35 protein-coding genes and 1 riboswitch (1 of these 36 running past the window's edge) are annotated in these 57,671 nt (G+C 45.9%); of the genes, 8 read left to right on the top strand and 27 right to left on the bottom strand.

Annotated elements, in window-relative coordinates:
- From G588_RS22695 to G588_RS0105490, 6 genes are all read right to left on the bottom strand, one after another.
- Positions 1-104, bottom strand: partial view of a hypothetical protein gene (locus G588_RS22695; protein WP_022777761.1) — the 5' portion only. Its footprint begins 61 nt before the window's first position; only the first 104 of its 165 coding nucleotides appear in the window; the start codon lies at positions 102-104; its stop codon lies off the left edge, out of view.
- A 9-nt stretch (positions 105-113) separates the two neighbouring features.
- Complete coding sequence (locus G588_RS0105510) at positions 114-1,493, bottom strand: bifunctional folylpolyglutamate synthase/dihydrofolate synthase (RefSeq protein WP_022777760.1); 1,380 nt, start codon at positions 1,491-1,493, stop codon at positions 114-116.
- A gap of 23 nt (positions 1,494-1,516) precedes the next feature.
- The gene (locus G588_RS0105505) at positions 1,517-4,189 is read right to left on the bottom strand and encodes a valine--tRNA ligase (protein ID WP_022777759.1); all 2,673 of its coding nucleotides are present in this window, start codon (positions 4,187-4,189) and stop codon (positions 1,517-1,519) included.
- 394 nt (positions 4,190-4,583) lie between these two features.
- On the bottom strand, positions 4,584-6,224 hold the full coding sequence (locus G588_RS0105500) for a tetratricopeptide repeat-containing diguanylate cyclase (protein WP_022777758.1): 1,641 nt from the start codon (positions 6,222-6,224) through the stop codon (positions 4,584-4,586).
- Between the two features lie 518 nt (positions 6,225-6,742).
- Positions 6,743-9,202: an ATP-dependent DNA helicase gene (locus G588_RS0105495; protein ID WP_022777757.1), complete on the bottom strand. Its 2,460-nt coding sequence runs from the start codon at positions 9,200-9,202 to the stop codon at positions 6,743-6,745.
- A gap of 115 nt (positions 9,203-9,317) precedes the next feature.
- Positions 9,318-9,554 (bottom strand): HPr family phosphocarrier protein, encoded by a 237-nt coding sequence (locus tag G588_RS0105490; RefSeq protein WP_022777756.1) that lies wholly within the window; start codon positions 9,552-9,554, stop codon positions 9,318-9,320.
- A gap of 305 nt (positions 9,555-9,859) precedes the next feature.
- Between G588_RS0105490 and asnA the strand changes: the two genes are divergently transcribed.
- Both asnA and hflX read left to right on the top strand, forming a co-directional pair.
- Entirely contained in the window at positions 9,860-10,870 is a 1,011-nt protein-coding gene (gene asnA, locus G588_RS0105485; RefSeq protein ID WP_022777755.1) for an aspartate--ammonia ligase, read from the top strand.
- 97 nt (positions 10,871-10,967) lie between these two features.
- A complete protein-coding gene (gene hflX / locus G588_RS0105480; protein WP_026668600.1) occupies positions 10,968-12,305 on the top strand; it encodes a GTPase HflX in 1,338 nt (445 codons plus the stop codon).
- Positions 12,306-12,321: 16 nt separating this feature from the next.
- Here the strand turns inward: hflX and thiT are convergent, their stop codons facing one another.
- Positions 12,322-13,023: an energy-coupled thiamine transporter ThiT gene (gene thiT / locus G588_RS0105475; protein WP_022777753.1), complete on the bottom strand. Its 702-nt coding sequence runs from the start codon at positions 13,021-13,023 to the stop codon at positions 12,322-12,324.
- A 90-nt stretch (positions 13,024-13,113) separates the two neighbouring features.
- Positions 13,114-13,218, bottom strand: a riboswitch (TPP riboswitch).
- Between the two features lie 740 nt (positions 13,219-13,958).
- Between thiT and G588_RS0105465 the strand changes: the two genes are divergently transcribed.
- Positions 13,959-14,435 (top strand): CPBP family intramembrane glutamic endopeptidase, encoded by a 477-nt coding sequence (locus G588_RS0105465; protein ID WP_196804946.1) that lies wholly within the window; start codon positions 13,959-13,961, stop codon positions 14,433-14,435.
- A gap of 293 nt (positions 14,436-14,728) precedes the next feature.
- Here G588_RS0105465 and addA read toward each other — a convergent pair whose 3' ends face one another.
- The 4 genes from addA to pdxR form a co-directional block, all read right to left on the bottom strand.
- Positions 14,729-18,703 (bottom strand): helicase-exonuclease AddAB subunit AddA, encoded by a 3,975-nt coding sequence (addA, locus tag G588_RS21305; RefSeq protein WP_022777750.1) that lies wholly within the window; start codon positions 18,701-18,703, stop codon positions 14,729-14,731.
- Positions 18,704-18,719: 16 nt separating this feature from the next.
- Positions 18,720-22,256 carry a PD-(D/E)XK nuclease family protein gene (locus G588_RS0105455; RefSeq protein ID WP_022777749.1) on the bottom strand — a complete coding sequence of 1,179 codons (3,537 nt, stop codon included), beginning with the start codon at positions 22,254-22,256 and terminating at the stop codon, positions 18,720-18,722.
- Positions 22,257-22,286: 30 nt separating this feature from the next.
- Positions 22,287-24,425 carry an EAL domain-containing protein gene (locus G588_RS0105450; RefSeq protein WP_022777748.1) on the bottom strand — a complete coding sequence of 713 codons (2,139 nt, stop codon included), beginning with the start codon at positions 24,423-24,425 and terminating at the stop codon, positions 22,287-22,289.
- A gap of 116 nt (positions 24,426-24,541) precedes the next feature.
- Positions 24,542-25,987 carry a MocR-like pyridoxine biosynthesis transcription factor PdxR gene (gene pdxR / locus G588_RS0105445; protein WP_022777747.1) on the bottom strand — a complete coding sequence of 482 codons (1,446 nt, stop codon included), beginning with the start codon at positions 25,985-25,987 and terminating at the stop codon, positions 24,542-24,544.
- Positions 25,988-26,119: 132 nt separating this feature from the next.
- Between pdxR and G588_RS0105440 the strand changes: the two genes are divergently transcribed.
- Positions 26,120-26,725: an ECF transporter S component gene (locus tag G588_RS0105440; protein ID WP_022777746.1), complete on the top strand. Its 606-nt coding sequence runs from the start codon at positions 26,120-26,122 to the stop codon at positions 26,723-26,725.
- Between the two features lie 15 nt (positions 26,726-26,740).
- On the top strand, positions 26,741-27,304 hold the full coding sequence (locus tag G588_RS0105435) for a TIGR01440 family protein (protein WP_022777745.1): 564 nt from the start codon (positions 26,741-26,743) through the stop codon (positions 27,302-27,304).
- 135 nt (positions 27,305-27,439) lie between these two features.
- Here the strand turns inward: G588_RS0105435 and G588_RS0105430 are convergent, their stop codons facing one another.
- From G588_RS0105430 to G588_RS0105370, 13 genes are all read right to left on the bottom strand, one after another.
- The gene (locus tag G588_RS0105430; protein WP_022777744.1) at positions 27,440-28,948 is read right to left on the bottom strand and encodes a family 43 glycosylhydrolase; all 1,509 of its coding nucleotides are present in this window, start codon (positions 28,946-28,948) and stop codon (positions 27,440-27,442) included.
- Between the two features lie 98 nt (positions 28,949-29,046).
- Positions 29,047-31,962 (bottom strand): glycosyl hydrolase 115 family protein, encoded by a 2,916-nt coding sequence (locus G588_RS19305; RefSeq protein ID WP_022777743.1) that lies wholly within the window; start codon positions 31,960-31,962, stop codon positions 29,047-29,049.
- Positions 31,963-31,992: 30 nt separating this feature from the next.
- Entirely contained in the window at positions 31,993-33,738 is a 1,746-nt protein-coding gene (locus G588_RS0105420) for an SGNH/GDSL hydrolase family protein (RefSeq protein WP_022777742.1), read from the bottom strand.
- Positions 33,739-33,792: 54 nt separating this feature from the next.
- Positions 33,793-34,746, bottom strand: a complete 954-nt coding sequence (locus G588_RS0105415) for a hypothetical protein (protein WP_022777741.1) — start codon at positions 34,744-34,746, stop codon at positions 33,793-33,795.
- A gap of 148 nt (positions 34,747-34,894) precedes the next feature.
- Positions 34,895-36,394 (bottom strand): ABC transporter substrate-binding protein, encoded by a 1,500-nt coding sequence (locus tag G588_RS0105410; RefSeq protein ID WP_022777740.1) that lies wholly within the window; start codon positions 36,392-36,394, stop codon positions 34,895-34,897.
- Between the two features lie 431 nt (positions 36,395-36,825).
- Positions 36,826-37,836, bottom strand: coding sequence for a carbohydrate ABC transporter permease (locus G588_RS0105405; RefSeq protein ID WP_022777739.1), 1,011 nt, complete (start codon positions 37,834-37,836; stop codon positions 36,826-36,828).
- Positions 37,829-38,737 (bottom strand): carbohydrate ABC transporter permease, encoded by a 909-nt coding sequence (locus G588_RS0105400; protein ID WP_022777738.1) that lies wholly within the window; start codon positions 38,735-38,737, stop codon positions 37,829-37,831. Before G588_RS0105400 ends, G588_RS0105405 begins: the two co-directional genes overlap by 8 nt.
- A gap of 14 nt (positions 38,738-38,751) precedes the next feature.
- Positions 38,752-41,349, bottom strand: coding sequence for a DUF5696 domain-containing protein (locus G588_RS0105395; RefSeq protein WP_022777737.1), 2,598 nt, complete (start codon positions 41,347-41,349; stop codon positions 38,752-38,754).
- A 17-nt stretch (positions 41,350-41,366) separates the two neighbouring features.
- Positions 41,367-42,026 carry a Yip1 family protein gene (locus G588_RS0105390; RefSeq protein WP_026668597.1) on the bottom strand — a complete coding sequence of 220 codons (660 nt, stop codon included), beginning with the start codon at positions 42,024-42,026 and terminating at the stop codon, positions 41,367-41,369.
- A 5-nt stretch (positions 42,027-42,031) separates the two neighbouring features.
- Positions 42,032-43,549, bottom strand: a complete 1,518-nt coding sequence (locus G588_RS0105385) for an NHL repeat-containing protein (RefSeq protein ID WP_022777735.1) — start codon at positions 43,547-43,549, stop codon at positions 42,032-42,034.
- Between the two features lie 21 nt (positions 43,550-43,570).
- Entirely contained in the window at positions 43,571-44,431 is an 861-nt protein-coding gene (locus tag G588_RS0105380; RefSeq protein ID WP_022777734.1) for a carbohydrate ABC transporter permease, read from the bottom strand.
- A gap of 1 nt (position 44,432) precedes the next feature.
- The gene (locus G588_RS0105375; protein WP_022777733.1) at positions 44,433-45,371 is read right to left on the bottom strand and encodes a carbohydrate ABC transporter permease; all 939 of its coding nucleotides are present in this window, start codon (positions 45,369-45,371) and stop codon (positions 44,433-44,435) included.
- Positions 45,372-45,392: 21 nt separating this feature from the next.
- Positions 45,393-48,326 carry an extracellular solute-binding protein gene (locus tag G588_RS0105370; protein ID WP_022777732.1) on the bottom strand — a complete coding sequence of 978 codons (2,934 nt, stop codon included), beginning with the start codon at positions 48,324-48,326 and terminating at the stop codon, positions 45,393-45,395.
- Between the two features lie 431 nt (positions 48,327-48,757).
- On the opposite strand from G588_RS0105370, the gene G588_RS19300 reads away from it, so the two are divergent.
- Positions 48,758-49,714 (top strand): helix-turn-helix transcriptional regulator, encoded by a 957-nt coding sequence (locus G588_RS19300; protein ID WP_022777731.1) that lies wholly within the window; start codon positions 48,758-48,760, stop codon positions 49,712-49,714.
- A 7-nt stretch (positions 49,715-49,721) separates the two neighbouring features.
- On the opposite strand, the gene G588_RS19295 is transcribed toward G588_RS19300, so the two are convergent.
- Entirely contained in the window at positions 49,722-51,197 is a 1,476-nt protein-coding gene (locus G588_RS19295) for a glycoside hydrolase family 43 protein (protein WP_155830747.1), read from the bottom strand.
- A 412-nt stretch (positions 51,198-51,609) separates the two neighbouring features.
- Here G588_RS19295 and G588_RS23340 point away from each other — a divergent pair, with 412 nt between their 5' ends.
- Positions 51,610-54,420: a carboxylesterase family protein gene (locus G588_RS23340; RefSeq protein WP_022777729.1), complete on the top strand. Its 2,811-nt coding sequence runs from the start codon at positions 51,610-51,612 to the stop codon at positions 54,418-54,420.
- Positions 54,421-54,426: 6 nt separating this feature from the next.
- Entirely contained in the window at positions 54,427-55,734 is a 1,308-nt protein-coding gene (locus G588_RS19290; protein WP_022777728.1) for a glycoside hydrolase family 5 protein, read from the top strand.
- 165 nt (positions 55,735-55,899) lie between these two features.
- Here G588_RS19290 and G588_RS19285 read toward each other — a convergent pair whose 3' ends face one another.
- The gene (locus G588_RS19285; protein ID WP_022777727.1) at positions 55,900-56,811 is read right to left on the bottom strand and encodes a hypothetical protein; all 912 of its coding nucleotides are present in this window, start codon (positions 56,809-56,811) and stop codon (positions 55,900-55,902) included.
- Positions 56,808-57,332 (bottom strand): Cys-tRNA(Pro) deacylase, encoded by a 525-nt coding sequence (gene ybaK / locus G588_RS0105340; protein ID WP_330361405.1) that lies wholly within the window; start codon positions 57,330-57,332, stop codon positions 56,808-56,810. Before ybaK ends, G588_RS19285 begins: the two co-directional genes overlap by 4 nt.
- Positions 57,333-57,671: the final 339 nt, after the last annotated feature.

Below are 57,671 nucleotides of genomic sequence, written 5' to 3'. Positions count from 1 at the left end.
ACATCGGACATATCGTCAAGATCCTGCTTGTAGATAATGTCCTCTGCATCCTCTATTTCAAGACTTGGTTTGAATTTCTTAAGTTCTTCTTCAAAATTGATCATAATAGCCTCTTAAATTATTTCCTTGATCTGTCCGGCGAGATAAAGTGATCCTGCCGCAAATACCATATCCCCGGATTTCCTGATGGTTATAATATCGGTAACGGCATCCCGGACATTGCTGTAATATTTAATGGGAAGTCCTATGATTCCCAGTCTGTCCTTGCTGTCCTCGAAGGCCGCCTTGAGATCTCCCATGGATACGGTCCTCTCGGTATTAAGTACTGCTACAAATACGGAATCAAATATTCCGCTGGAAAGAAGCCTGTCGATGATATCTCCGTACTGCTTGTCTCCTACGATTCCGAACAAAAGGAGCCTTCGTCCTTCACACTCTATTCCGGAAACGCTGTCAATAAAAGCCTCTATTCCGTCAATGTTGTGGGCTCCATCCACAAAAATACCCGGCCGGATCTCTTCCATCCTGCCGTCCCACTTGGCACTGATAAGTCCATCATTAATGTCCAACTCAGTGATATTGGCGCCCTGATCCCTTAGGATCTCACAGACAGTTACCGCCAAAGCGGCATTTTCTGTCTGATATTTGGCCAAGGTTGATAGCTTTAGGCCACAATATTTATCATAAAGGGAATTATACGAAAAAGCAATGTATTTATTCCCCTGTTCGTCCTTATTAATATGTACATCGGTGATATTTCTGCTCTCCACCGCAATCGCCCTTGTATCAAGGCTTAGCGCTGTCTGCTTGATAACATTCGAGGTCTCTTTGGTCTTGTCAAAAAATACGACGGGAACGCCCTTTTTGATGATACCGGCCTTCTCGCCGGCTATTGCCTCAAGGGTGTTGCCCAGGTACTGCATATGGTCGTAGCCGATCTCCGTAATAACGCATACTTCCGGCTTCCTGATACTGTTGGTGGCATCGAGCCTTCCCCCAAGTCCGGTCTCCATCACAAGATAATCCACCGGATATACATCGTAGAGAAGTACTGCCATAAAAAAGAGAAATTCGAAATAAGTCGGGAAAAATTCCCCGTCTTTGTATTCAAATATTCGGCGCAGCGTCTCCATAAATACAACCAGGAATACACCGTCCGATATAGGTTTGGTATCTATGCAGAATCTCTCGTTGATCTTAACGAGATGCGGCGAAGTAAAGGTACCCACGGTGTAGCCCGCCCGCATCAATATCCAGGAGATATAGCTGCAGACAGAGCCCTTGCCGTTGGTCCCCGCCACATGGATTATCTTCATGTTTTCCTCGGGATTACCCAGGTACGCAAGAAAAGCCTCCGTCTCTTCGGCGGAGTGCTTTTCTGCGAATCTGGGAATCGTGTTAAGGAAATCCTCAAGTTCTGCAATTGTTATCTTTTCTGCATTATCGGAGCGCTCAATAAGCTTCCGTGCCTTGCCTAATAACTCGTTATCCATAACTCTCAGCTTAGTGGCAGCGATTATTTTTTCAGCTGCGCAAGTCTTTCTGTAATCTGATCATAGGTCTGCTGATACTTTAGCTGCTTGTCCTTCTCCTCTGCGATCTTCTCTGCGGGAGCCTTGGAAAGGAACTTCTCATTGCTGAGCATGCTCTGGGATCTCTTAAGCTCACCCTCAAGCTTCTTCTGTTCCTTGGTAAGTCTCTCGATCTCTGCTGCAAGATCAACAAGATCTGAGAAAGGAATATAGCAGGTTGCATCTGCAAGAACTACTGAAACAGCGTCCTCAGCAATTCCTGACTTATCCTTCTGGCAAACAGACTCTGATGCGTAAGCAAGGGACTCGAAGAAGAGCTTACCCTTTGTGAAGATATCAAGAACCTCGTCCTTGTCACTTACTACGTATACTGCTGCCTTTCTGGAAGGAGCAACGTTCATCTGTGTACGAACGTTTCTGATGCCTCTTACGGCCTCTTTGATGGTCTCGATTGACTTCTCGTCTGCCTCGAAGTTCCACTCATCCTTGTAAACAGGCCACTCAGAGATCATGATGGACTCTTCCTCATCCTGCATTGTGCAGAAGATCTCCTCTGTGATGAAAGGCATATAAGGATGAAGGAGCTTCAGTGCGTTAAGAAGCACGGTCTGCAGGGTCCAAAGAGCTGCCTCGTGGGAAGTCTTGTCATCTGAGTTGTAGAGACGAGGCTTAACCATCTCGATGTACCAGTCACAGAACTCATCCCAGATAAAGTCATATACCTTCTGAACGGCGATGCCAAGCTCATACTTGTCCATGTTCTCGGTAACTTCCTTGATGGTATTGTTGAGCTTACTGATGATCCAGTGATCAACGGGCTCAAGACCGGAGGGCATATCCTGATGGATAGCACTCTTGGCGTCATCAGCCATGTTCATCATGATAAATCTTGATGCATTCCATACCTTGTTTGCAAAGTTACGGCTGTTCTCAACTCTTTCATTATAGAAGCGCATGTCGTTTCCGGGAGCGTTACCTGTAATAAGTGTAAGTCTGAGAGCATCAGCACCGTAGTTCTCGATGATATCAAGAGGATCGATACCGTTTCCGAGGGACTTACTCATCTTTCTTCCCTGAGAATCTCTTACCAGACCATGGAACAGAACAGTGTGGAAAGGATAAGTTCCCATGTTCTCATAGCTTGAGAAAATCATTCTGATTACCCAGAAGAAAATGATGTCATAACCGGTTACAAGTACGTCTGTAGGGAAGAAGTACTTAAGCTCCTTGGTGTCATGAGGCCATCCAAGGGTCTCAAAAGGCCAAAGGGCTGATGAGAACCAGGTATCAAGAGTATCAGGATCCTGTGTAAAGTGGGTCTGTCCGCACTTAGGACAAACTGTAGGAGCTTCCTTGGCTACAACTACCTCTCCGCACTTGTCGCAGTAGTAAGCAGGGATTCTGTGGCCCCACCAGAGCTGTCTGGAAATACACCAGTCACGAATATTGTCTGTCCAGTTGAAATATGTCTTCTCCATTCTCGGAGGAATAAGCTTGATCTCGCCTTCCTTAACTGCCTTGACAGCGGGCTTGATGAGCTCGTCCATCTTAACGAACCACTGTGCCTTGATCATAGGCTCAACGGTTGTGTGGCAACGGTCATGGGTTCCTACATTGTGAGAATAATCCTCGATCTCAACAAGAAGTCCCATCTCATCCAGCTCTTTTACGATGGCATCTCTTGCAGCATATCTGTCCATGCCCTCGAACTTGCCGCCGTTTGCGTTGATTGTGGCATCGTCGTTGAGGATATTGATCTCCTCAAGGTTATGACGCTTACCAACCTCGAAGTCGTTAGGGTCGTGACCGGGAGTGATCTTAACTACGCCGGTACCAAACTCCATATCTACATAAGAGTCCTCAACAATAGGAAGCTCTCTGTTAACGATAGGAAGAAGAACCTTTTTGCCCTTGAAGCTCTTGTATCTGTCATCATCGGGGTTAACCGCAACTGCAGTATCGCCCAGCATTGTCTCGGGACGTGTGGTTGCGAACTCGATGAACTCAGTCTTTGAAACTGTGCCATCCTCATCGATCACAGGGTATTTAATGTGCCATAAGTGGCCTGCCTGCTCCTCGTACTCAACCTCAGCATCTGAAATAGAGGTCTTACATACAGGACACCAGTTAACGATACGGCTTCCCTTATAGATGTAGCCTTTTTCATGCATCTTGCAGAAAACCTCGGTAACAGCCTCATTACAGCCGTCATCCATGGTGAAACGCTCTCTGTCCCAGTCGCAGGAAGAACCCATCTTCTTGAGCTGAGAAATGATGGTTCCGCCGTACTCTTTTTTCCACTCCCAGGCTCTCTCAAGGAACTTCTCACGGCCAAGGTCTCTCTTGTCGATGCCCTCTGCCTTAAGAGTGTCAATGATCTTAACCTCTGTGGCGATGGAAGCATGGTCTGTTCCGGGCTGCCAAAGAGCATTGTAGCCCTGCATTCTCTTGTATCTGATGAGAATGTCCTGCATGGTGTTATCAAGGGCGTGGCCCATGTGAAGCTTACCGGTGATGTTCGGGGGTGGAATCACAATGGTAAAGGGTTTCTTGGTCTCATCAACTTCGGCATGGAAGTACTTCTTCTCCTCCCATTTGGAGTAAAGACGTCCCTCGATACCTTTTGGATCATAGGTTTTTGCAAGTTCTTTCTTCATAATCTTCTCCTATCTCTGATCTAAACTGCTCGGCAAGGGATAATCGTTTTTTTGGTAAAAAACGCCCTTAGCCGAATGAACAACTCAGCTAAGGGCGTAGTTAACGCGGTACCACCTTAATTCACAGAAAGCATCACTGCCTCCTGCCTCTGCAGCATCATAAAATGCTCTATCCTCTAACGCTGATAATGCGGGAACGTTTGTTGAGGAAAAACCCTCATTTCTGGACGTCCGGTTCAAAAGCTACCTTCCATATCGCAAACGATTGTATCCTCTCAGCGACAGCACTGCTGCCGGACACATTCTCTTTAGTCGCCTGACTGATATGTACTCCTCTTTCTCAAAACCTTTGATATATAATTAGTAAATATCATAAGTTACATGTTCTTCATTGTCAAGTTTGGCTGTCAGTGCCATCCTTCCGGGGCATATCGGCCACTTGCGTCTTGTGGAGCAGGACGATCTCGCCTTTTTTGCCACCTTTGACCTCATAGAGGGCATTGTCTGCGGCGTACATGTAGTCCCAGAGCTTGTTGGTCTCAAGGGGAACGGAGTTCCTGATACCCTGGGATATTGACAGATACTCCTCAGAGCCTGCAAGACCGCTCTCTATCTGCATGGAAGCCACTGCCGAGCGAAGATTGTCTGCATAGTTCATAACCTGATCGTCTCTTAGACTCTCATAGATAATGACGAATTCATCTCCACCGTAGCGAAAGCCGTGAATCCTGGGATTGTCCCTGGATATCCTGGCAATCTGAGAGGCGATCTTCTTAAGGCACTCGTCACCGGCGGGATGCCCGTAGGTATCGTTGTAGTGCTTGAAATTGTCCACATCCAGGATCTCCACCGCAAGAAGGGTCCTGCGATTATAGGCATTGTCGAAGGCCACGTCAGCGAATTTGTTAAGCGCCAGTCTGTTGCCAAGACCCGTCAGCGGATCGGTCTCCGCCTGCTTCTGTAAAAGAGTGTTCTCCTTCTCTATCTCCGAGAGCTTCTTGCGGATACCGGAGAAGAACTTGTAGTTACTTATGATCTCCTTGTTCTGGAGCATGCTGTATTTGTAGAAATCCTCGAGGGCCTTGCCCTTCTCCCTGCTGTCGTCCACTCTTTCATAGAGCTGCACGCGAAGGGATGCCGCCTGGAGCTTGAGATTGGTTATGTTAAGGTCGTCCAGGGATCTCTCGATATTCTTGATTGTGCCAATGGCCTCATTAAGTCTTCCCGTCTCCATAAAGAAGCGGCATATTCTGAAGATATCCTCCATATTGTCCAGCGGATATTTGTTCTTCTGTATCAGATAGGAGAGCTTGTCGGAATAAGCCTGATATTCTTCCATCCTGCCAAGATAGTGGTTGGCCCTCATTCTGATGTCAAGAATCGGCACATCCAAAAAGTAATCCCTGCTGCACCTTAGGTCCGCCTCGATCTTGGCTATACCCTCAAGGCACTTTGCCACAGACTCACGCTTATCCAGCTGCATATAGCAATCCGCTTCGAAACAGTAGCAAAAAAGAACATTCCTGTAATACAGGCTTTCTTTCTTGTTCTTCCTGATATCCCTGTAGGCTGCCCGGATATGGGACAGTGCCTCCTTCACATCACCGTTGTCGTAGTAGATCTGACCGATGTTGTATCTGATAATGCCCGGCACAACGCTCTCATGCATGTTCTCACAGTATTTGAGTCCTGCGTAGAAAAAGTCCAGGGCAGGCTCCTTGGTGCCGTGGTTCATGGCGTCAATACCAAGGAGATTGTAGCACCTTGCCAGATGCTCGTAATCCCCGCACTGCTGAAGATATTCTATTGCCTTGAGAAGATTGGTGTTGAATCTGCGATAATTGGTGCTTATCTGGTAATAAGCATCTGCCAGATAGTAGTAAGCGTAGCCCAGTAGATTAATATCATCTACGGCCTTGGCCTTTCTCAATAGACGATTGCATATGTTGATAAAACTGCCCGACATGGAAGACCTGGCAGTCATTAGTTCCCTGTTAAGTCTCTGAACATCTAAATCATAATCCTCTATTCTCATACCCGCCCCTCGCTAAATCCGAATTATGACCAAAAGAAATATAAATAATTCTACAATACCAAGGTGCCTATCGCAAGAAAATAAGGGAATAAAAAAGGACCGATTTTTCGCCCTAATATTTTCGGATTCCGCATGGATAGGGTATTACAAGAATTTAAACGACACATCTGTCATATTCAAATATGGTTTACATAATGTATTTGACCGAATCGGTCAGATAACAATTTTTTAACGGTTCTTGGTTCTATTTCACAACAACTTGTAAACCCACTGTTTTAGCGGTCTTTGATTTTTACCCTTTCAGGTAATCCCCAATTTCCACAGAGTTATCCACATGACACACATGTCGTAAACATCTAACAATTTTGTGATTTTTCTGCTTTTTTCATAAATTGTATCTATTTTAGCATCAATTAAGTACAAATAGCGGTTTACATAAATTAGTAATTTAATTTTATATGTAAACCATTTTGCCTCATTTTTATGATAAATCGTATATATTACCCTTGTTTTAGTGGTTAGAACCCGCTCCAGAACTGCCCTGCGGCTGTTTTGACCGTTTCGGTTAATACCCGCTTACACCCCTTCCATTCCCTCGGAAACAGACTTCTGTATCCGGTCTGCATAAAGCGGTCATCAAGAAGGGCCACAACGCCTCTGTCCTCTTCTGTTCTGATAACTCTTCCCGCTGCCTGAAGGACCTTGTTCATCCCCGGGAACTTATAGGCATAGTCGTAGCCGTCCTCTCCCTGTTCATCGAAATAGCTCCTTATGATCTCTCTTTCGTTGCCCACCATGGGAATGCCGCAGCCCACTATGATAACTCCTATAAGACTGTCGTACTTAAGGTCTATTCCCTCACTGAAGATTCCGCCCATGACGCAGAAGCCCAGGACGTTTTTGTCCTCCACGATCTCAAGATCCATGTTGATGATCTTGGACAGGTCAAGGTTATTTCCTGTGGAAAAGCGCTCCAAAAAGGCCTCCCTGGAGGTCTCACTCATATAGTCCTGTTGAACTAAAAGCTCTGTGGTCTCCTCGTCGAAGAACTCATTCTCATAGATCTCGCCCACTTCCTCCATGAACTGATGGGAAGGGAAAAAGATGAGGTAATTGCCGCTTCTGGCCTTAACAATGCTGTCTATATAAGAGGCGATCCTGTGGTACTGCTCCGGGCCTCTTTTGGAATATTTGCTGGTGACATCCGCTCCGATGAAAAGCCCAAGCTTGGACGGGTCAAAGATGGATCTGGCATAGATTTCAAAGTCCTCAGCCGTGCCTCCAAGCAGCTTTTTGTAATACTGAATGGGCAAAAGTGTGGCGGAAAAGAGTATGGTGCTGCGCCCTCTTCCCATGCACTCCGCAAGGTTCCCGGAAGGATCCACGCAGCGAAGCCTTAGAAGGAAGCTCCCATCCTCAGCAAATTCGCTGTAGATCACATATTTGTCATCAAGCTTGTCATAGATAACAAGGAATCTGTGGAGGTCAAAGTAAAACAGAAGAAGTTCCTCTCTGCAGGGGCCCTCTGAATGATCCTCCAGATACTCGGAAATAATGGTAGAGAGCCTGTTAAGGGCATTTGCCAGCTTCTCGATTGAAGTTATGACCTTGCAGCCGTCACAATCTCTTTTGAGTTCCAAAAGAAGCTTGTTGCACTTATCAAGGTGTCCGGCGATGCTGGGATGATATTCCTTGATGGTATTCTTAAGCTCAAGAAAGCTCTCCTTGCGAAGAACGGCGCTGTACATCTCCCTGCCTCTTTCAAGGAGGTTATGGGCCTCATCCACAAGGAATACGTAATCCGTTTTGAGGGCATCGGAAAAGAACCTTCTAAGATATACGAAGGGGTCAAAAACGTAGTTATAGTCGCAGATCACGGCATCAGCCCAAAGGCTCATGTCAAGGGACATCTCGAAGGGGCAAACCTGGTATTTTGTGGCATACTCCACTATTTTTTCCCTGTCGAAGCTGTCCTCATGGGTCAGCAGGTCAAAAATGCAATCGTTGATCCTGTCATAGTGACCCTTTGCATAGGGACATGCCTCGGGATTGCAGTTCCTCTCCTCTTCTCCGAGGAAACAGATCTTGTCCTTGGCTGTAATGGTAACGCTCTTAAGACGAAGCTTCTGATCGTTCCTCAGGATATCAAAGGCTTCCTCGGCAACGGTCCTTGCTATGGTCTTGGCTGTCAGGTAGAAGATCTTGCTGGTTTTGCCCTCACCCATAGCCTTAACGGAGGGGAAGACGGTGGAAATGGTCTTGCCGGTACCTGTGGGGGCTTCGAGAAAGAGTTTTTTGCCATGGACGATAGTTCTGTAGACACCGGCGGCGAGATCCTTCTGGCCCTCTCTGTAGGGGAAAGGGAACTGAACAGCCTTGATTGATGAAGTCCGGAGGGTCTCCCACTCGCACTCGAAATCAGCCCATTTCCTGTACTTGGAGATGAGGTCAAGGAACCAGGTCATGATCTCGTCGTAGGAAAAGGACTTGTCGAAATACCTTTTTTCCTCAGTATCGATATTGCAATAAGTTATTCTGATGTTGATCTCCGGATAGTGTCTGCCCGCAAGGTACATGGCGCCGTAGCACATGGCCTGGGCAAGATGAAGGTCATCCGCCTCTCTCATTCTGGAGAGGTCTCTGTAGGTTCCCTTGATCTCATCGATCATGGGTACGTACCTGCTGCCTGGAATGAAGGACTCCTGAGATGCCTCCAGCTCAGATATTGGTTTGTCGAAATTCTTGTCGAGAATGCCGTCGGTTCTTCCCTCCACCACCAGCGCATATTTTTCCGCATCATAGCTGTAGCTTAGGGGCACCTCGGCGTGGTAGTCCGGTCCCATACTCTTTTGAATCATGCGATGGATCCTACTGCCCTCAAGCATGGCGTCGGGTGACGTCTGATGTATACGATTGTCTATGTTTCCGCTTCTTAGGATGAACTCCACAAGACCGCGGACCGATATTTTTATCTCCATTAAGTGAATGATCTCCGATGAAATGTAATAGGAGCACAACAGAAAACTCCCTATGGCACATTTTATACCATAGGGAGTCTTACTACCACTTTAAATATGAAATTGTATCTACCGATTATGCTACGGTAAGTGAATTGAGCACCTGCTCAAAGCTCTGGTCGTAACCGCTGTACTCAACTGTGAGCTTCTGTGTAAGATCAAGACCGAAAACTCCCAGGATTGACTTAGCGTCTACTACGTACCTGTTATAGTATATATCTACATCGAAATTACATTTAGTCGCAGCATTGACAAAGTCCTTAACCTGTGCGGGTTTCAGCATAATATTTTTCTTAATTACGTGTCTAAACATATCTCCTACTTCCTTTCCACAAATGACCAAACGTCAACTAAATCGTATAAGTAAACGTTTAAGTGAATGCTTAGTAGAATATACCCTCTTGGCATCGATTTGTAAATAGGATTTTGTGAACAAACGGTGAAAGATTTTCGAATTTTTTTATAGATTTTTTATACTTTATTTCGCTAATGTAATAAAAAAAAATGTATATATATTGTAGAAAAATATTCAATGTTTTGAGATAAACTATTGCAATAAGAAGCGTTCCGCTTTAAGATGTTAAATAGTAAAAATTTAGGTAAATTGGAGTTTATCAGATGGAAAACCTTAAGATTCCCAAGAAATACGAATGCGCCCTGGATCTTCACGATACCCAGGTCGGCATCAAAACAGTAAAAGACTTCTTTCAGGGCATGCTCGCCACAAGACTTAACCTTCAGAGAGTAACCGCTCCTTTGTTTGTTACTCCCGAGTCAGGTCTTAACGACAACTTAAACGGTGTTGAGCGCCCGGTTTCTTTCGATATCCTGAACGAGAATCAGCGTCCCGCCGAGATCGTTCACTCTCTCGCCAAGTGGAAGAGATACGCACTCAAGAAGTACGGCTTCAATGTTGGCGAAGGCCTCTATACGGATATGAATGCCGTTCGCAGAGATGAGATTCCCGACAACATCCACTCCATCTTCGTTGATCAGTGGGATTGGGAGAAGGTCATCAGCAAAGAGGACAGAAACCTTGATTTCCTCAAGGAAACAGTAAGAAACGTATACAAGGTTCTCAGAAAGACAGAGAAATTCATGTCAATTCAGTATGATTATATTGAAGAGATCCTTCCCGACGATATTTTCTTTATCACAACCCAGGAACTGGAGGATATGTTCCCGGCCAACACTCCCAAGGAGCGTGAGTACTACATCTCCAAGGCTAAGGGCGCTGTCTGCATCATGCAGATCGGCGACGAACTTGCTTCCGGAGACAAGCACGACGGCAGAGCACCTGACTACGATGACTGGCAGCTCAACGCCGATATCATTGTTTACTATCCTGTTCTGGATATTGCTCTTGAGCTGTCCAGCATGGGTATCCGTGTAGATGAGAAGTCCCTTATGAGCCAGCTTGAGAAGGCAGGTTGCACAGAGCGTGCTAATCTTCCTTTCCAGAAGGCAATTCTCGACAAGGAGCTTCCATACACCATCGGAGGCGGTATCGGACAGTCAAGAATCTGCATGTTCTTCCTTAGAAAGGCTCACATCGGAGAGGTTCAGTGCTCTATCTGGCCCGAGGAGATGGTTGCCGAGTGCGAGAAGAACGGAATTAACCTTCTTTGATCCTGCCATATTGATAATGATCTGTTTGGGAAGCCCGTTTAATATGGCTTCCCATTTTTTTGCCGGTTGTTCCGGCTATTGCAGAAACGGAGATTTAATGAAAAACACAATACACCAGATAATTCAGGAAACAATTAAGCCAAGGGCAATCCTCGTTGGACTTAACGTAAACAGAAGCGATCTCGAATTCGAGAGATCCATGAATGAATTAAAAGAGCTGACCAAGGCCCTTGACCTGGAGGTGGCAGCAGTGGTGACCCAGTCCCTGTCCTCTCCCGACAACAGCACCTATATAGGAAGCGGCAAGGTGGAGGAAATCAAGGATTCCCTCGATGTCTTCGATGCGGATATCATCATCTTCAATGACTCCCTCTCTCCCATGCAGCTTCGTAACCTTGAGAAAGCTCTGGACACTGAGGTCATGGACAGAACAGGCCTTATCCTACAGATTTTTGCCTCAAGAGCCAAAACAAGAGAAGCAAGACTCCAGGTTGAATATGCACAACTTCAGTACATGCTTCCAAGACTGGCCCATATGCGCACCTCCCTCTCAAGACAGGGCGGCGGCAGCGGAAGACTCTCCAACAAGGGTTCCGGAGAGAAGCAGCTTGAGCTTGACAGAAGACGCATCGAACACCGCATGGCCGAGCTAAGAAGAGAACTGGAAAACGTGGAAAAAGAGCGTGATACCCAGAGAAGCAGAAGGCTTAACTCAGGAGTTCCCAGAGTCTCTCTTGTGGGCTACACCAACGCCGGCAAGTCCACAATCCTCAACAACATGATCAGAAATTACGGAAGCGACGGTCAGGATGCGGATGAGAAGCTGGTTCTTGAAAAGGACATGCTCTTTGCTACCCTTGATACTTCCGTAAGAAGAATAAATGCCCCGGGTCACAGACCCTTTTTGCTGGCGGACACGGTAGGTTTTATCAGTGAACTGCCCCACTCCCTTGTTAAGGCCTTCAGGTCCACTCTGGAGGAGGCTAAATATGCTGATATTCTGCTGCAGGTCATCGATTTCTCAGACCCGGAGTACAGATATCATATGGATGTCACCAGGGATACTCTCACTGAGATAGGAGCAGGTGATATTCCGGTCATATATGTTTTTAACAAGTCAGACCTTGTGCAGAAGGAGCAGGAGGAGAATTCCCAACTGGTGATGGATGTCCCAAGGTCCATGGATGACAGGGTATATATCTGTGCCAAGGCTGAGGACAGTCTCGAGGAGCTGATCTCGGTGATCGAAAGAAAGCTCTCGGAGGGCGCGTCGGAGTGTGAACTGCTGCTCCCCTATTCTGAAGGCGGTATCTTAAATGCCCTGACTCAGGGCGGAAATGTACTGTCCAGTGAGTATCTTCCCGAGGGAATAAAAACGGTCGCCAGACTTACGCCTGCCGACCGAATGAAATACGCTAAATATATATCGGATTGATTGCTGTTAAAGGGCATCAGCCAAGCTGAACCTGCTTGCGGATGCTCTTTTCGTTTACCTCTGCCTTGACGCGGTTAAGTGCCTTGTGTACGGCGGGAATCAGCAGAACGATGATCGTAAGTACTGCCTCTGCTCCGATGTAGGAACCGTTGTAAAGGGATGAATAAACAACGGGATGCATTCCCTCGGGAGCATAAGCTGCGAAGAATATCACGCCGGAGAGAACGGAGAATATGAAACGACCGAATATTCCAACAAGATATCCGATGATCATTCCGTTCTTTTTCTCATAAAAGAAACCTGCAAGGCCAAGGGCTGTGAAGGCCAGCACGTAGTCGCAGACAAGCTGAGGAACGCTGATGATATAGGGATCAACGATCATCTGGAGAAGTCCGTAGGCAAAGGCAGCTGAGATGCTGACTCTGGGTCCGTAGAGGTATCCGATGAAGGTTATGAAGAACATACTGAAAAGTGTTACGCTGCCGCCCATAGGAAGCTTGAAGAGCTTGATATTGGACATTACAAAGGCGAGTGCGATGCAAAGAGCTGAAACAGAAATCTGCTTGATGCTCATTTTGCCCTTGCCGTCCTTGTTGGTAAAATAGCTGATGGCCATGGCCGCTACCACAAAGAGAACAAACATTAAGGCATAGCCGCCCTTGGTGAGACTGTAGGTTACGTCTCCGTCTTCAATTACTTTTTCCAGAAATAAATACATATAAAAATCCTCCCCTGATGGATATCCGCTTCAGAGGAGGTTATTATTTCTTGATTGTGGTGTATCAGTCAGACTGTGTAGATGTGGTCTGTGATGTAACCGTTGCTTCCCTACGCCGGCACTATCCGGATCAGGTAATAAGGGTTAGACGCGCATAACGCATACACTCTCAGCATAGCTCCCCTAGCGGTTTATTTAGTTCATATCCATTAAACACTTGACGGGGGCTGTTGTCAAGAGGGGATATTGGTTTCCCGGAAGGGGGATCAGGGAGGGGGAGTTGTATGGGCGTGGGAGGGGGGAGGGGCGCTGAAGAATGGCAGAAATGCTCGCCGCTCTTTCGCTTGGATTTATGGCTTTGTCAAAATACCGCAGCGTATCTACGGCTCTAAACTCCGCCCGGGATGGGTTAATATGGTTACCCGGAGGTGCTGTGGCCGGGCGTCAGACAACGAGCCGTGGGCAGATACGTTGCGGTATTTTGACAAAGCTCATAAATCCTGGCGCTCTCTCACAGGCGAGCATTTCTGTCATTCTTCAGCGCCCAGCTAATGCCCCTCCCACGCCCATACTACTCCCGACTCCTCCCTGAGATCTCCTGCCACCACGGATAAAGTCAGATATATTACTGTATGTGAATTCTGATACACAATGTTCGTAAAAATCAGGTACACATTAGCTAAGAAAATTAGATACACATTAATAGAGATAATCAGATAGAATAAACGTAGATACAATAATGCAATCTGGTTGCATTAGTTAAGTGTAAACATGGCAAAAAGATCAGATGAAATGTAATATGAAACCCTATGACAAAATAGTGAACATGAGTGTTAAATATTAGCATTAAAAAACAGATGCACAGAAGCTAAAATACTAGCAATTAAAAAACATCATAATCAAGAGGAGAAATATTGGATAAGTATTTGATATATATGAGAAGTAAGCTGAATAGAGATACTTCAAAGAGTGTAACGCCGGGCACTTACATGGTTTATGGGGTGGTGGGGGCACTTTTTGCGTTGGCGCTGACAGTGCTGTTTAATGCGCTTGGGCTGGTTGAGGCTGAATCATATCAGAAGGTGGCTAAGTCGCAGTTTGGTGTTTTTGAGTCGCCGGTTATGATGATGCTGTTGTACTGCGTATTTACTCCGATTGTGGAGGAAGTAGTGTTCAGGTTCGTTATTTATAACAGTCTTAATTATGCAATAAAAAAGGACCTGTGGGCCCTGATGTTGTCGTCTTCGCTGTTTGGGATCTATCATATGAATCCGGTGCAGGGGGTGTATGCATTCCTGATGGGAGTGGTGATCTGTTATTGCTATCGCAGGTCGGAAAGTATTTTTGTCCCAATAATAGTACATGCCAGCGCTAATCTGATAGCACTGGCATACACCATTTTTTTCTTATGAGGGGTTTACAACTATTTGTGCATTAGTCCACCGGAATTGTAGAACTGTATTCAGTTTAACAGCAGATTTGTCAGATAACTTATCAGATATTGCGGGCGATATGCGTAAATTGCTCAAAAAAACCGTCTTTTGGGGTGACCAAAAACCGGTTTCCAATAAGCTAAGTAACCATGCATTCCGCAACCGTTTCCACGTTATCAGTTTCCAAATATAACAAAAATGTTCACAAAAAAATCACATATTTCCTTGGTTTATTATGCTATTTTCACATCAAAATCCCATTTTGTTACATTTTACGCAATATTCAGAGGAATCACAGTTCCGAATCTGAAGGAATAAATATATATCTCCTTTACTTTCTTGCCTGTGGCTGCTTCCAGCGCTCTCTTGTAGTATTGGAGCTGTATGCTGTAGCGCTGTACCAGTTCCTCTTCGGTATCCACTCTGTCGGTCTTGTAATCCATGAGAACGATGTCGTCGCCCTCAAAGAACCAGGCGTCAACGATTCCCTGTATAAGAACTGTCTCCTCAGGCGGGAACTTGGAGTCCAGGTCAGCTGCGGAGATTCCCATCATGAAGGGCTTCTCTCTCATGAGATTACCGGTTCTGTAGGCCGTGGCCATACGCTGTCCCAGGGATGAACCCAGGAATCTGGTGACATCTGCAGACCAGACAGACTGCGGGTATTCCGGCGGGATCACTTTTTTGTCCGCCAGATCCTTCATCCATACATAGATTCTCTTGGATATGTTGTCCAGATCTGTTCCCTTCATCTTCCTTGTCTTGGAAGGTTCAACGTCATCGAAGATCTCTGCCGCATTATCAGTAAGCTTCTTATCTCCGAAGATATTCTCGTCCAGAAGCTCCATGATCCTGTGATAGGCGGTACCTCTGTCAGCTCCGGACAGGCGCTGTATCACCGCGGTCTTAACGTCAGCCGCGCCTTCTGTAGGAGCCTTTGCTACATCTTCCATATCGAAGGGCACCTCAATGGCATCCTCATCTATGAACTCAGCTTCTGTACCAAAGACCTCTCCCATTTCCTCGAGAAGGTGCTTTTTGAGCTCTGTAACGGTGGTCTTGGTGTATAGTCCCTTAAGATTCTCAAAGGCATATCTGCTCTCAAACTTATCCTTAAGCCTCTGGGCCAGCTCCTGATCAAAGCCCTCAAGGACGCCTCTTTTCAGCTCTTCCTTACGTAGATTACCCATCACATCGGCGATTATCATATCACGGCGAAGGTCTTCATCCTGAAGAGCAGTAACGCAGAAGGCAGGAAGGTCGCCTTTTTTATCAATGAATTTGACGTAGGTTTCCTTGTCTACTCCAAGCTTGTCCAGTGCTGCCTCGAAGCTCGGATGGGCAAGTACGGCGGGAAGTGTCCAGTCATAATAGCTCATGGCACCAAACCTTGCGGAAAACGGAAGGCGCACAGCTGCCTGATTCAGAGGCATCTTGTTAAGAGCCTTGGCAAGCTTATCTCCAAGTCCCTTGACGGAAGCTGTCATAATGAGCTTCTCTTTGGCTCTGGTAAGGGCTACGTAGAATATTCTAAGCTCCTCTCCAAGGCTGTCTTTGGTCATCTTGTCGGCGATAACAAGGCGCTTCAAGGTATCGTATTTGAGCCTGTGCTCCAAATCGATGCACTTTACTCCAACACCAAGATCCATGTCTGAGATAAGATCTCCCTTGGTGTCCCGCATGTTAAAGCGCTTACTCATCCCCGCTACAAATACAACGGGAAACTCCAGACCTTTACTCTTATGAATACTCATGATGCGGACAACATCGGCGTTCTCATCGATGATTCCCGCTTCGCCGTAGTCCACCTGAATGAGCTTAATGTGTTCAATATATCTGACAAAATGGAATAGTCCCTTGAAACTACTCTTTTCAAAGGTCACGGCCTTGTTAAGAAGGAGCTCAAGGTTGGCCTTTCTCTGATTTCCGCCGGGAAGAGCTGAAATATAGCAGTCAAAGCCTGTCCTGTCGATGATGTACTCCAGAAGCTCATGAACGGGAGTGTACACCGACATCTCCCTTAGCTCCTCGATGAACGTGATGAAGCTTCGGAGCTTGGCTGTGAGAGCATCCTCATCAGAGCTGCCTGCAAGAAGCGCCTTGATGGCTCCATGCATGGAATCCTGCTCTCTGGCCTTATCGTTTCCATTTATCATAACCCTTACCCGGGCCAGTTCCTCGTCGGAGAAACCTCCGATCACGGAGTGCATGACGCTGACAAGGGGTATATCCTTGGTGGGATTATTAAGAAGTGACAGGAGATTTAGCATCACCGCCACTTCGTAGGCTTCGAAGTATCCGCTCTTTGACTCCACGTAGGCAGGGATCTGCTGGCTCTCAAGTATTCTCTTAAAGCAGGTATCCCAGCCGCTGGGTGACCTTAACAATATGACGATATCCTTGAACTGCAGGGCCGGATTCTCCTGTCTTAAGGCATGGATCTTCTCGGCTATAGCAAGAGCCTCTTTTTCCCTTGCGCTGTAACCCTCAAAATCTGACAGATCGTGGAACGCTTCCGGTTCTTCCTGCGCTGCGGATACTACGCCTTCCATAGCTCCATCCTCGGGATCGTATCCGCCTTCCTCGTAGTCCTGCCCGCTGCCCTCCTCGGCTGCGGAAGCAGATGGAATATCCACCAGAAGTAGCTCCGGGGTAATGTCGTAGTCCGGCTCTCCATAGGCATCCTTTGCACCGAAAACAAGCCTGGCATCCGCGTCGTACTCAACGCCTCCAAGGTCTTTTCCCATTATTCTGTCAAAAATGTAATTGGTGATATCAAGAACCTCTTTGCGGCTACGGAAGTTCATGTGAAGGTCTATTCTTCTGTTTTCCGAAGCCCCATCCTTTACAAAGGTGCCAAGCTTATCCATGAAGATCTCAGGCCTTGCCAGTCTGAATTTATAGATACTCTGCTTGACATCGCCAACCATGAAGCGCTCTGAGATATCCGGCTTTTCCCCGGAGATGGACTTAAGGATCAGCTCCTGAACGTTGTTACTGTCCTGATACTCATCGATAAGTACTTCTCTGAAGAAGTTCCTGTATTCAAGGGCTACAGCCGTCGGAGTGCACATCTCTATTATTTCTTCGCAGGTCTTTCCGCGAGAACTCTCCTCATCAGGGTGATCTACGAGGATCCTGAGGGCAAAATGCTCCATGTCTGAGAAATCTATAAGGCCCTTCTCACGCTTTTTTTCATCAAAAAGAGCCTTGAACTTCAGCGCCAGTCTGCAAAGCTCATGTACAGCAGTGCTGCAGAGTTTCATCTGATCAAGAACGGTGCCGGCGGGCAGTGCCAGATACTTCTCTATAATTGTGTTTTTCAGCTTTTTCTTTACGCTGTCCCTGATGTCCTTGACGTTTTTCTTCTTGGACTCGGAGACGGTGTCATCCTTTTTCCTGGATAGGGTCTGGAACTGAATGACTCTTACTGCGTCAAAGAGTTCGTCGTAGGTCTTTTTCCCAAGGACAGCTTCAAATTGCTCAAGATCGTTCTGAATATTGTCACCGTACTGATGAGGGCCGTCGGGATCACAGCAGATCTTCTCAGCCGCCACCAGGTCATCTCTGCACTCGGCGAGCATCCTTAAGATGGTGTCCACGCAGTCCTGCACCCAGGGAAGACTGTCGAACTCGCCTTCACAGTCGTAGTCCTTCATTCTGTCGTTGATGTAGTCCTCGGGCCAGGGCATACTCATGGCGAAGTCGTAGAGCTGCATAATATAGCTGATTGCGGCCTCATCACTGCTGCCAACGCCAAAATAGTTCATGACGTAGAGGAAATCCGGATTCTGCCCCTCAAGGGCCAGTGCATATTCTTCCTCCAGCATGTCCTTCATGACTTCTTCCTGAACAAGCTTGAGCTCACCCTCGTCGCCTACACGAAATGAAGGGTCCAGGCCGATGTTGTTGAAGTTGTTCTTGACTACGTACTGGCAAAAAGAGTCTATTGTGGTGATCTTTGCGTTGTGGATAAGGGTCTCCTGCTTCTGAAGGTGCTTGTTGTCAGGTTCTTCCTGAAGCCTCTTCTGAATAGCCAGAGTGATCTTCTCCTTCATCTGGGATGCTGCGGCCTTGGTGAAGGTCACCACCAGCAGATGGTCGATATCAAGGCCTGCCAGCACCATCTGAATGATACGTTCGACAAGCACCGCTGTTTTGCCGGAGCCGGCAGCTGCGGATACCAGTATATTGGCGTTTCTTTGGTCTATTACCGCCTGTTGTTCCGTTGTAAATTTAATTGCCATATTGTTTCACCTGTTATCAGTTGTTATTATCCGTAAATTCGCTGCGAATGGCTTCAAGCGCATCCTCGTCCTTCATGGCCAGCTTCCTCTTGGAATAGCCGGGGATCCTCTCGTCGTAGCCGCAGACGGACTTGTAATCGCAATAGGTACAGGAGCTCCTCTGCCCTGCCTCGTAAGGGTTAACGGTTATATCTCCGTCCAGTATTCTCCTGCCAAATTCCCTTATCTTCTTGTTCACATATTTGGAAATGCAGGCGTAATCCTCATTGGAGACTACTGAAGACTCCTTGGCGTAGTCACCGTTTTGCTTGAGCCTTACGGGGATGACGTCAGATTTGGCTTCAAGTCCCTCGTGAAGCATCTGAACCACGTCCGGATCTGCATTTACAAGGCCTGTGGTGCGAAGTTTGGCCCTTATAAGTTCATTGATATCATCCGGTTGCAAGTCTTCCTGCCCCGGGACGATGGGATCGTCTACATGGTAGTACAGGAGCGCCGCCGGGACGATTTCCTTATTTGGATTTTTATTTTTTTCTGCCGCCAGGGCAACATTCATATACATTACTAACTGAAGCGAAAGCCCGTGGTAGAGCGATGCGATGCTAAGTTTCTTTCCTCCGGACTTAAAATCGATGACCTTGACATATACGTGCTCAGGATCTTCGTACAGATCAATCCGGTCAATCCTTCCCCTGAGGTGCATTTTTTCAATAATTTCAGTCTTTTCTTTCTCAGAAAGGGTTACGTTGATCTCCTCTATATCTCCGGCTTCCCGGAAGTTCATCTCCACGAAGGCAGGCTCAAAGCGACCCTTGGAGATCTGATATTTTAAGGTATCAACCGTTCTTGAAAGAATGCGATGGATACGCTCTATCAGGTACTGATTTCTGGAATTGCTGTAAAGAATTGTATTTCCGTATTTGTCAGCACATGTTATTAAAGCTTGTTTTAATATCGTATCCGATTCCTCTTTGGATATATTTCTGAAATCGATCTTCCTGGTGATAATCTCCCCTGTGTACTGCTCCAGCACTTCATGATAGATATTTCCGAGGTCGGAAGGATCGATGACATACTCTTTTCTGTCCTGAAGATGCATTCCGTAGCTGAGGAAATGAGCGTAGCAACAGGACGCAAACTTCTCCAGGCGGCTTACGCTGTTCTCAAGGGTTGCACCGTACAGGGCTCTTGCCAGTTCCTTGGCAAGGGGCTTGTTGTCATAATGGGAAAAAGCAGCCTCTGTCAGCTTATTAATGAGGTTATCCTGCTCTGAATAGTCCCTTAGCACCTTGTAGAGGGTATAAAACTCCCCTGTCTTTTCCTTGAAAAGAGTGCCCTCCGCATAGCTTCTTAGCATCTCCGACATGGTGTCATAGCTGTCTCTCACCGATACATTCTGGGATTCAAAGGAGCCCTCCTGGGGTCTTTGCACCGTAAGTCCCTCAAACATGGACTGGAGCTTGGGTATCAGATAGGCAGGTCTTAGCGACTTGCCCTCCTTATCAATCTCTGCATAGGACAGGAATAGCTTATCTGTGGGCTTGGTGAGGTTCATATACAGATAGAGCCTCTGAATATACATCTGCTGCCTGGGTGTTGGCGCCAGCTCAATTCCGGTATCAAGCTCCGAGAGGAACTGCCTGTCTATATCGGATAGAATGCCGCCACCTCCCTGGTTCGACGGAATGGCGCCGTCATTTACGCCCATGAAGAACAAGGCTCTGATCTCCTTGAGCCTGCTTCGCTCAATATCTCCCACGATTATTCTGTCCACATCCTGAGGAATGGTACCAACCTCGATGTTTCCAAAGCCAACGCTGAGGATATCCCTGTATTCCTCAAGGGACAGGCTCTCGCTCCCTATAAGGCTGTTCATCTGAAGGAGCAGATTCATGATCTTGTCGTAGATCTGGTCGTACTCCCTTGCTTTACGGATATTTCCTGCCTGTCTGAAACGGTCTGCGTAGGCAAGGAGCTTTTCCTTGGAATTATTAGCTTCAATCACAGATATCAGAGCCTTCGTTATCTCGGATACTGTGCCTGTTTTTTGTTCAAAAAGAGGTTTCAGCTGCTGCGTTATCGCCTCTCTCATGGCTTCAAGTTTCGCAAGAAGCTCAACTTCCTTGAGGTCCTCTGCATTATTCCTTGGCTTGAAGCGCCTTGGCATTCTTCTGAGGAACTTGTCCTCCCACTGCTTCCTTCCGTTTATTCCAAGGGCTCTGACATAGTTCTCGAGAATATCTGTGTCATCTTCGGAAAAATCTGTCATTCCGCTTCTCATGTAATGGAAGAGGTCCTCATATTTGTAACCGGAAATTACCGTGTTAATGGCGCTGGTCACATATTCCACAAAGGGGTTCAGCATAAGAGCCACATTCTTGTCGATGTAGACGGGAATCCCGAATTTGTCCGCTTCCCTGCTGATGATATCCCCGTAGTCCTCAAGGGATCCGCAGACAATAGCAATATCCCTGTAGGCGAGTTCTCCCTGCCTTATAAGGTCGGAGATCTTGATCATGGTCTGCCTTATCTCCTCTGCGGGACTTGCGGCGCTGTATATCTCAACTGAACTATTTTCTCCCGAATATTTACCGGTGTTATATCTGAACAGGTTCTCTTCAAGAAATGCCAGAGGCGGGTTATCCTTAAGGCGGAACACGGGACTGTCTGTAAGTCTGATATCCCTGTTTTTCTCATGAAGAAGTGCCCTGTAGGAATTAAAGTCAGGCAGGCTCCCCACTGAGCCCAGGTTCTCCTTCTCCACCTCGTACATGAGCTTTTCAAGGTCTCTTACGGTCTTTTTGCCCAGCATAAAAAGTTCCTGCTCTTCGAAGGAATCCGCGTAGGGATCCTCATTAGGGCTGATGGTCACTGATACCACCACCTCATCGGCTATGGCAAGGAGCTTTTTGATAACCCTGTACTGAATGGGGGTAAAACCGGTAAATCCGTCAAAAATCACAATGGAATCTTTAAGAATCCTGGAACAATCAATAGCTCTGCACAGAACGTCCAGAGTCTCTTCGGTGGTTATGTAATTGCCTTCGATATATTTGAGAAATTCGCTGTAGAGAAGGCGAAGGTCCCGGAGCTTGGAATTAAGTGCCCGCTTCTCGGTGCTTTTTTCCATAAGAGTGCCCAGCATGGCATCGTCGATCCCGTACTGCATGAACTCAGAGATTGTAGACTTAACCTCATCTATATAGCCGGGCTTATGCATGTTCTTGCCAATCACAGGGAGTTTGTCCCCAAGAAGGTCTGAAACATGGCGCAGCACCAGGCTCTTGCCCAGATCATCGAGCACAGAAAAAGAGCCAAGGCCGGTCTCCTCAAATATTCGATAGGAGAGCCTTCCAAAGCTCAGTACATCGATGTTCATTATTGCCCCCTTGGGATGCATTCTGACAACATCCTTCTGGGTCTGCATGGTAAACTGATCCGGAACTATAATAAAAATCTGCTTAGTGTTATCCTCAAGGCTTCTGCCTATGGCCTCGCTAAATAGTGTGGTGCTCTTTCCGGCGCCACTTGCCCCAAAACAAAATCTTAGCATACCTTCTCCCAATACTTTTAATCATATCCCCTAATTGCCGTATATCAGCTCGTCGCTGATCTCATCCGCATATCTGCAGCAGGATATGTACTTCCATCTGTTATTATAATAAAAAGGAAGTATCATGTACATCTGCATTCTTCCGCCGTCGCCGGGCATGGCTGAATGGTAATAGTCAACTATATACTGGGAGCCGGCCTCCTTAATCCTGTCATTTACGGTGGTTATGTCATAGAATTTCCTGAATCTCTCCCTGTCATCCGGGTATATGTACATATTTGAGTACATCTGGACCGCCTTGACGGCATTCTTTTCAACATCCGCAACAGGGAATTGGCGGGTGTTCAGGAAGATATTCTCAACTGTTCCGTCCTCATCATAGAGGTCAACTCTGAAGTACTGGTTAAAAACGTGAGCCATGGCCACATGGATATTGTCGGCCAGCTTGCTGTCACCGTATATGGTAAGATTTCTTGTCACGGTGGCATAGGCCGCCCTGGAGCCGTGTCTTGACAGGAACCTTATCTTGGTGTTCAAAAGGCTTCCGTTTACAATGCGGTCGCCTTCAGCCCTGTGATCATAGGAGTTCTCTGCGCTGGCAGCCATTTCCATAAGACTTCGTACATCGTCGGAGCCAATCTCGGAATATATTTCATTTGCCTGCTGAACACTTGAAATGCCAATAGTACTTAGCATCTGAACAAAAGCATTGTTTGCATACAGTATCTGTATTGTTTTATCATCTACCTCAATGATAGCGATGGGCAGGTTATTGACAACCTCCATACTCTTGTCCCTAAGGGGCGTTGTTCCCAGGAAGTTTATCTCACCGATATCGTCATAATACCGGCAATAATCATTGTCCTCACATACCTCAGGACTATAGTCTGTTTCTGTCTCGAATTCCTCCATGGGCTTGGGCTTGCCGAAAAGATAGCCCTGAAGTCTCTCACAGCCTATCCTTCTTAGGAATTCGTATTGTTCCTGAGTCTCCACGCCTTCAGCGAGGGTGTGTATTCCCAGCTCCTTGGCCATGTTCACGATGGAGGATAAGATTACCTTGGTTCTTTTGTTGGTCTCAAAGTCCCTAAGGAAATTCATATCGATCTTGAGCATGTCAAAATCATAGATCTTAAGGTTGTTAAAGGAGCTGTAGCCGGCGCCGAAGTCGTCCATCCATACCTGATAACCGGCTTCTCTGAACCTTTTTATCTGGTCGTTTAAGAAATTCTCTCCGAAAGCTACCGCGCTCTCTGTGATCTCAATGTTAAGAAGGCTAACCGGAATGTCATAGTTTTGCCTGCACTTTTCCACCTCGTTGAGAATATCACAGAGCTCAAAATCAAGTCTTGAAAGATTCACGGAAACAGGTTCTACTCCATAGCCTCTGTCAAGATCAATCCTGAGTTCACGGCACACCTGATCAATGATGCAAATATCCAGCTTGTGTACCAGGTGAACGTTTTCAAGTACCTCCACGAATATTACGGGTGAAATAACGCCCATCTCAGGGTCAATCCATCTGGCGAGGGCCTCATAGCCGCAGATTTTCCCCGTAAGAGCCCTGACTTCCCTCTGATAATATACCTTGAAGTACTTCTTCTTGAAGGCGCTCTCGAAGTTATCTATAACATACTGCCTAAGTTCGTTCTTCTTTTTGAGTTCTTCGGAATAAAAATTGTAGTCCTTGTCATAGACTCTGATGATATCATCGCAGGCACTCTTGGCGCGATCCACCATGATAACGCTGTCGCTCTCATCTCCCTGTGCCTGATAAATGCCGGCCTTAATACGAAGGCGAAGCCCCTTCTCATGCTTAAGGGCAGCCTCGTCCAGAGTCAATAATCTGTCAACGATATCCTGATGTGATACGGATTTGGTAAGAATGATAAACTGATCGCCGCCGGTTCTTGCAACTACGTCTCCGGCAAAAATATCCCGGATCTCCGTAGCCATACCGCGAAGGAACTCATTTCCTCCCGCAAAACCATAGCGCTGATTGAAGGCCTTGAAATTCATGACATTCAAATAAATGATGACAGCACTTTCTGATGCCAGGTCCTGTCCTCTTTCCTGAATGATCTCCAAAATACCGGTCAAATTAAGCAAACCTGTAAGCTCGTCAATGGACGCAGGCTTACCGGATGCATTTTGATCAAGCTGTAACATAGGCCCCCTCATGTCGTTTCATGGGTGATGTTCATACGAATCCACGATATCATTTTATCATAATATCATTACACTAATTGTTAAATTTCTCTTATATCCGCAGCCGATAAAACTTCTCATATGGATGCGGCTTTTTTGAGAATCCTCAGAGCTTCCGGGAGTTTGTCCAGATTGATGTTGGAATAGTCGAATATGAATTTGCCTATATTCTCGAGCTTGGTTCCATGATAAAAGTCCGAAACTGCCGATATTTTGATGTTTTTCTTAAGGAGTCTTTGCTCCAGCTCACTGTCGGAATATTTCGTATTCAGCTTAAGGATAAAGTGAAGGCCGGAATCGTTTTCTTCGATCTCATAGCCGCCTTCCCCCGGCTCCCCCAGGATAGCTTCTATGATTTCAAGGACTTTGTCTCTTTTTTTGCTGTATTTGATCCTCATACGGTTGATGTGCTTCTCAAAATGGCCGCCTGCAATGAACTGCGCCAAGGTGTACTGGTCAAAGGTGGATACGGTGCAGGACAAAAAGGAAAACTCCTCATAAAACTTCGCAGCCAGGTGGGGCGGAAGCACCATATAGCTGATTCTGATGGTGGAGGTCAGGGATTTGGAAAAGGTATTCATATAAATCACCTTCTCCGCATTGTCTATGCTCTGGAGCGTTGGGATCGGCGTCCCCCTCAGGCGAAATTCGCTGTCATAGTCGTCCTCGATGATATAGCGGCCATCCTCTGCCCCTGCCCAGTGCAGTAGCTCGTAGCGCCTTGTGATAGGTGTGGTGACTCCCGTCGGGAAATGGTGGGTGGGACTGATATGGGCCACATCTGCTTTGTTTCTGACCAAATCCCTGATGCTAAGCCCCTCGTCGTCCAGGTCGGCAAAGCCGTAGTCAATGCCCTCCATGTCGTATACCTGTCTGATCTTCTTATAACCGGGGTTCTCCAGACAATACTTCTTATCCTTGCCAAGGAGCTTGATAATAAGGCCGTAGAGATACTCTGTTCCTGCCCCCACCACGATCTGCTCCGGAGATACGTCCATTCCTCGAAAAGAGGACAGATGTCTTGCTATAGCCATCCTGAGGTCCGATATACCGGTGGAATAGGATACCTTAAGGAGTTCTTCGCTCTTATCTGCGATCACACTCCTGTTAATCCTGGCCCACACAGAAAACGGGAAATTGGACAGCTCAGGCCTGTTGGAGGAGAAGTCAAAGTAGACTACCGGAGGATTAGGATCAAACATACTGTTTCCTTGTATGTTGAGCTTTTCTTTTTTATCCCCACCGGCCTTACCGGTAAGCTTACTGCTTGGCGCAGTGATGCGATTTATTTTCTCAACAAAATAGCCCCTCTTGGGAAGAGAATAGATATATCCCTCCTGAAGAAGCTGATCATAGGCATTATCCACGGTAACGGTGCTGACTCCCAGATTGTTGGCAAAGCTTCTTCTTGAAGGGAGCTTTTCTCCTGCAGCAATCACGCCTCCTGTGATATCCTTTTTGATCAGTTCGTATAGCTTTAAATATTTGGCCCCATCGGTCTTACTAAGGTCATAAGTAAGCATGTTTTCCGTCTCCTCTGAATTGCTTTTTATAACTGGTATTTAAATAAATACTAGGATTGTATATTTTTATAATACCAACATTGTAGTATATTCTTAGGAAAATGAAAATAATGAATCAAAGGAGACAGAACAATGAGCACAAGTACTTCAGTCAGCACCGACAAGAAAAGCTCCCTGAGGAGCACCAACCCTGTGAGATGGCTTACCATCACCGCCATTTTCATGGGACTTAACATAATCGTATCAAGCTTCGGTATTCCCGTTCCCGGCGGACACCTGTACCTGTGTGACACCATCATCTGCACCGCTGCACTTCTGCTTGATCCTGTGGCAGCATTTATTGTGGGCGGAATCGGTTCCTTCCTGGGAGACCTGCTCTTTTATCCTGCTCCGATGTTCGTTTCTCTCGTCACCCACGGACTTCAGGCTGCGGTGGTATCCATCATCGCCCACAGGGCTGTCAGGAACAGATCCGCCAGAGCGCATTTTTCACTTAGTCTTATTGCAACACTTATAGGCGGCGTTATTATGGTTGTTGGCTATACTCTTGGCAAGATCTACATATACAGCACCTATGTGGATGCTGTTTTAAAGCTTCCCTATGAGATCGCCCAGGCGCTGCTTGGGGTTATCGGCTCACTTCTTCTGTGTTTCAAAGGCGGCCTTAATAGAATTTTTGCCAGGATGGAGTATAATGAAGTGGGTGTCAAAAATACTTTAAGCCCACATCAAAAATAAAGAAGGTAAAAAATCATGGATTTTAAGGAAATAACAGCTCAGAGCAGACAGGCTGTGCAGGAGATCCTTGCAGCAGCGAAGCTCAAAAAGGGCTCAATATTCGTAATCGGCTGCTCCTCCAGCGAGATTCTCGGAGATCAGATAGGAACCGCCACCAATCTGGATTCAGCCAATGCTGTATTTGACGGCATCATTCCCGTACTTGAGGAAAACGGTATCTTTGCAGCAGCCCAGTGCTGCGAGCATTTAAACAGAGCGCTGGTAGTTGAAAGGAAGACCATGGAGCGCTACGGCTTTGAACAGGTCAATGCAATCCCTCAGCCCAATCATGCGGGAGGCGCATTCGCCACCGTATGCTATCAGAGATTCAAGGATCCTGTACTGGTGGAGACGATCAATGGCAAAGCCGATGCCGGCATCGATATCGGCGGAACCATGATAGGAATGCACATGCACAGCGTAGTGGTACCTCTTCGTATCTCCCTCAGGAAGATCGGAGCAGCTCCCATCATCTGCGCAAGACATCGCCCCAAATATGTGGGCGGACAGCGTGCCATCTACGATGAAGCACTGATGTGATATGTAATTGAGCCTGCGAACCACTGACATATTTCACTTAAACAGCTCTGCAATAATAAAGTGAAGGGCCTCGGCTAAATGCCGGGGCCCTTCTTGTCAGTCAAATTATGCAGGTCATAAATTACGTTGTTATTATCAGAAAATAAGTTCCTTGATCTGGATTCTGCACTTGCCGTGGTATACGAAGAATAAAGGATGTACACCGTTAACGGCATCAAATTCTACTGAGAAATCCTTCCAGGTCTTGTCAACTCCGCCAACAGGAAGCTCTGCGATAGCAGGTCCCTTCTCCTCAAGTCTTACCTCGAGCTTAGCATCTGCGTCAACAGGATCGTTGTTGTTAACGTCAAGTCTTGCTCTTACTGTAACCTTGGTTACGTCCTTGAAATCAAAGTACTTGTATCCGATAAGTGTTCCCTCACAGATCTCATCGATATACTTCTCGTCGCCGTCGTTGTTAACGTTAGGGAAGGAATCTGTGAATATTCTGTTGCAGCCGTGAGGCATCTTGCCGTTGGTGATGTTGCAGGCGATAGGTGCGGGATACTCACCCTCAGCTACAAGAGGACCGCCGTTAAGACCGCAGCTGGTGATCTCAACCTGATTGATGGAACCATCGGGATTGATTGTGATCTTCTCTGCGCAGGCCTGTCTGCTGTAATCGGACTTGTGTGTAAGTCTGTGGTAGAATACATACCACTCACCGTTGATGTTCTCAATGCTTCCGTGAGTAGTACCTGTCATATTCATCTTGTCATCAAGTGTTCTGCCGTTAAAGCCTACATCTCCGTTGGAAACAAGAGTTCCGCCAAAGGTGAAGTCTCTGTCAGGATAATCACTGGTTGCGTAGCACAGCTCGTGGTTCTGCTGTGAAGAATAGATGTAGTAGTATTTATCTCCTACCTTACGCATTGAGCTGGCCTCGAAGAAAGGATGCTCCTCAAAGCTTGTGCCCTTGATGTTGTAAGGGATAAGATGCTTGGCAGGTCCCTTAAGGGTCATCATGTCATCCTCAAGCTCCATAACGATAGGGCCCATGACACTGCCCTTCTTAGCCTTCTCAAGGATCTCTTCTCTTGAGCGGTTGAACATTGTCATCTCTGATTTGATTGATTCCTCATTCTCAAAGAAATCTTCTTCCTCTTCAAACTGATACTGTGTACCGGAATAAAGGAAGATTCTGCCGTTGTCGTTAAGAAGACCGGGATCGAAGCATACGAAATCCTGTGCAGGAGTTCCGTCGGGGTTCTTAACAAAACCAAGATATTTGAACTCTCCGGCAGGTGTATCGCATACAGCTACCTGGATAGGTCCGAAATAGCCACCCTGTCCGAAGGGGCCTGACATAGCATAGTAGAGATAGTACTTGCCGTCATTACCTCTTACGCAGTCAGGTGCATACATATAAGGTCTCTCATTGTAATCGGGATCCTGTGTTGCCTTGTAGATAACGCCCTCTTTTCTCCATGACTTAAGGTCATCAACAGGTGCGGAATATACGGTATAATCCAGCATACAGAAAGTCTCTCCGCCTTCCTTGTCATGTGAACCATAAATATATACTCTGTCACCAAATACGTGGGGCTCGCCGTCGGGAATGCATACATCCAGAGGCAAAATCGGGTTAAAAATCTGTTTCTTCATTTTTCCTATACCTTTCTGTTGCTTATCATTGTTTTATGATACCCATAAAACGCCGCAATGTCTTGTTATATCTTGCCATTTCATGTCTTAATATTGCGTTAAAAACCTCTTACGGGGCAGTTGTGCAAATAACCATCTTTTCTTGCAAAGGCTGCCTCTCTGATCACAAGTCTCTCTATAACAACGCCGGGATCCTGAGGAAGGATCGTAAGGTCGTGCCATCCCTTGGAAAGGTTCCTTGTAAGCACGGTTTCATGCTGATTATCAAGTACACCCTTAGTCCACTCAGGACAGGTTCTCTCTCCGCCCTGGTAGCCAGCTCCAACGGTGGTAACGCTCTCAAAGGCTGCATCTGTCGTACTCTCGGGATCAATAGCCATTTTTACCCTAAGAAGGCTCTCGGTGCTGAGAGGATTGCAAGGTGCAGTGATAAGTCTGATCTCGTACTTGCCGTCCTTAGGCACATAGAAGCTTCCTGTAAGTGAAGGAAGATCCTCGGCTGCTACCTTGCCGAAATCGCAGTTCACAGGGAAGGCCTTGGCTGCGCTTCCGTATTTGCCGTAATTATCTATTATTCTGTAGGAAGGAGCCTGTGCATCCTCATCCTCGGACAGCTCCAGCTCTCCTGCCTCGATAGACAGTTCCAGATCACTCTCTTTGACAAATGCTGCCACTTCATCCGGAAGAACAGGTACAAAGTGATCTATAGCCGCTTCCTCCTCGGTGAAGTTCCTTGCGCATACATATACTTCAACCTTGTACATTGCTGCCTTGATCACGAATTTGCCAACAAATGTGCCCTCGGGAAGATTGTCACCTGTTGTAACCACAAGGATGTCCGTATCGCCCTCCTTGAGAACACCCTCAGAGGCTGAAAGGCTGATCCATTCATCGCACTCGGTAACCTTCCACTCTATATCGCCTGTTCCCGCATTCTCCAGCTCAAGCTTCTCGAAGAAGCAGGTAGGGCTGCACAGACCAGTAAGCACGATCGGGTGTCTGGTCCAATCACCGCCCATGGTGTAAGAATCGCTGTAGGAACCTGCAACAACCACTCTGGGTCTTCTGGAAGGGATAACGGTATGAACTACCGGGTATCTTGCCTCCTCATCATTCCAGTGAACAAAGCCCATGTGCTCTGAGCCCATGATGCCGTCCCACTTACCATCAGCGCATTCGTAGTAGCCCTTCTGGAGCTCTAAATCTCTGTCCATACACTCATTGATGAGGCCTCCGTAGATATTTGCAGATGGTCTGCCCTGGCCTGCAAGATGATGGTTGATTCCTGCAAATAGCTGCATCTCAAGAAGATTCATGGATGCACATACAGGGAAGTACACCAGCTGGTAAAAAGCATCCTTTAACGGAGTCTCTTTGAACTTATCCCAGAGATCTTCTGCCTTAGATACGGAGATATCTGCAAGCTGAAGCATATATTCAGCCTCGCCGTAGTTAACGGGGTGATATATCCTTTCATTCAATGCTTCAGGACGTCTGATGGAATTGACATAAGTATAAGTATCAAGGAGTGCATAAATATCCTCATATGCATCCTCGCATCCTGCAAACTGACGCTCAACCCAGTTCCTTAAATACTCTGTAGCAGAATCTGTATTAGAGGTTCCCCACTTGTCAAAGTCATAGGCAAGGTCCATAAAGAAGGACAGTGGAAGCTCCTGGGGCTTAAGGTCACCTACATTGACGATCCAGATGTCTCTTACTCCGGATTCATAGGCCTGTCCCATCTGCTCCCATACCTTGCTAAGATGAGTTGAGTTAACCCATTCATAGGAAATGGGATCTCCGTGATAATCGAAGTGATAATACATTCCCCAGCCGCCTCTGCGGTCTTTTTCAAATTCCTCGGGTAGTTTTCTCATATTGGCGAAATTGTCATCGCAGAGCATGCAGGTGATTCCGTCAAGCTCAGGCCAGTAACGAAGGCCCTCTGCGGTTTCATCGCCGTAGAAGTATTTCTCAACTTCCTTGTATATTGCCAGCATTCTGGGAACGCTGTCTAAATCTTCACTGATAGTCTCTTTTATCAGATTGTTCTGAACAGTAATAACATCCTTGAGATAATCGATGTTGTCCTGAAGTGTAGCTTCTCTTCCGAGAACCTCGCTGTCACGCTCGCCTCGCATGCCCATGGTGACAACGTTTTCAAACTTGCCGTTTCTTGACAGGCCGTCTCTCCAGTAATTAATAAGACCCTCTCTGTTCTTGGAGAAGTTCCAGGCAGAGCCGTACTTGGTATCATCGCCCTTAACCAGATCCCACTCCTCGCTGTGACGAAGGCAGGGTTCATGATGGGAATTACTCATAACGATTCCCAGCTCATCAGCAAGCTCCGCATTGGCAAGCCCGGGGCCGTCCAGTGAGAAATTGGAGGTCCACATTGCAGGCCAGAGGTAATTACCCTTCATTCTAAGGATCAGTTCAAAAACATGCTCGTACATCTGGGCAGTAAAGCCGCCAAAATGCTTGAAGGTCCAGGTTCCGAAGGAAGGCCACTCATCGTTGATAAAGAAACCTCTGTATTTAACCGAAGGCTCTTTGGATACAAAATTGTCTGCATCTGTAAGTGCTACGCTGTCACGTTTCTTAGGGCTAACGTCTGCAAAATACACCCAGGGGCTGACTCCCAGAAGATCTGAGATATGGAACAGACCATAGATTGTTCCTCTCTTGTCACTTCCAACGATAACAAGGGCAGAGCCTCCGTTCACTGTTTCCACTACCTGAAATGCGTAGCACTCACGCTTACCTGCGAGTGTGTCCTCGGAAATTCCGCACTTATCGAGAAGCTCTTTTGCAAGGCTGCTCTTACCGAGAGTTGCAGCATAAACACCTCCGGAGAAATCACCAGCGGATGTAGATTCTGTAATCTTATACTCTGCGTCCGTAACAAGCTTAATGTCACCTGCTACCTTGGCTGCAATCTTCTTAACTCCGCTCCACTCGTCTTCTCCAAGTACTATCTGTCTGTTATCGCTTCCAATTATGTATTCCATATTTACGCCCTCATTGTTTTATAAATAACATCACTCCACTACACCAAAACCAAGTATTGTGAATTTCTTTTTCTCCATACCGGGAGCAAGCTCTATTCTGATCTCGTGCTCCTTGGTACGTTTGCCGTTATGTATGATCACTGCGTTGCAATGTGTCCATCCGTTCTTGAGAGGATCTGCCTCCAGAACCTTCTTGCCGTCAACATAGACAACACCGACTCCTGCATTGGGAAGACCTGAATCCTTGTGTACCAGAAGAAGCTTGGAGCAGGTAATCTTCATTACGAAGGGATCATTGTTTGCTGAGTTTTCTTCATGGCACCAGTTGTAAGGAAATTCGGGAACAGGCTTGATCTCGGAGTCCATCTCAACGTGCTGAAGATCCTTATCAATATCAGCAAATGAACCCTCGCTCACAAGCTCGATTCCAAACCTGCTCTTAAGTCTTGGCATTTCTTTTCTGTCGAGGAGTACCACCTTCTCAAAATCAGCTCCGATGGCGGGCTCTGTCTTATCTAGCTCAACCTCTTCCTCATACTGTGAAGGCTCAGCATTAACCACATCAAGAAGATTGATGATGCAGTCGCTCATGATCTGATGTCCAAGGTTACTTGGATGATACTGATCATAGAAGTACTGGTTCTTGGAAATGACTCTGCCGTCCTCGGGAAGGAGCATAAACTGTGGTGATACAGCATCAAGAACACTGACCATTGGAATCTGGTAACGTACACCTACAGGTCCGAGTCTATCCTGAAGATTCCAGTCATTGGAGAATACTGCAAACAGTATTACAACCGCAGGCTTCCAGGGAAGCCTGTAGGCCTTACGGATAAGACTCTCGAAGCATATGCCCTTGGTCTCATCACCTTCATCGTTAACTGCAAATTCTATTACAATAAGATCCGGCTTCTTAACGCCGTCTCTGAGTACGTCTCTCTCAAATCTGATCATTCCTAGCTCGGAGGGTGTTCCGCCCACACCGGCCTTTACCAGGTCAACCTTACCGCCCTTGGCATACTTTTTCTCAAATTCGTCTGCAAATACCCTTGCGTAGCATTTCTCGTGAATAGGAATCGCTCCGGCGCCCTGTGTGATAGAACCGCCGATAAAGCCAAGAGTGATATCCTCTCCAGCTCCTGCCTTGGCAAGAAGCGCCTCGATCCTGCCGGTGTTACCCTTAAGTCTAAGGCTCCTTGCGATCATCTTTTTATAATTGTCTGATTCAAAGTTAACAAGAGTCTCTTCTCTCTGAATAGGAGCAACAAAGCCCTCATTCAGGTAAAATCTGACGTCTACGCTGGCCTGAATTCCGGGTCTTGCAAATTCAAATCTTGTCTGACCTATCTCATGGTCGCTGGCAAGCCAGTTTACATCTGAAAGCTCTATGATGTTCTCCATGCCGTCCATATCCAGTTCCTTCTCAATACTGGTGGCGGGCTCGCCGGGAGCCTTAGGATACATCTGCATTACAAAATTCACCTTCTCATCCGGCACTCTTCCTGTAACGCTGACTCCGATGGAATGAACCATCTTCCTGAAACCTGCTGTGCTTCTTAAAAGCTCCAGCATATAATCATCTGAGATATTGCCTGCAAGTCTTGCGGCATCTATGAGTCTTCCGTCGTTCTCATAGATGAACTGGATACCTCTTCCATCTGGCTGAGGTGAACCATATACCTGCTTGCCCTGCATAATAAAGAAAAATGGACGTTTCTTTACCGGATCCTTAGGAGCAACCGGCCCTCCATTATTCACGCTTTTTGCTGCTTCCATTTGTATCTCCTCCACACTGCATTTTTTGCTATACAATACTTTTTTCACCGCCAATTAAGGCCATACACCGGGTCTTGGCTTGTTAACCTGAATCACCTTGGCTGCCTCAAGATTTCTGAGAAGAAGAAGTCTTGCTTCACCGACCTTCTCGGGCTTAATCATGAAAAAGCAATAGGTTTCTATAAGTGAGAACAGATTGGCTGTTCTTCCTTCGATCTTGAAGTTATTGATTCCCATGGGAACATATTTCTCCCAGATAAGCTCCGGTGAAACGAAGGTCGGATAATCCTGAATCGTGTAAAGACAATTCATATCACCGTATTTGCAGGTCCAGGGAATAATGTGCTTTCTCTTTTCCGGAGGAAGATTCCTGTTCTCCTGAACAATCTTCTGATTAAGAGCGATATTTTTGTAATGATCGCCGCGTCTCTCACAATTTGGTACACAGAGAGCATTGATAAGGACCTCCAGCTTGTCTTTATGATTCAGCTGCTCTATCAGATCCCACTGATTGTTCATGTTATAGTCAAGAACCACGTACTTGTAATCCTTCTCAAGTTCGGCATTAAGAGTTTCTACGCTCTTGATCTCCTTGCAGGTTGTGGAGTCAATCTTGTAGGAGGGATAATTCTCCCTGATGTACTCCTCAAGTATAGGTGAAAAAACAAGCACCTCGTTCATGCCGTTGTCGCCTTCCTTCAAACAGAAATTACAGAAGGGATCAGCAAGGTCTTCCTCTTTAATTAGTGGATTGGTAAAGGTGAATCTGACAGGAATATTCTTTTTGTTAATAGATGCGATAACATGCTTAACAAAGCCTGCATCACACTGATCATTTCCCAGAAGTCTTCCGCCATTCCATAGAGAGAATGGGAAAGCACCGAAGAATGAGGCGATCTCTACGCCTTCTCTGAAGTATTCCGGATGCTGCTCAAGCAAACTGATCCAAAACATGTTGAGCGGGAAATTGTACCTAAGCCCCGGAAGATGAAATCTGACTTTATTCATTTTTAACACCTCTGTCTTTATAAACTGACCGTTTTATTAAATGAAAAAGGGTTCCTACAACCTTTTTCCCTTAATAAAACGGTCAAGGCAAAAGTAACTTTTGCCTTGACCGGCATTAAGCTAAATGCTTATCTGTAGTCTGTGCTAATTATTTGTTAGCCTCATCTACATAAGACTTCCATGTATCACGGATAGCTTCAACCTGCTCTGATACAACAGCGCCGGGTCCAATGTTCCATACGAAGTCTGAACCAAGGTTGAGGTTAGGAACCATTCCATGGTAAGCAACAGTACCCTTCTCTGTCATCATTGTGATAGTCTCATCAACAGCTCTCTCATCGAACTTACCGTTACGTGCTGTTGAAAGGTATCCGTTGTAGTCAAGGTACTCAGCTGAAGGAGCCTGTGTCCAGAGATTCCAAGCAAATGCGATCTTCCAAGCCTTGTCTGCATCATAGCATCCAGGGATAGCAGCAGGGTTGTTTGACCAAACGTTGATGTAATCGTTCATCTTAGGTCCCTTAGGGAACATTACGAATCCGATCTCATCCTGCATATCCTCAAGGAAGTTACCAGGGCAACCTGCATACTCATCTTCTACCATGAATGCTGCCTGACCGTTGATGAACTGCTCTTTGTAGTAATCCCACTCAGCACCCTCAGGGTTAGCTACTTCTGCATCATATGTATCAAAGATCTTAACTGTCCACTCAAGAGCCTCAAGAGTCTCAGGTGACTCAAGGTTGTATACGAAGTTACCGTTTGCATCCTTGTCGATGTAAGAACCGCCGTTTGAGAATACAGCAGCTGTTGTCATGTTACCTTCGTTAAGTGTAAGACCGTAAACATCGATTGTACCATCGTTGTCCTTATCCTGCTGAACCTTGCTCATAAGCTCTTCGAACTTATCCCATGTCCATGTTCCGTCAGCCTGCATATCGTAAACTGACTCAGGATCGATTCCTGCTTCTGTAAGAAGTCTCTTGTTGAAGTATACACCTGTACGTGCCTCTGAATAGCCGGCGAACATAGCGTAGATGCTGTCTCCCTTAGAATACTGCTTGTGAAGAAGGTTTCTCTGGAACTTAACATCGTTGAAGTCAAGGCAATCCAGAGTTGAAAGGTCATACATAAGGCCGTTAGCCATAGCGGATGTGATAGCCGGATCATCACGAAGGATGAATATATAGTTCTCGTCGCCGCCTGTTGTAGCGTAATCTACGAAATCTGTAGGTGTTGAACCCCAGTCAGACATAGCTGTCTGCTTAAGAGTGAAGTTGTAGGTCTCCTGGATCCAATCTCTGTAATCCTTAAGAGCTTCCTCATACTCGTTCTGAGGCTCTGCCTCATCGCCTGACCACCAGTCACGGATAACGATTTCCATTCCGCCAAGGTCTACAGGGTTGCCTGAATCATCAGTGATGATCTGATAAGGATCATACTCGTCAGATGGAGCTTCCTCAGCAGCTGCCTCTGTTGTAGCCTCTGCTGCAGGTGTCTCTGCTGCAGGTGCCTCAGTTGCAGTTGTGTCTGCAGGTGTCTCTGTTGTAGCACCGCCGTTTGTGTTGTCACCGCAGGCTGTCATGCTAACAAGTGTAGCTGCCGCCATAATAGCGGCTGTTGTCTTTGTTGTTAAAGACTTTCTCATACTTAAATCCTCCTTTTAAGTTGTACCCCCACATGGGATATATAAAAACATATATTTTTATTATATGTTTTTTTACATTATCTTGATAATCATTTTTTGCTATGTGCCACCAAATGTTGCTATTATCGGTAGGTTTTTGTGATGAAAATTTGGTGGTTTTGTACAATAATGCGAATTGGCTACCCGAAAAGTTATCGATAAAATAAAGGAAATCAGGTGAGCTTCCCCGGTTGGATGTTGATAAATCAAGGGATCAGGTGATGCCCTCTACTATGTTCGCGATATCCGCGCTTCTCCGCTTACGCTGTCGAACCGCTACGTCCATTCGGAATCCGCACTACCGCGCTACTTCCTCATGTCCGTACGGTCTCCGAGGTTTCAAGTATTAGCATGCGAGCATGCATACTTGAAACTTCGTATCCCTATATCGCTCACATCTTGATACCTGTCGCACTGATACTCTCTACGAAGGAACGCTGTGCGAAGAGGTAGAGAACGATCAGGGGAACGATGATCATAAGTGTTCCGGTTGCAAGAATACAGTTGGAATAAGCAACTGAAATTGTTGTCTTAACTCCGTTGATTCTCTGGATGTATGCACCGAGACTGTCTACGATTCTGGAAAGTCCGGTACTTACAAGCTTGGTGTTTCCAAGGAACATTCTGGAATAGAATCCGTCTGTCCACTGCCATACAAAGGCAAACAGGAAACAGGAAGTGATGATGGGCTTAGCCTGAGGAAGCATGATCCTTATGAAAGTCTTAAGGGTTCCGCATCCGTCAACGTAAGCTGCTTCTTCAAGGTCACCGGGGATGTTTCTGAAGTACTGACGGATCATGTAAATGTACAATCCGTTCTTAAGTCCCATACATCCTGCACTCATAAGGTAATAAGGAAGCTTGGAGCCTCGAAGGTTAATCGAGTCACCTGTTAACAGCTTGAAGATTCCCAAAATATCAAAGAATCTGAAGTGAAGGTGCAGTGAGCTGGCGATTGTCTGCGGAGGAATCAGGATTACAAGGATGACCATTGCAAACCAGAATTTCTTGAGCGGAAATTCAAATCTTGCGAATCCGTATCCAACCAGTGTACATACCGCAATCTGAAGTGCAGCAACGGTAAGTGCAATAAGAAGTGAATTAAGCACAGCTGTTTTGTAGTTCATAAGCTCAGCTGCAAGTCTGTAGTTACCTGTCGTGAAATGCTCCGGGATGGAGATAACAATAGGATTGTACAGGTCCTTCTCAGTCATGAAGCTGACTGAAATCTTGTTGAAAATAGGCTTAAGGATCAGGAAGCACATTCCGAATAAAAGAATGAATCTTATAATGCTGACCGCTCTTTCTGTTATTACTTTCTGCAGGAGATAACCGCCGGAGAGTTTGTTTCTTTCCCAAAAACTCTGTTTTGCATATCCTGCTTTATTCTCCGTCTTAGTCATAGTAATAAACCCTCTTTGAAATGAAAAATGATGTAACACCTACAAAAGCAAGTACTAACAGGAAGTAAACCCATGACATTGCAGATGCATTACCGTACTGCTGCTGATCGATCATAACTGTCTGAATCTTCTCAATTACCGCGTTATCGGATCTCATACAGAAATCAACTACTGTATAAACCCAGTTAACAAGGAAAAGTGAGCTGATCATAGGGAAGGTGATCTTCCACAGGCTCTCCCACTTGGTACATCCCTCAATATCCGCAGCTTCGTACATGCTGGAGGAAATTGTCTGGAGACCTGAGAGGAAGATGATGATCTGAATACCTGAAGCAAGTGCAACATCGTAGATGTTATCAATTACTTCGAAGACCTTCTCATAGGCTCTTACACCTACACCGGCAGTTCTGAGAATACTCTCAAGGGCACCTGTAATACTTACATTTCCCGTTGACTGCTCGATTGTCTGTGCCAGCTGAGCCATAAGCTGGTTATTTGACTCAAGTCCTACGATTACGCCTGATGAAAGGATAACCGGCAGGAAGAAAATCGCTCTTACGAGTGCTCTTCCGTGGAACTTCTGATTAAGTATCAGAGCCACAAAGAAACTAAATACGATAATAGCCAGTGAATAAACGATCATTCTGGAAACTTCCTCCCAGAGTAGCCTGTTAAACTCAGGATCTACTCTGAAAGCGAAGATGTAATTGGTTATTCCGTTGAGAGTCTTGGTAACTTTTCCTGCTGCAAGGTTAACCTCACAAAAGCTCATGTAGCAAGACTCAAAAAGTGGTTTGATCATGAAGACCAAAAATCCGATTATGAAGGGGGATATGAATAAATATCCCGATATAGCCTTACGCTTCTGAAGCCCGGCTAATTTGTTTTTCTGTTTACTCATAACTTTGCCTTTCCTTATCTTGTTACTACATAATCTCTTGCAGGAACATCTACGCCGTTTACTGTGTAATCTGCGTATCCATAGTTGACGTAAACCTTGGTTCCATCAGCATATTCGGTGCAGGAAACATCACCCGTAAGGTTATCATGTCCTGTCATTTCCTGGTTGAAGGTGTGACCCAGTTCAGAATTGTATCTGTTGTAGATCTCCAGCATCTTTTCCTTCCAGGAATCGAAATGTGATCCGTAATAATCTGTGTAAAGAGTCTTCTGTGTTGCGAAGGAAGATTCTTCCATGAATGTGAACTGAAGACCTGCGCCGTATTCAGCTGCATAGAGTACTTCGTTCTCAGGATTACCGTTGATGTTGATGGGCTCTCCTGTGTAATCTACTCTTCCGTGAACTGCCAGCTGGAAGAAAGGAACACATTCATCAAGTATTGTGTATTCGGAACCTCTGAGGTCCATGTTGGTAACCATCTTTGCAAAAGGAATTGCATAATCGTTACCCATGTTGATCATAAGAGGAGTTCCGTTGTCGTTGTAGCCCTTAAGGAGCTCAACCTGTTTGTTCAGAACTGCTTCTCTGCTGTTAGGATTCTTTCTGTAGAAATCTGATGAGAGGTCCTCACCAAGATCCTGGAAAGAAGCACCTGCGCCATACTTATTTGCTGCTTTTACAAGATTGTTCGCATACTTGTTAGCCAGATCTGTATGAAGAAGATAATAGCTAAGGTCTGCATTTTCTCTCTGAGCATAGGTTACATGGCTGTATTCAAAGAGCTCTGCTCTCTGCTTACTGATAAGCTTGGCTGCATCTCTGTATGAGAAGAATCCATCCAGAAGATCGCTGTCATATGCATACTGCGTTATACCGTTGAGATAAACTGTATTGCCGTTTGCCTGAACCTCAGAAACCATATTGCTGAGATCTTTGCTGCTTCCGAGAGCTCCGACTGTCTTGGTCTTTGAAAGAACCTTCTGCTCTACACCGCCGTTGCACCAACCGGTCATCTTGACGTTCATGTTGCTTACTCCGGATGCGGTGAGCTCATCTAGAATGCCCTGAGCCTCCTTGTAGCTTGTAAGCTTGAGAGGTCTCTTTACAGGGATTCCAACTATCTGTTTAACCTTATCGATGGCTCCAACCAGTTCGATGGCTACAGGAGTGCTTGTATCATTTACAAGATCAAGGTATCCTGCATATTCCTTCTGAAGATATGTGCTGTAGGTCTTGGCCATGTCTACATAGCTTCCGGAATTAACGAAGGTATATCTCTGTGAAAGAACTTCATCCTCAGGGAGGTTAAGATCATATTCGTAAATATCACTGTTGGCGATATCACCTACGTCATATTTTTCTCTCTGACAGATGCTGTACTTGGCATTTACAAAGTTGTAAGAGTGGTTCTTGCCGGCAATGTCGGCCTGAATAGCTGCATAGGCTCTGCCGTTCTCAAGAGTACAGATGAAGGAATCATTTCCTTCAGATACACCGTATACTCCGTAATAAGCTCTTGTGTTGTGTACCACTGCATCTCTTGTTACACACATATCCCAGCCATAAACGTTGGTGTAATAACTGGACTGTGAGGTCTTGCCGTTGTTAAAGTTGATAAGTGCTCCGCCTCCCTCGGGAACCAGCATAAAGCCTTCATCCTCGGGACCACCAGCTCCGAAATAAGGAAGAGGTGTGATTGTATAAATAGGTGTTTCCTTATCAAACTCAAGATCCTTGAAAGGAACCTCAACCACCAGGTCCTTGCCCTCAAGCTTGTAAATAACGCTTACATTGAAGACGGGCGTCTCTGATGCGTTTGTTGAAAGATCAAGTTCCTTATCTGCAAGATAATCATCATAGGTATATCCTGCTGCTTCAAACTTGTCCTGGATTGTCTTTCTAACGTTATCCTTGGTCGCTGTTCTGAGAACGTAGATAACATTGGTCTCGATAATAGGATAGTTTGCAAGAAGTTCATCCTTATTATCCTTGGGAGTAAGCTTGTTGATATCGTACTTTTTGTAGTACTGCTTGATCAGATCGGCTTCCTTTTTCTCCATCTTGCCAAGGTATTCTTCAAATCTTTCCTTGGTGATTACCGGAGGAATGGTGAATTCCTTCTGAACACTTCCCAGTGAATAGTTAACTCTGATCTCATTGTCTCCGGGAACGATCTCATATATACCGTTCTGTGCAGAGAATCCAAAGGAGTTATAGGTTGTCTCAAGTCCCTGTGTAATGGAATAAGACATAACCAGCGGAGACTGAAGGAAGAGCTTCTGGTCATCCAGAGCTGCTGCATCCTCTGCAGCTTTCTGAGGATTGGAGTACCAAACCTTGCCGCTGTCCTTAACTTCCAGTGAGAACTCGGTAGTCTTGGGATCCATGGTAAGCTTCAGCTGTCCGTTATCGATTACCACGTTGTCCTCTCTGCCATCAAAAGCATAGGGAGCAACAATTGTTTTTTCCTCTGTAGGAGCCGTTGTGTTAACGATATAGGCAACACCGCCGACTATGATACAAAGGATAAGGATCGAAGGCAGAAGCTTCAGGAATCCCTGCAATATTTTCTTTTTTATTTCATCCATCTTTTTGTTCTTATCTGTTTTCAAGTCCGTCACCCCTCATCCTACATTCGGAACATCAATTCTTTGCCCAGGGAAATGAAGTATGCGATTCCCTGTGAAATCATGCTAAAGAAGATCATAAGAATAAAGATCATGACTAGCATAGAAAACAATGTAGCAACTGTAAAAAGTAGGTTCTTTCCTGCAGAGTATTCGTGGATCTGTCCCATGGCTGCGATTACAAGAAGCGCACACCATACCAGTGACAGAGCACTTACTACGCTGTAAAACTCAGCTTCGTTGACAGTAACAAAATTACTGAAAATCATAAGCGGGAACTGGATAAGCGGATAAGGTGTAAGTGCATAGCAGGTAGCCATATATACCTGTCCAAGTCTTCCTTTTCCATCAAACAGTGTTGTAAGTCCCCAGTTACCTACTACCCAAAGTGCAAGGGGGAATAGGATACTTGCCAGATACAGGAAGATGTTAAGGTCTTCCCAATACACCTGGATCATAATAAAACTTGTGTAACGCAGCTTCAGGATACGAATCAGAAGTGTAAGGAAAAGAATCGTATTGGCAGCTGCCATTGTGCCTCTTTTTTCATGTGTAAGATCCCAGAAACCATCAAGCGGATGAGTAATGCAATAGAGGGCAAATTTCAGGGAATCAATGTATTTCTCTCTTGGATTATCAATTGTCTTTGTATTTGCTATCATATTCATCACCCGTTCCTGCCTGCTACAAAGATATCTGCTGTATCAATCTCGTAGCGAAGTGCTTTTACCTTTCCAATTCCAAGTGGAACAAGGAATAATACTAGGATAACTGCTACTATCCAGCCTATGTGATCTTCAACCCAGATCTTTCTGTACTGCTTGTATGCCTTGGAATAGTTCTCGGCGTCATACTTAAGTTCGAAGTATTCCATAGCCTCCTTGTACTTCTCCTGACGAAGGAGTGCTCGTCCGATTCCGATGTAAGCCAGGTCGTAGTTACCATTCTGGTTCATAACTTCCTGCCATGCAGCTCCTGAAGATTCATATTTACCCTTGTCGAAATCTTCGATAGCTGTGTAAACAAGATTACCGAACTCTGTTGGAACAAAGGCTGTTATTGAACAATCCAGGCTGTCCAGAACATAAAGCTCGTGGCCGATGTGCTCGATAGCGGAAGGTCTTCTGAAATATCCATCCATGTTACCGTTACCGCCATAGGCAAATACCAGACGTCCCTGGTCATCATAGCCGAATACTCTTCCTCTGTTTCTGTCGAGGCAGGCATAGATGTCATTATCCATTACAGTTACGTCAGTGAGGATTGAAGGTCCTTCATATCCACCGCCGGAACCCCAGTAGAGATCACCCTGTACCGGCCAGTCGCCGTTTTTAACCAGGATGTCGTTACCCATAAGGTTCAGCTTTCTGACTGCATTCTCTGTCTTCTTGGAGTCATCGGTAAGAGCTCTTGTTGCGTAGATAAAGCCTTCATAGTCCATGTAGATGTTCTCATACTCAGTGGGAACGAAGGATTCCATCTTGGCTCTCTGCTCCTGAGAAGCGAGTTTCTTCCAAATGTAATCTGTCCAGTTGAAGGTAACCGGTGTAGCTCCTACAAATCCTGAGAATGCTGTGTCATTCTCGTATTTTATAAGACCCTTGTTGATACCGGTTGCTATACAGTAAACACGTTCAGCTGTATCAACTGCCAGCTTGGTGGGCTGGAATACAAGCTTGGGATCAAGTGTGTTGTCCGTAGGCTTAACAAACTCAAGAAGATAGTTAAGATCCTTGTCAAGCTTAAGTACTCTTGCATTGCCCTGATCGGCTACGAATATGTTGCCGTCTTCGGATATTGCAACATCGGTGGGGTTATTGAAAGTATTGGGCCCCGAACCGCCTTTGAAGGAATCGATTATCTTTACAACCTCAAGCTTTTCCGGAGAAACCCTCTCAAGCTCGATTATTCTGTTGTTACCACTGTCACACAGATAGATGTGATTGCCTTCCACAAATAGTCCCTGAGGATTCTTGAGTTTGACATCAAGCCCCAGATCTGAGGAAGTAAATACCTTGCAGACTGTATAGAAGTCTGCGCTGTCCTTGTAATCTCCCCAGTAATCGTAGTTATAGGTATAACCACCGTCACTGCCACTGGCAGATACCTGAAGCGGCTGAAGAAATGCAGTTGCCAACGCAAGTATTGCCATTCCGGTCTTTAAAAACATATTTTTCTTACGCATATCGCTTCAACACCTTTCAAATTAGTCCTTAAGACCTGAACTTGCCATGGTCTCCAGAATCTGGCTCTCTGAAAATACAAATATAAGAATAGGTACTATCATTACTACTACAAGTACTGCCGCTCCCTGTCCGGTTCTTGCGATTCCGCCTGACTGAATCTGCTGAAGGGCATATACGAGAGTCTTTCTTTCTTCTGAATAAATGTATGTAGAAGCTTTGTTATTCCAAAGTCCCTGTACTGAGAAGATGATAAGTGTCATCCATGCAGGCTTAACGTTTGGCATAACGATGTCATAGAATACTTTCCACTCATTTGCTCCGTCGATCTTGGCTGCTTCAATAAGTGAAGTAGGAAGTCCTTCCATGAACTGCTTCATAAGGAACAGTCCCATAGGTGAAGCAAAAGCGGGAATGATGATTGACCAGTAGGTATCGATCCAACCAAGTTTGTTGAGAATCAGGTAGTTGGGAATAGCTGTTACCCAACCGGTGAACATCATGGCTACCGTTACAATTTTGAAGAAGGTCTTTCCTCCGGGGAACTCATACTTCGCAAGCACGAAAGCTGCCATGGAAGCAATGATAAGATGTCCCGCCGTACCACAGAAGGTAATGAATACTGTGTTGAAAAGATATCTTGTAAAGGTTACCCAGGACTTACCCATTGTTACGAACAGATCCGAGAAGTTATCAAGTGTAGGATGCTGTGCGAAGATCCTGGGCGGGAACTTGAACAATTCATCAAGTGGTTTAAGTGCACTACTTACTGCATAAATAATTGGGAATGCCATAACGAAGGCAACCAGCAAAAGGAAAATGTAAAGAGCTATGTCTCCGCCTATTGACCTGTTTGGCTTTCTTTTTTTAATCAGCTTACTCATATCACGTACCAACTCTCCTTAACAGACTTTGAATTGCCTTGTTGCAAAGTATCATCATCAGGAACAGGATTGTAGCTATTGCACAGGCGTAACCCATTTCAAATCTTGAATAACCGTAGTCAAACAAGTGTGTTACGATGGTACGTGCTGCATAATCCGTACTGGGATATCCGCAAAGAGCCATTGTTACATCAGCCACACCAAAGGATGATGTAATTGTCATAACCGCACCGAACATAAGCATAGGCTTCATGCTGGGAAGAGTTATGTACCAGAGCTCCTGCCATCTGTTCTTGATACCGTCCATGTATCCGGCCTCAAACTGTGATTTGTCTACGCCCTGAAGTCCGGCTACGAAGGAAAGGAATCCGGATCCCATACTCATCCAAAGGATAACTACCATACAAATTGGAAGCATGTATGTGGGATCGATGAGCCAAAGCTTAGGTGCATCGATGAGACCGATACTCATCAGGAACGCATTTACATATCCGTATGCATCGCCTCGGAAGAATACCGAGAAGATTACATAACAGTTACCTGCAATGGAAGGGGCGTAAAACACGATGACAGCGATACTTCTGATCCACCTTGGCAGCTCGTTGATAAGCCAGGCAAACAGGAAGGATAAAATGTATCCCAGAGGACCTGTTATCAGCGCTATCATCAATGTATTTTTCACGCCTATCAGAAAGATATCATCCTGGAGCACCAGGGAGATATAATTCTGTAATCCTATAAACCGAGGAGGTTCAAGGATGTTGTAATATGTGAAGCTGTAATAGATAGATGCTACTACAGGGAACACAAAAAACATTGTAAAGAGTATTGCGTACGGTGCCAGGAAGATGTAGCACATTTTTCTGTTCTTTGCTTTCTTCAGGGCCACGTTAAAATTGTGCTTACGCAGCGTTAAGTATTTCTGCAGATATTCCTTCATCTCATTAGCTCTCCTGTATCTTTAATCAACCGGCATACCAAATTCGATTCGTTTCTTCTTAATCTCTTCATCTATCAGAATCGAGTAATCAATGATTGTTTCTCGTGAATCAGTCTTGGAATTGATTACCTTTCTTATAGCGTTTGAAATATGACGGCCTGTGAAGTATCCACCGGGAACTTCTCTGATACCTACTGTTGAATCCCACTGTTCATTCAGAACCGCAATGTCATCTGTACTCCAGGACAGATTTGAGAATGCGTCTCTGTTTGCTGTAGCATATCTTGCAGATGATCCAAGAAGGGCCTCGATCTCACGACCAAATCTTACCTGTGTATCCGCGGTAGCCCACCACTTCATGAACTCCCAGGAGTTCTGCTTGAGTTCTTCATCCTCTGTTGCGATCATCATTGTTGCGCTTCCTGTGATGAAGTCTGATCTGTCGAGGTATGTCTTGCCGCTCTCATCCGTTCTGTAGGTTCCGGGAATAAGAGTGAAGTCCCAAAGTCCCCTGATCTCAGGTGCGGATACCATAAGTGTGTTATATGTTGAGTATGGTGCAATTCCTATTGGCATCTCTCCTGAACGGAATCTGCTGACGAAATCGTAAACAGTAGGAATACCATAGTCATTGAAGTATCTTACGTAATCATCGAATGCTGCAACACCGGCCTCTGTGTTAACTGTGGTCTTGGTGCCGTCCTCGTTGTACATATCTCCGCCGTACTGATACAGGAGTGAGAAGTACATTGAAAGGTCCGGGGTGTTGGACATTACTGATGTTGCTGCTGCGGTAGCACCGCTGCTTCCTGCTGCTGTAGGAATACCGATTGAAAGGTTGTTTCCCTGAATTGTGGGAAGCATCTCGATCAGTTCCTTCCAGGTATTGGGAATCTCAAGCTCCATCTCTTCAAGAATGTCTTTTCTATAGAACATAACGTTGAAGGTCTGTGTCTCGGGAACACCGTAGATGTGTCCGTCGAGTCTGTACTGCTCATAGGAGCTCTCTGAGTAATGGCTCATTACTTCTTCCCAACCATCGAACTGAGTGATATCCTCAGCTGCGCCACGGAGCGCATAGTTTACAGGCTGGTCGGCACCTACGGAAAGAACTACGTTAGGTCCTCTTCCTGCAAGAACCGCATTAAGAAGTGCACCGGGATCAACGATCTCAACGTTGACCTTGACTCCTGTTGAAGTAGTGAAGTCATCATCTACCATTGTCTTAAGGATTGTTCCCTGATCACGTCCGGTCAGTACCCAAACCTTAACTACCTTATCACTGCCCTTCTCGTCATATACATCTCCGACTGAGTTGTAGTCTACGAAGAAGGATGCAACGAAGGACTTGATCTCATGAGCGGCCTTGGTAAAGAAGTTGGCCTTGTCCTTCTTGGGTGTTACACCTGTACCTGAAATAACCAGGTAGTCGATATCAAGCTTGGTCTCACTCATTTTAAGTGATGCTGTGCCAAGTGATGTGATGTTATCTTTAAAAGTAGTAAACTCTGTTGTTATCTTCTGAGGCTTAGCACAGAATCTCTCAAGCTGCTGAGCGATTGTCTGAGCTGTTGCAATGTTATCAGCCATCTGTCCGGAATAAGCAACCATGTCATCTACTATCTTATAGAGCTTCTTGGCTTCCAGTTCCATGGCTTCCATGATCTCGGGATATGTAGTCTCGATATGGTAATCTCTGTATACGTCAGGGCTTGCTCCGGTGTAAACAAGGATTCTACGATAAATCTGATTGAGTCTGAAGGTTGAATCCTCCATCTCCTCAAGGATAGCACCCATACCTCCGAGAGTTGCCTCAAGTCTTATTGTGTGCTGACCCTTGGTAAGGTAGAACTTGTAAGGTGTTCCTGTCTCATCTGCAAGATCGAGGCAATCCCAATCATTTGAATAAGAGAAAGATATCTCTTCAAGTCCCTTGAAAGGAACCTCTCCATCGATTGTCACGCATCTGTTTGAAACAGATCCTCTTGCGTAGTTCTGGCGGCCCTTGATCATAATATTGTAGAAACCGTCTGCGGGAACTTCGAAGTTCCACTCGATCCACTGACCTGAACTTCTCCAGCTTTCACCACCAACATAGTTCAGTACTGTGTTGGTTACGCTGTTAGGAAGGGTGGTCGGCGAGGATCGATCATATTTAGCATAAAGGGAGGATTCTGATCTAAGGGTTGAATCCTCGCCCTGTACCACCTGCTGATATGTCGTTGCTTCCTGGCTGTCTGTTCCTGTCTGTGAAGCAAGGTATTCCTCATATGTAGGTGCCTCTTTAATTCCCTTAACCGTAAGTTTGGAAAGAATCATGGGCTCGTTGTCTGCTCTTAAGGAAAGTTCATTCTCTCCTTTTTCAAAATAGAACATGTAAGGATCTGCTACATATCCCATGCTGTCCTTGAAGTAAGCTGACTGCTTGTCAAAGTACTCAACCTGTCTGGGTCTTATCTCGTTGCCCTGGTTATCAACCTTGACCTCACCGCCGTCCATCCACATTCTCGTGAAGGCGATGTTTCTTGCTCCTTCAAAAGGAAGCTCTCCGTTAATGAGAACGGATCTCTCTGCGGCAACTCCTCTTGACTCCGGAATCAGGTATTCCATATAGAGTCTGTAGAAGCCGGCCTCCGGAACATTGACCTTCCAGGTAACCAGGGATCCCGTATCTGTAAATAATCCGTCGGCTTCTTTTTTAACAGTACCCTCTGCCTGGTAGTCATCGAGCTGTATGTCGATGTCCGTTGAAGGCTTGCCAGCATCCTTGTACTGGGCAAGATACTTATTATAAGTACCGACTCGTTCCATACCCTGGACATCCACCGTCAGGTCGGTGTCCTTGTATTTATCATGGAAGTCTTTCACATCCCGTCCGGATAGCACCACGAAGACCCCACCGATAACTGTTATGGATAAAACTACTGCAATGATTTTCTTTACTGTGGTATGCAAGAGTAACTCCTCCCCATTTATTGCTTCTCAATATTTGCTACAGGCTATTGCAACCTGCACTATAAAGGATATCGGCTTGGGAGCCTTGTCGCCTACCAAATTTTGCCTTATGGTATTCAGATATTGCGATGGCAGATAGAAAAAAGAGATGTCATTTTTGTGCACATTTGACAAATCAGAAATAATTTTGTAGTATGCTTTTAGGTAAAATAAGCACGATGTGAAAAAAAATAGCAATATTTGAGAAGAAGAATGGGGATCAAAGTGCTAAGATATGCGTACAAAACGCATAAAGAAATCCAGTGTTTTTGCGATTTACCTAGAGATGTTGTTAAGATGAAGCAATGCCATAATACGTAATTATATATTGCTTTTTTATGTTATGAAGTATATTCCTATGGCAATATTTCATGGCAGGGAGGAACAAAGGTATGATTCTAAGAAATGAAGGCGTAAGTCTGGATTATTACCAGCAAAATACCGATTATGAGAGTCGTTCTCTTGAAGGGACCAAAGAGAATTCCATTTTCCCCAAGGACAGTTCCATCAGAATATGGTACAACGAGCTGAACGTGGATTATCCCACGCACTGGCACAATGCCCTTGAGATCATTGTTCCTATTGAGAACTACTACGATATTGATGTGGACGGGGAGCCCCACAGAGTAATGCCGGGAGATATCTTCTTTATCCCTCCGAGAAAATCACATGCCCTTCATGCACCCAAGTCAGGTCAGCGTTATGTATGCCTTTTCGATATTGACTTTTTCTCCAATGTAAGAGGCTACTCGGGACTTATCACAATGCTGAAGGATTGCATTCATATAACCCCCGACACCTTTGCACCTGTATATAATGAAGTGTATGATCTGTTCTCACAAATCTGGAATGAGTATTTCCAGAAGACCGAGTTCTATGAGTTCTCGATCTACTCACATCTGTTCCAGATCATGACCATCCTGTCCAGATTCAATCTCAACAGAATGCAGCTCTTCACTGATTCAACTCCGGTTAAGAGACGTGAGTATTTCGATCGTCTGAATAACGCCATCGACTATATCGATGAGAACTATGCCAATGACATCACTCTGGATGATGCTGCTGCCTTCAGCGGTTTCTCCAAGTTCCATTTCTCCCGTTTGTTCAAGGAGTATATGAACTGTACCTTCTACGATTACCTCATCGGAAGACGTATCAAGGCAACCGAGATACTGCTCACCAGGGATGACCTGTCAATTACTGACATCGCTCTTCAGGCAGGTTTCTCAAGTATCTCTACTTTCAACCGCACCTTCAAACTCAAGAAGGGCTGCACCCCCGGTGAATACAGAACCCTTTTCTCCGGCGGTTTAGGCAAAGAAAAGGGCGATGTATCGGAAAAGATTTAAATCTTTATCATTTATTGAATTTCCAACTGTATAATCTGAACGGATCTCCGGAGAATACAAAGAATACTGCGTGTTCTCCGGTTATTTTTTTGTCCAGTGATGCGGTGATGGTTGTAAGCTCATCTGCATCTGCGCCGCTGACATCCACATATCCGACAGCCTCTGAGGCGGGGGTGTCGAGACAGATCTTGATTGCTCCGGCGCCTTCTGACAGAGCCTTAACTTCAACTTCTGCTGCTCCGTCTTCTCCGAAGTCTGCTCCGCTGACACTGATCCAGCTGCCGGGAAGCATATCTGCTACTATCATATCTCCTGAGCCAAACTTCTTGGCCTCATCGCCAAACTGTTTGGTTGTAACGCCTGACTCATTGGACATTGTTACTGCCTTGGTCTCTGTATAAGGATCAAAGCTCTTAAGCTGCTTAACCCCCTCTTTGGTTCCTGTGCTCACTGAAGGAGCGTTATTCTCATCTATCACAAGCTTGTCGATATGAGTGCTGCGGTAGCCTCCGTCAATTCCCATCTTTTTCTCAAGCATTCTTGCATGATAGGTGATGTACCACTGTCCCTCAAATTCGAACATGCAGTGGTGATTGTTACCGCCTACTCCAAAGAATCTCTCAGGATTCTTAAGGACAGGGTTGCAGGCTGTGAAAGGTCCCATTGGTGAATCGGACTTCATGGTCATGATCTCGCCGGATTCAAAACCGTTCTCCTTGGCAGCCTCAGGTGTTACATTGAAGTTGGTGCAATAGGAATAATAATAGGTACCGTCAATCTTGTTGATTCCTGAATCCTCAAATAAATAGGAAACATTCTCTATAGGCTTGGGATCTCCCTTGAGGCTGATCATATCATCGCCAAGCTCGCAAACTCTTGCTGTTCCGGGATTGGATGCTGCCTCGGGAGAAGGGATACCGCCACCGAAGTAGATGTATGCTCTTTTGTCGTCGTCCATAAGAACTGCGGGGTCAAAGAGCCATGTTACCTCTGCGCAGGTAGGAGTCTCTCTGGAAATAAGAGGCTTGTTAATGGGATCGGTAAAGGGTCCCACCGGTGAATCTGCTGTCAGAACAGCAATTCCGTTGCCGTTGTTGGCAAAGTATAAGAAGAACTTGTCCTTGCCGTCTATATTCTTGTAAGCTGCTGCAGGTGCCCAGGAGTTCTTGCCCCAGGTTGAAGCACCTGTAAGACCGGAAGCATAGATAGTTCCGTGGTCTGTCCAGTTCACAAGGTCATCGGAGGAAATAACATTGATGGTGTTGATATTACCATAGGTATTCTCCTTGACTGTTCCGTCTGCATTATAAGAAGGCTTGTCACCGGTCATATAGATGTATACTCTTCCATCGTATATAAGAGCGTAAGGGTCTGCACCAAAACGCTGAACCATAACAGGGTTGTGATCCGTTATTTCCTTGAGGCTCTGCTCCGGTTTGAGGTTGTCGAATACTTCACTGATATTCAGGGCTTTTGTGTCCATGTCTGTTAAATCTCCATTTTCATCTGTTTCTTGTTGCTCTACTGCATTGCTGCCGGTGCTGTCCTCGGACACTGTGTTTGGAGCAGCCCCCGAAGCACAGGCAGTCAGGAAAAAAGAAACGGCGACCAAACGCAAGATTATTATTAGAGGTTGTTTGTGTTTAAAAGTTGTTTTGTTTTGGAAATGTGTAGTCACCGTTTTATCTCTCCTGTGATAAAAATAATATTTGATTTTGTAATTTTTCATCCACCGAAATGTTGCTCATTTCACCGCAGTAATTGCCAAAACCCGCAACTTCGCAAGTGTTGCCCATCCACCCGCAATATGTGAATAGACTCATTTCTTTTGTAGACTATAAATTTAAATATGAAAATATAACAATTTCGTTAATAAAATGTATTGGAGAAAAAATATGCTTAGAACAACTAATACCGAAAACGGAAAAGTCAGCGGACTCCCCGGTAGCAATCCGCGCATCACTGCTTATCTGGGCATCCCCTTTGCTGCTCCTCCGGTGGGCAAGAACAGATGGAGAGCGCCTCAGCCCGCAGAAAGCTGGGAAGGCGTAAGATTATGCCATGAGTTCGGCCCCATCTCCTATCAGAACACACCGGGAATGGGTACAGATATCTACTGCAGAGAATGGCATGTGGATGCCGATATTCCCATGAGTGAGGACTGTCTCTACCTCAATGTATGGACTCCGGCCAAGGCAGCCGATGAGAAGCTTCCTGTACTCGTATGGTTCTTCGGAGGCGGCTTCCAGTGGGGCTATACAGCCGAAATGGAGTTTAACGGAGAAGCTCTTGCCAAAAAAGGTGTGGTTGTAGTCAGTGTCGCATACAGACTTAACTGCTTTGGCTTCATGGCTCATCCCGAGATTACAAAAGAATCTCCCGATGCTCCCGCCAACTTTGGTCTCCTTGATCAGAAGGCAGGTCTTCACTGGGTATACAGAAATATCGCAAACTTCGGCGGAGACCCGGAGAAGATCACCATCGCAGGTCAGTCTGCAGGTGGTTCCAGCGTTATGCACCAGTACACTCACGAAGGCAATTTTGATGTAATTAAGGGTGCTGTAGTTCTCAGCGGAATCATCAGACTTCCTGATCCCAAGGACGATATTTTCCGTCCCCTTGATCTTCCCAAGGCTGAGGAACTTGGCAAGGCATTCCTTGATTCCCTTGGTGTGAAGAGCCTTGATGAAGCCAGGGAGATTGATTCCAAGTCCCTGCTTGCCGGCTACGATAAATTTGTTTCCGATCACCCTCGTATGTTCCCTATAAGAGACGGTTTCTTCTGCAAGGGCGATCCGGTTGAGCTTTTTGTCGAAGGCAAATGTGCCAAGGCTCCCATCATCGCAGGCAACACCTCCGATGAGTTCATGATGGGCAGCATCAATACCGTTGAACAGTCCGTTAAGAGCACCTTCAACGACGCTACCAAAAAAAGAGCAGATCAGAGCTGCTACTATTACCGCTTCGATCCCGATATTCCGGGCGACGGCAATGTATTTACAACTCCCGATGGCCATGTCATCAACGATAGTCACCCCGGTACCTTCCACTCCTGCGACCTGTGGTTCTTCTTTGATAACCTGATTAAGTGCCACCGTCCCTATGAGGGAAGACATTTCGAGCTGGCAAGGCAGATGAGTGACTATTTCGCAAACTTTATCAAGACCGGTGATCCCAACAAGGGCGGCAGCGAGAAGATCGCGCTTCCTGTATGGGCACCTTATACCGATTCCGACAGAAACGAGATAGAGTTCATCTCAAGAGGCGCTTCCCCCCGCAAGGAAGGCGGCATCAGAAACAATTACAAGAAGCAGGCAGTCAACCCTTATCTTCCAAACTGGGAGTATGTTCCCGACGGAGAGCCCTATGTATTCGGAAACAGGGTATATGTCTACGGTTCCCACGATATCTACGGCGGAGAGACCTTCTGCATGGGCGACTACGTATGCTGGTCAGCTCCCGTCAATGACCTTGGCAACTGGCACTACGAAGGCGTGATCTACAGAAAGACTCAGGATCCTCTTAATGAAGACGGACATATGTGTCTGTACGCTCCTGATGTAACTCAGGGCCCAGACGGAAGATATTACCTCTACTATGTACTTGATAAGATCAGTGTTGTTTCCGTTGCAGTTTCAGACTGTCCCAATGGTCCTTTCGAGTTCTACGGTTATGTTCACTATGAAGATGGCACCAAGCTGGGTGACAAAAAGGGCGATGAGCCTCAGTTTGATCCCGGTGTTCTTACAGAAGGTGATGAAGTTCATCTTTATACAGGCTTCTGCGGACACGGCGACGAATCAAGACATGGCGCTATGTACACACTTCTTGACAAGGATATGCTCACAGTCAGGAAAGCTCCCGAGATCGTGGTTCCCGGCAAGATCTACAGCGCAGGCACAGGCTATGAGGGACACGCCTTCTTCGAGGCTTCATCCATCAGAAAGAAGGATGACACCTATTACTTCATCTATTCCTCAGAGGTTATGCACGAGCTGTGCTACGCAACCTCAGACAAGCCCGCAGGACCTTTTACCTATGGCGGAGTTCTGGTCAGCAACTGTGACCTTCATATCGGAGACTACAAGGCTCCCGAGGTTCCTTCAGCCTACGGCGGAAACAACCACGGCAGCATGATACAGATCGGTGATGAGTGGTATATCTTCTATCACAGACACACCAACGGCACCTGGTTCAGCAGACAGGCCTGCGCAGAGAAGCTCCATATCAATGAGGACGGCTCCATCGATCAGGCAGAGATCACCAGCTGCGGACTTAACGGCGGCCCTCTTGAAGCATACGGTGAGTATCCTTCCTACATCGCCTGCAACATCTTTACCAGAGCACACAAGATGTATGTTGAGCCCGATGCTCCCAGAGTCGTTCAGGAATTTGACAATACAGGCTACGGAATCAGCTATATCAAGGATATTGTTGACGGTACAGCTGTGGGATTCAAGTATTTTAACTACGAACATGTAACAGGCCTTAGAATCAAGACCAGAGGCTATTTCAAGGGACATTTCGACGTCACCACAAGCCTTGGCGGAGAGGTTATCGGAACTATCGTAAAAGATGATTCTTCAAACATCTGGGATGCAAGAGAATGTCATTTTGAAGAGATAAATGGTATACATGCACTTTATCTGCGTTATAATGGTTCAGGTAGTTGTTCACTTGCAACGATTGAATTTTTGAAAGGATAATTTTTTATGAGAAAGTATTTTAAGAAACTGTTGGCTGTTGGTATGGCAACAAGCCTTGCATTTGCCGGCCTCACAGGATGCGGTTCTGACGCAGCTCAGAACGTTCCTCAGGACAATCAGGAGGCCGTAGAAGCTACTCAGGAAGCCACCGAAGCAGCTCCTGCTGCTGAGGCCACAACTGAGACAGCTGCTGAGGAGGCCACAGAGGCTCCTGCTGCTGAGGCTACTACTGAGGAGGTAGCAGAAGACACAGCTACCGATATTCCCATTGAGGAGAAGGAAATGAAAGATATCACTCCTGCCGAACTTGTAGCTCAGATTGAGATTGGCTGGAACCTTGGTAACTCTCTTGATGCTTATGGCGCTTCAGGCCTTGCTTCTGAGACCAGCTGGGGTAATCCCGCAACTACCAAGGAGATGATCGATGCCGTGGCAGCCAAGGGCTTCAACAGCATCAGAGTTCCAGTAACCTTCGGCGGACACATGGGTCCTGCTCCTGATTACACCGTTGATCCCGAGTGGATGGCACGTGTTAAAGAAGTAGTTGATTACTGTATCGAGGATGACCTCTATGTACTTCTTGATTCTCATCACGAAGAGGACTGGAGAATTCCCGACAACGACCACGTTGATGCAACAAGCGAGCAGATGGCTGCTCTTTGGACTCAGATTGCTGAGGAATTCAAGGATTACGACTATCACCTTATTTTCGAGGGAATGAATGAGCCCAGAGTTAAGGGCGGTCAGAACGAGTGGAACGGCGGAACGCCTGAGGTAAGAAAGTGCCTTGATACACTGAATCAGGTTTTCGTTGACACAGTAAGAGCCACCGGCGGAAACAACGAGTATCGTCTGCTTCTTATCACCAGCGTTGCAGGCTCTCATGTTATTTCAACCATCGCTCCTCTTAAGATTCCTGAGGATGACCACATTGCAGTTGCGATCCACGCTTACACTCCTTACGCCTTCACCTATGAGGATCCCAGCGCTAACCCCTATGATAACTGGGATGGTTCACACAAGGGCGATATTACCGGAGTGTTCTCAGACCTCAGCAGAATCTTCCTTGCCAAAGGAGTTCCCGTTCTTATTACAGAGATGGGCGCCGTTGACAAGAACAATGAAGATGAAGTTGTTAACTGGGTTACAGAGTATCTAAGCCGCGCCAAGAAGAGCGGAATTCCCTGTTACTGGTGGGATAACGGCAACTTCGATCAGGAAGGCGAGAAGTTCGCAGTATTTAACAGAAACGACAACACCTGGTACAGAGAGAAGCTCGTAGATGCCATGATGGCTGTTTACGAAGAGGAGTAATCCGGTTAGATACTGAAATTAGTACAGAATAATAAGGCATCAGATTTATCCTTTTAGGATTTATCTGATGCCTTTTACTTTGCTTATATATCTTTTTATTTATTTCTATTTTTCCTATTTCTTAATGTATCTATTTCTTTATATATCTGTTTCTTACCGGAGTCTTTATCTCTTTCTTGCCGCCATTTTCTTGGCGTTGATCTCGGCAAGACGCTTATTTATCTGATTTCTGATAAAGTCCTCTTCCCCATCCTTAACAAGGTAATACATATAGGAATCAAGAACCAGCTCCTGGGGAAGTCCTCTTCCCACCAGCTTAAAGTTCCTAAAGCCCATATCGATATAGTCCTTCATCTCCTCCTTGGATATAAAGGCAGGCTTGTTCTTACAGTCCTCAAAGGATTTCTTTTCCTGTCTGTTGGGACAGTTGAAGGGCCTTGAGATCTCGAATTCCAATTGCTTTAAGGCCTCATCTCTGTAGTGCTCAAGGCGCTTGGGGCACTCGGGGAAACAGATCTCATCGCAGAGGATCTCCACTCTGTCAGCCACAGGTCTTAAGCTCTCAAGAATCTCTTTGTTGTGGTTCATATCATAGTCGAGAACCACCATGAAATAATCCTTCTCAAGTTCCGCATGGAGCTTCTCCGGATCTGTGATTCTCTTGGTTGTGGATGAAATGAATTTAAAGCCCGGATACTCTTTTCTCAGATAATTCTCCAGAACCTCGGTATTTACAAGCACCTGATTCTCGCCGTTATCGGCAAGGCGCATTATGAGGTTACAGAAGGTGTCATTTAAATGCTTCTCCTCAATGAGGGGGTTGGTCCAGGTAAAGCGCACGGGAACATGCTTGGAATTGAACATCTTGATGGTGCGCTCTATCTCATTCTTGGGGCAAAAGCCAAGAACTGTTCTGCCACCGTTCCAAATTGCTCCGGGGAAGGTGCCGTACACACTTCCTACTCTGTAATTTTCGTTAAAAGAATTGGGAAACTCCCTCATCAGTTCAATAACAGTGTAGTTCAGATCCCTGAACACACTAAAGCCCGGCAAATGCCAGTAAATATAATCCTTCATCCCAACATGCCTTCCTCAATAACTAAATTTGCAAGCTTGCATCCTGCCACGGCGATCAGATCCTGCGGTGCAAGCTCTATCTGAAAGCCAACTTTGCCGGCGCTGACATATATATGCTCGTGATCGGCGGCTGTCTCATGAAGGAATGTCTGAAACTGCTTCTTCATGCCTATAGGAGAACATCCTCCGTGAACATATCCGGTAAGAGGCAGGAGATCCTTTTGTTTGATCATTGCGATGGACTTCTCTCCTGCAGCCTTGGCGGCCTTCTTAAGATCAAGCTCTTCTGCGACGGGAATGACAAATACATAGTAGGTATTGCTCTTACCCTGGGTTACAAGAGTCTTGAACACCAGCGCGGCATCTTCCCCAAGAATGCCGGCTATCTCTTCGCCTGTCATGGTAGCATCCGGTTCATATGAGTGGCTTGAATAGGGAATCTTTTTGCCCTCAAGCACACGCATAACATTGGTCTTCTCTTCTTTTTTCATGGTGATTACCTTCTTCGTAAAAATGAACATGTCTATTGTCGCACTTCGATAAGAAAATTACAAATAAAATCGGATGCAATGAACAGTTCACTTATTCAATACGACAAGTATGTAGTTGTGATACCCGGTAGATTCAAATCGCTGAAAGTATAGAAACACCCTGGATATTGATATAAAGGGGCTTTCGCGGCATATCCTCGCCAAAAAGCGGCTGCGGTATTCCACGTCCCCTTGACATCAATATTCAGGGCTTTAGGGGCTAATCAAGCGGATTTATATAACACATTTCAGCCTTTACCAGCTAGATTTTGTTCCTGAAAGGCATATTAAGATGCGACTTCACAGGTGTTTCATATGATTATCAAAATA

Source organism: Butyrivibrio sp. AE3009 (assembly GCF_000420845.1).
Lineage (GTDB): Bacteria > Bacillota > Clostridia > Lachnospirales > Lachnospiraceae > Butyrivibrio.
Note: the sequence above shows the minus strand (reverse complement) of the source record. Positions and strands in the feature narration are given on the sequence as shown.

What these genes read in the sequence shown, in the direction of transcription:
- G588_RS0105510 (WP_022777760.1), bottom strand. Translation starts at nt 1,493, where the DNA reads ATGGATAACGAGTTATTAGGCAAGGCACGGAAGCTTATTGAGCGCTCC.
- G588_RS0105505 (WP_022777759.1), bottom strand. Translation starts at nt 4,189, where the DNA reads ATGAAGAAAGAACTTGCAAAAACCTATGATCCAAAAGGTATCGAGGGA.
- G588_RS0105500 (WP_022777758.1), bottom strand. Translation starts at nt 6,224, where the DNA reads ATGAGAATAGAGGATTATGATTTAGATGTTCAGAGACTTAACAGGGAA.
- G588_RS0105495 (WP_022777757.1), bottom strand. Translation starts at nt 9,202, where the DNA reads ATGGAGATAAAAATATCGGTCCGCGGTCTTGTGGAGTTCATCCTAAGA.
- G588_RS0105490 (WP_022777756.1), bottom strand. Translation starts at nt 9,554, where the DNA reads ATGTTTAGACACGTAATTAAGAAAAATATTATGCTGAAACCCGCACAG.
- asnA (WP_022777755.1), top strand. Translation starts at nt 9,860, where the DNA reads ATGGAAAACCTTAAGATTCCCAAGAAATACGAATGCGCCCTGGATCTT.
- hflX (WP_026668600.1), top strand. Translation starts at nt 10,968, where the DNA reads ATGAAAAACACAATACACCAGATAATTCAGGAAACAATTAAGCCAAGG.
- thiT (WP_022777753.1), bottom strand. Translation starts at nt 13,023, where the DNA reads ATGTATTTATTTCTGGAAAAAGTAATTGAAGACGGAGACGTAACCTAC.
- G588_RS0105465 (WP_196804946.1), top strand. Translation starts at nt 13,959, where the DNA reads ATGAGAAGTAAGCTGAATAGAGATACTTCAAAGAGTGTAACGCCGGGC.
- addA (WP_022777750.1), bottom strand. Translation starts at nt 18,703, where the DNA reads ATGGCAATTAAATTTACAACGGAACAACAGGCGGTAATAGACCAAAGA.
- G588_RS0105455 (WP_022777749.1), bottom strand. Translation starts at nt 22,256, where the DNA reads ATGCTAAGATTTTGTTTTGGGGCAAGTGGCGCCGGAAAGAGCACCACA.
- G588_RS0105450 (WP_022777748.1), bottom strand. Translation starts at nt 24,425, where the DNA reads ATGTTACAGCTTGATCAAAATGCATCCGGTAAGCCTGCGTCCATTGAC.
- pdxR (WP_022777747.1), bottom strand. Translation starts at nt 25,987, where the DNA reads ATGCTTACTTATGACCTTAGTAAGACCGATGGGGCCAAATATTTAAAG.
- G588_RS0105440 (WP_022777746.1), top strand. Translation starts at nt 26,120, where the DNA reads ATGAGCACAAGTACTTCAGTCAGCACCGACAAGAAAAGCTCCCTGAGG.
- G588_RS0105435 (WP_022777745.1), top strand. Translation starts at nt 26,741, where the DNA reads ATGGATTTTAAGGAAATAACAGCTCAGAGCAGACAGGCTGTGCAGGAG.
- G588_RS0105430 (WP_022777744.1), bottom strand. Translation starts at nt 28,948, where the DNA reads ATGAAGAAACAGATTTTTAACCCGATTTTGCCTCTGGATGTATGCATT.
- G588_RS19305 (WP_022777743.1), bottom strand. Translation starts at nt 31,962, where the DNA reads ATGGAATACATAATTGGAAGCGATAACAGACAGATAGTACTTGGAGAA.
- G588_RS0105420 (WP_022777742.1), bottom strand. Translation starts at nt 33,738, where the DNA reads ATGGAAGCAGCAAAAAGCGTGAATAATGGAGGGCCGGTTGCTCCTAAG.
- G588_RS0105415 (WP_022777741.1), bottom strand. Translation starts at nt 34,746, where the DNA reads ATGAATAAAGTCAGATTTCATCTTCCGGGGCTTAGGTACAATTTCCCG.
- G588_RS0105410 (WP_022777740.1), bottom strand. Translation starts at nt 36,394, where the DNA reads ATGAGAAAGTCTTTAACAACAAAGACAACAGCCGCTATTATGGCGGCA.
- G588_RS0105405 (WP_022777739.1), bottom strand. Translation starts at nt 37,836, where the DNA reads ATGACTAAGACGGAGAATAAAGCAGGATATGCAAAACAGAGTTTTTGG.
- G588_RS0105400 (WP_022777738.1), bottom strand. Translation starts at nt 38,737, where the DNA reads ATGAGTAAACAGAAAAACAAATTAGCCGGGCTTCAGAAGCGTAAGGCT.
- G588_RS0105390 (WP_026668597.1), bottom strand. Translation starts at nt 42,026, where the DNA reads ATGATAGCAAATACAAAGACAATTGATAATCCAAGAGAGAAATACATT.
- G588_RS0105385 (WP_022777735.1), bottom strand. Translation starts at nt 43,549, where the DNA reads ATGCGTAAGAAAAATATGTTTTTAAAGACCGGAATGGCAATACTTGCG.
- G588_RS0105380 (WP_022777734.1), bottom strand. Translation starts at nt 44,431, where the DNA reads ATGAGTAAGCTGATTAAAAAAAGAAAGCCAAACAGGTCAATAGGCGGA.
- G588_RS0105375 (WP_022777733.1), bottom strand. Translation starts at nt 45,371, where the DNA reads ATGAAGGAATATCTGCAGAAATACTTAACGCTGCGTAAGCACAATTTT.
- G588_RS19300 (WP_022777731.1), top strand. Translation starts at nt 48,758, where the DNA reads ATGATTCTAAGAAATGAAGGCGTAAGTCTGGATTATTACCAGCAAAAT.
- G588_RS19295 (WP_155830747.1), bottom strand. Translation starts at nt 51,197, where the DNA reads ATGGACACAAAAGCCCTGAATATCAGTGAAGTATTCGACAACCTCAAA.
- G588_RS23340 (WP_022777729.1), top strand. Translation starts at nt 51,610, where the DNA reads ATGCTTAGAACAACTAATACCGAAAACGGAAAAGTCAGCGGACTCCCC.
- G588_RS19290 (WP_022777728.1), top strand. Translation starts at nt 54,427, where the DNA reads ATGAGAAAGTATTTTAAGAAACTGTTGGCTGTTGGTATGGCAACAAGC.
- G588_RS19285 (WP_022777727.1), bottom strand. Translation starts at nt 56,811, where the DNA reads ATGAAGGATTATATTTACTGGCATTTGCCGGGCTTTAGTGTGTTCAGG.
- ybaK (WP_330361405.1), bottom strand. Translation starts at nt 57,332, where the DNA reads ATGTTCATTTTTACGAAGAAGGTAATCACCATGAAAAAAGAAGAGAAG.